At 68.4% G+C, this 55,754-nt stretch carries 57 protein-coding genes (1 of these 57 running past the window's edge); 25 read left to right on the top strand and 32 right to left on the bottom strand.

The window, feature by feature from the left end; genetic code table 11:
- A protein-coding gene (locus F6B42_RS14880; RefSeq protein WP_191089406.1) for an LPXTG cell wall anchor domain-containing protein crosses the window boundary here: on the bottom strand, positions 1-200 show its start. The gene continues 523 nt to the left of window position 1, outside the view; only the first 200 of its 723 coding nucleotides appear in the window; its start codon is at positions 198-200; its stop codon lies beyond the left edge, outside the window.
- A gap of 94 nt (positions 201-294) precedes the next feature.
- Here F6B42_RS14880 and F6B42_RS15040 point away from each other — a divergent pair, with 94 nt between their 5' ends.
- Positions 295-897: an excalibur calcium-binding domain-containing protein gene (locus F6B42_RS15040; protein ID WP_223878548.1), complete on the top strand. Its 603-nt coding sequence runs from the start codon at positions 295-297 to the stop codon at positions 895-897.
- A 21-nt stretch (positions 898-918) separates the two neighbouring features.
- Here the strand turns inward: F6B42_RS15040 and F6B42_RS14630 are convergent, their stop codons facing one another.
- The gene (locus F6B42_RS14630; RefSeq protein WP_150420487.1) at positions 919-2,133 is read right to left on the bottom strand and encodes an alcohol dehydrogenase catalytic domain-containing protein; all 1,215 of its coding nucleotides are present in this window, start codon (positions 2,131-2,133) and stop codon (positions 919-921) included.
- 176 nt (positions 2,134-2,309) lie between these two features.
- On the opposite strand from F6B42_RS14630, the gene F6B42_RS14625 reads away from it, so the two are divergent.
- Together F6B42_RS14625 and F6B42_RS14620 are read left to right on the top strand one after the other, a co-directional pair.
- Positions 2,310-2,648 (top strand): hypothetical protein, encoded by a 339-nt coding sequence (locus F6B42_RS14625; protein ID WP_150420486.1) that lies wholly within the window; start codon positions 2,310-2,312, stop codon positions 2,646-2,648.
- A gap of 123 nt (positions 2,649-2,771) precedes the next feature.
- The gene (locus tag F6B42_RS14620) at positions 2,772-3,350 is read left to right on the top strand and encodes a sigma-70 family RNA polymerase sigma factor (protein WP_150420485.1); all 579 of its coding nucleotides are present in this window, start codon (positions 2,772-2,774) and stop codon (positions 3,348-3,350) included.
- Here F6B42_RS14620 and F6B42_RS14615 read toward each other — a convergent pair.
- From F6B42_RS14615 to F6B42_RS14590, 7 genes are all read right to left on the bottom strand, one after another.
- Positions 3,269-3,592, bottom strand: a complete 324-nt coding sequence (locus F6B42_RS14615; protein ID WP_150420484.1) for a hypothetical protein — start codon at positions 3,590-3,592, stop codon at positions 3,269-3,271. The two genes, F6B42_RS14620 and F6B42_RS14615, sit on opposite strands and share 82 nt — an antisense overlap.
- 103 nt (positions 3,593-3,695) lie before the next feature.
- Positions 3,696-3,902 carry a hypothetical protein gene (locus F6B42_RS14610; protein WP_150420483.1) on the bottom strand — a complete coding sequence of 69 codons (207 nt, stop codon included), beginning with the start codon at positions 3,900-3,902 and terminating at the stop codon, positions 3,696-3,698.
- A 54-nt stretch (positions 3,903-3,956) separates the two neighbouring features.
- Positions 3,957-5,549, bottom strand: a complete 1,593-nt coding sequence (locus F6B42_RS14605) for an AMP-binding protein (protein WP_150420482.1) — start codon at positions 5,547-5,549, stop codon at positions 3,957-3,959.
- Positions 5,550-5,596: 47 nt separating this feature from the next.
- The gene (locus F6B42_RS15155) at positions 5,597-5,842 is read right to left on the bottom strand and encodes a DUF7882 family protein (RefSeq protein WP_449560155.1); all 246 of its coding nucleotides are present in this window, start codon (positions 5,840-5,842) and stop codon (positions 5,597-5,599) included.
- Complete coding sequence (locus tag F6B42_RS14600) at positions 5,842-6,558, bottom strand: glycosyltransferase (protein WP_223878547.1); 717 nt, start codon at positions 6,556-6,558, stop codon at positions 5,842-5,844. Before F6B42_RS14600 ends, F6B42_RS15155 begins: the two co-directional genes overlap by 1 nt.
- The gene (locus F6B42_RS14595; RefSeq protein ID WP_150420481.1) at positions 6,555-7,931 is read right to left on the bottom strand and encodes a bifunctional PIG-L family deacetylase/class I SAM-dependent methyltransferase; all 1,377 of its coding nucleotides are present in this window, start codon (positions 7,929-7,931) and stop codon (positions 6,555-6,557) included. The genes F6B42_RS14600 and F6B42_RS14595 overlap by 4 nt, the downstream gene beginning before the upstream one ends.
- Positions 7,925-9,022: an acyl-CoA dehydrogenase family protein gene (locus F6B42_RS14590; RefSeq protein WP_223878546.1), complete on the bottom strand. Its 1,098-nt coding sequence runs from the start codon at positions 9,020-9,022 to the stop codon at positions 7,925-7,927. The genes F6B42_RS14595 and F6B42_RS14590 overlap by 7 nt, the downstream gene beginning before the upstream one ends.
- Before the next feature lie 147 nt (positions 9,023-9,169).
- On the opposite strand from F6B42_RS14590, the gene F6B42_RS14585 reads away from it, so the two are divergent.
- The 8 genes from F6B42_RS14585 to F6B42_RS14550 all read left to right on the top strand — a co-directional run bounded on the left by F6B42_RS14585 (position 9,170) and on the right by F6B42_RS14550 (position 14,036).
- Positions 9,170-9,613, top strand: coding sequence for a hypothetical protein (locus F6B42_RS14585; protein WP_150420480.1), 444 nt, complete (start codon positions 9,170-9,172; stop codon positions 9,611-9,613).
- 65 nt (positions 9,614-9,678) lie between these two features.
- Positions 9,679-10,899 carry a DUF3500 domain-containing protein gene (locus F6B42_RS14580; protein WP_150420479.1) on the top strand — a complete coding sequence of 407 codons (1,221 nt, stop codon included), beginning with the start codon at positions 9,679-9,681 and terminating at the stop codon, positions 10,897-10,899.
- Between the two features lie 674 nt (positions 10,900-11,573).
- A complete protein-coding gene (locus F6B42_RS14575) occupies positions 11,574-12,101 on the top strand; it encodes an Asp23/Gls24 family envelope stress response protein (protein WP_150420478.1) in 528 nt (175 codons plus the stop codon).
- Positions 12,098-12,289: a DUF2273 domain-containing protein gene (locus F6B42_RS14570; protein WP_150420477.1), complete on the top strand. Its 192-nt coding sequence runs from the start codon at positions 12,098-12,100 to the stop codon at positions 12,287-12,289. Before F6B42_RS14575 ends, F6B42_RS14570 begins: the two co-directional genes overlap by 4 nt.
- Positions 12,286-12,621 carry a hypothetical protein gene (locus tag F6B42_RS14875; RefSeq protein ID WP_191089405.1) on the top strand — a complete coding sequence of 112 codons (336 nt, stop codon included), beginning with the start codon at positions 12,286-12,288 and terminating at the stop codon, positions 12,619-12,621. Before F6B42_RS14570 ends, F6B42_RS14875 begins: the two co-directional genes overlap by 4 nt.
- Positions 12,618-13,202: an Asp23/Gls24 family envelope stress response protein gene (locus F6B42_RS14560; RefSeq protein WP_150420476.1), complete on the top strand. Its 585-nt coding sequence runs from the start codon at positions 12,618-12,620 to the stop codon at positions 13,200-13,202. The genes F6B42_RS14875 and F6B42_RS14560 overlap by 4 nt, the downstream gene beginning before the upstream one ends.
- Before the next feature lie 17 nt (positions 13,203-13,219).
- Complete coding sequence (locus tag F6B42_RS14555; protein WP_223878545.1) at positions 13,220-13,813, top strand: hypothetical protein; 594 nt, start codon at positions 13,220-13,222, stop codon at positions 13,811-13,813.
- A gap of 52 nt (positions 13,814-13,865) precedes the next feature.
- A complete protein-coding gene (locus tag F6B42_RS14550) occupies positions 13,866-14,036 on the top strand; it encodes a CsbD family protein (protein ID WP_091500535.1) in 171 nt (56 codons plus the stop codon).
- A gap of 193 nt (positions 14,037-14,229) precedes the next feature.
- Here the strand turns inward: F6B42_RS14550 and F6B42_RS14545 are convergent, their stop codons facing one another.
- The 3 genes from F6B42_RS14545 to map all read right to left on the bottom strand — a co-directional run bounded on the left by F6B42_RS14545 (position 14,230) and on the right by map (position 17,176).
- Complete coding sequence (locus tag F6B42_RS14545) at positions 14,230-15,468, bottom strand: AAA family ATPase (RefSeq protein WP_150420474.1); 1,239 nt, start codon at positions 15,466-15,468, stop codon at positions 14,230-14,232.
- A 45-nt stretch (positions 15,469-15,513) separates the two neighbouring features.
- Positions 15,514-15,999 (bottom strand): hypothetical protein, encoded by a 486-nt coding sequence (locus F6B42_RS14540; protein WP_150420473.1) that lies wholly within the window; start codon positions 15,997-15,999, stop codon positions 15,514-15,516.
- A gap of 406 nt (positions 16,000-16,405) precedes the next feature.
- The gene (gene map, locus F6B42_RS14535; protein WP_150420472.1) at positions 16,406-17,176 is read right to left on the bottom strand and encodes a type I methionyl aminopeptidase; all 771 of its coding nucleotides are present in this window, start codon (positions 17,174-17,176) and stop codon (positions 16,406-16,408) included.
- Between the two features lie 65 nt (positions 17,177-17,241).
- Here map and F6B42_RS14530 point away from each other — a divergent pair, with 65 nt between their 5' ends.
- Positions 17,242-17,508: a helix-turn-helix domain-containing protein gene (locus tag F6B42_RS14530; protein ID WP_150420511.1), complete on the top strand. Its 267-nt coding sequence runs from the start codon at positions 17,242-17,244 to the stop codon at positions 17,506-17,508.
- A gap of 26 nt (positions 17,509-17,534) precedes the next feature.
- On the opposite strand, the gene F6B42_RS14525 is transcribed toward F6B42_RS14530, so the two are convergent.
- A complete protein-coding gene (locus F6B42_RS14525; protein WP_150420471.1) occupies positions 17,535-17,915 on the bottom strand; it encodes a hypothetical protein in 381 nt (126 codons plus the stop codon).
- Positions 17,916-18,511: 596 nt separating this feature from the next.
- A complete protein-coding gene (locus tag F6B42_RS14515; protein WP_150420470.1) occupies positions 18,512-18,808 on the bottom strand; it encodes a DUF7882 family protein in 297 nt (98 codons plus the stop codon).
- A 281-nt stretch (positions 18,809-19,089) separates the two neighbouring features.
- On the opposite strand from F6B42_RS14515, the gene F6B42_RS14510 reads away from it, so the two are divergent.
- The gene (locus tag F6B42_RS14510; protein ID WP_150420469.1) at positions 19,090-19,932 is read left to right on the top strand and encodes a DUF3106 domain-containing protein; all 843 of its coding nucleotides are present in this window, start codon (positions 19,090-19,092) and stop codon (positions 19,930-19,932) included.
- A gap of 433 nt (positions 19,933-20,365) precedes the next feature.
- On the opposite strand, the gene F6B42_RS14505 is transcribed toward F6B42_RS14510, so the two are convergent.
- The 3 genes from F6B42_RS14505 to F6B42_RS14495 form a co-directional block, all read right to left on the bottom strand.
- A complete protein-coding gene (locus tag F6B42_RS14505) occupies positions 20,366-21,580 on the bottom strand; it encodes a COG1470 family protein (protein ID WP_150420468.1) in 1,215 nt (404 codons plus the stop codon).
- A gap of 233 nt (positions 21,581-21,813) precedes the next feature.
- Complete coding sequence (locus tag F6B42_RS14500; protein ID WP_150420467.1) at positions 21,814-22,428, bottom strand: hypothetical protein; 615 nt, start codon at positions 22,426-22,428, stop codon at positions 21,814-21,816.
- A 74-nt stretch (positions 22,429-22,502) separates the two neighbouring features.
- Positions 22,503-24,698: a glycosyl hydrolase 53 family protein gene (locus F6B42_RS14495; RefSeq protein WP_150420466.1), complete on the bottom strand. Its 2,196-nt coding sequence runs from the start codon at positions 24,696-24,698 to the stop codon at positions 22,503-22,505.
- A 371-nt stretch (positions 24,699-25,069) separates the two neighbouring features.
- Between F6B42_RS14495 and F6B42_RS14490 the strand changes: the two genes are divergently transcribed.
- The 5 genes from F6B42_RS14490 to F6B42_RS14470 all read left to right on the top strand — a co-directional run bounded on the left by F6B42_RS14490 (position 25,070) and on the right by F6B42_RS14470 (position 29,643).
- Positions 25,070-26,371 carry an ABC transporter substrate-binding protein gene (locus tag F6B42_RS14490; RefSeq protein WP_150420465.1) on the top strand — a complete coding sequence of 434 codons (1,302 nt, stop codon included), beginning with the start codon at positions 25,070-25,072 and terminating at the stop codon, positions 26,369-26,371.
- A 72-nt stretch (positions 26,372-26,443) separates the two neighbouring features.
- On the top strand, positions 26,444-27,412 hold the full coding sequence (locus F6B42_RS14485; RefSeq protein ID WP_223878544.1) for a carbohydrate ABC transporter permease: 969 nt from the start codon (positions 26,444-26,446) through the stop codon (positions 27,410-27,412).
- Positions 27,405-28,214, top strand: a complete 810-nt coding sequence (locus tag F6B42_RS14480) for a carbohydrate ABC transporter permease (protein ID WP_223878543.1) — start codon at positions 27,405-27,407, stop codon at positions 28,212-28,214. The genes F6B42_RS14485 and F6B42_RS14480 overlap by 8 nt, the downstream gene beginning before the upstream one ends.
- Positions 28,214-29,221: a LacI family DNA-binding transcriptional regulator gene (locus tag F6B42_RS14475; protein WP_223878542.1), complete on the top strand. Its 1,008-nt coding sequence runs from the start codon at positions 28,214-28,216 to the stop codon at positions 29,219-29,221. Before F6B42_RS14480 ends, F6B42_RS14475 begins: the two co-directional genes overlap by 1 nt.
- Positions 29,222-29,418: 197 nt before the next feature.
- Complete coding sequence (locus tag F6B42_RS14470; RefSeq protein ID WP_150420463.1) at positions 29,419-29,643, top strand: LuxR C-terminal-related transcriptional regulator; 225 nt, start codon at positions 29,419-29,421, stop codon at positions 29,641-29,643.
- A gap of 175 nt (positions 29,644-29,818) precedes the next feature.
- On the opposite strand, the gene F6B42_RS14465 is transcribed toward F6B42_RS14470, so the two are convergent.
- Positions 29,819-30,313, bottom strand: a complete 495-nt coding sequence (locus tag F6B42_RS14465; RefSeq protein WP_150420462.1) for a pyridoxamine 5'-phosphate oxidase family protein — start codon at positions 30,311-30,313, stop codon at positions 29,819-29,821.
- Positions 30,314-30,655: 342 nt separating this feature from the next.
- Positions 30,656-30,976, bottom strand: coding sequence for a hypothetical protein (locus F6B42_RS14460; RefSeq protein ID WP_150420461.1), 321 nt, complete (start codon positions 30,974-30,976; stop codon positions 30,656-30,658).
- Between the two features lie 294 nt (positions 30,977-31,270).
- Here F6B42_RS14460 and F6B42_RS14455 point away from each other — a divergent pair, with 294 nt between their 5' ends.
- Positions 31,271-32,158, top strand: a complete 888-nt coding sequence (locus F6B42_RS14455) for a MerR family transcriptional regulator (protein ID WP_150420460.1) — start codon at positions 31,271-31,273, stop codon at positions 32,156-32,158.
- Between the two features lie 37 nt (positions 32,159-32,195).
- On the opposite strand, the gene F6B42_RS14450 is transcribed toward F6B42_RS14455, so the two are convergent.
- The 5 genes from F6B42_RS14450 to F6B42_RS14430 are packed head-to-tail and all read right to left on the bottom strand — an operon-like array spanning position 32,196 to position 37,309.
- The gene (locus tag F6B42_RS14450) at positions 32,196-33,935 is read right to left on the bottom strand and encodes a hypothetical protein (protein ID WP_150420459.1); all 1,740 of its coding nucleotides are present in this window, start codon (positions 33,933-33,935) and stop codon (positions 32,196-32,198) included.
- Positions 33,932-34,282 (bottom strand): L-rhamnose mutarotase, encoded by a 351-nt coding sequence (locus tag F6B42_RS14445; RefSeq protein WP_150420458.1) that lies wholly within the window; start codon positions 34,280-34,282, stop codon positions 33,932-33,934. Before F6B42_RS14445 ends, F6B42_RS14450 begins: the two co-directional genes overlap by 4 nt.
- Entirely contained in the window at positions 34,279-35,049 is a 771-nt protein-coding gene (locus tag F6B42_RS14440; RefSeq protein WP_150420457.1) for a carbohydrate ABC transporter permease, read from the bottom strand. The genes F6B42_RS14445 and F6B42_RS14440 overlap by 4 nt, the downstream gene beginning before the upstream one ends.
- Positions 35,046-36,020: a carbohydrate ABC transporter permease gene (locus F6B42_RS14435; RefSeq protein WP_150420456.1), complete on the bottom strand. Its 975-nt coding sequence runs from the start codon at positions 36,018-36,020 to the stop codon at positions 35,046-35,048. The genes F6B42_RS14440 and F6B42_RS14435 overlap by 4 nt, the downstream gene beginning before the upstream one ends.
- A 2-nt stretch (positions 36,021-36,022) precedes the next feature.
- The gene (locus tag F6B42_RS14430; protein ID WP_150420455.1) at positions 36,023-37,309 is read right to left on the bottom strand and encodes an ABC transporter substrate-binding protein; all 1,287 of its coding nucleotides are present in this window, start codon (positions 37,307-37,309) and stop codon (positions 36,023-36,025) included.
- Positions 37,310-37,454: 145 nt separating this feature from the next.
- Here F6B42_RS14430 and F6B42_RS14425 point away from each other — a divergent pair, with 145 nt between their 5' ends.
- Together F6B42_RS14425 and F6B42_RS14420 are read left to right on the top strand one after the other, a co-directional pair.
- Positions 37,455-38,453 carry a LacI family DNA-binding transcriptional regulator gene (locus tag F6B42_RS14425; RefSeq protein ID WP_150420454.1) on the top strand — a complete coding sequence of 333 codons (999 nt, stop codon included), beginning with the start codon at positions 37,455-37,457 and terminating at the stop codon, positions 38,451-38,453.
- Positions 38,454-38,595: 142 nt separating this feature from the next.
- Complete coding sequence (locus tag F6B42_RS14420; RefSeq protein WP_191089404.1) at positions 38,596-40,644, top strand: BNR repeat-containing protein; 2,049 nt, start codon at positions 38,596-38,598, stop codon at positions 40,642-40,644.
- A 223-nt stretch (positions 40,645-40,867) separates the two neighbouring features.
- Here the strand turns inward: F6B42_RS14420 and F6B42_RS14415 are convergent, their stop codons facing one another.
- A complete protein-coding gene (locus F6B42_RS14415; RefSeq protein WP_150420452.1) occupies positions 40,868-41,164 on the bottom strand; it encodes a hypothetical protein in 297 nt (98 codons plus the stop codon).
- 75 nt (positions 41,165-41,239) lie between these two features.
- Positions 41,240-41,752 carry a hypothetical protein gene (locus F6B42_RS14410; RefSeq protein WP_150420451.1) on the bottom strand — a complete coding sequence of 171 codons (513 nt, stop codon included), beginning with the start codon at positions 41,750-41,752 and terminating at the stop codon, positions 41,240-41,242.
- A 561-nt stretch (positions 41,753-42,313) separates the two neighbouring features.
- Here F6B42_RS14410 and F6B42_RS14405 point away from each other — a divergent pair.
- Positions 42,314-43,915: a sensor histidine kinase gene (locus F6B42_RS14405; protein WP_150420450.1), complete on the top strand. Its 1,602-nt coding sequence runs from the start codon at positions 42,314-42,316 to the stop codon at positions 43,913-43,915.
- Positions 43,916-44,066: 151 nt separating this feature from the next.
- On the opposite strand, the gene F6B42_RS14400 is transcribed toward F6B42_RS14405, so the two are convergent.
- The 5 genes from F6B42_RS14400 to F6B42_RS14385 form a co-directional block, all read right to left on the bottom strand.
- The gene (locus tag F6B42_RS14400; RefSeq protein WP_150420449.1) at positions 44,067-47,732 is read right to left on the bottom strand and encodes a DUF5695 domain-containing protein; all 3,666 of its coding nucleotides are present in this window, start codon (positions 47,730-47,732) and stop codon (positions 44,067-44,069) included.
- 227 nt (positions 47,733-47,959) lie between these two features.
- Complete coding sequence (locus F6B42_RS14870) at positions 47,960-48,118, bottom strand: hypothetical protein (protein WP_191089403.1); 159 nt, start codon at positions 48,116-48,118, stop codon at positions 47,960-47,962.
- Positions 48,119-48,793: 675 nt separating this feature from the next.
- Positions 48,794-48,883 carry an LPXTG cell wall anchor domain-containing protein gene (locus F6B42_RS14395; RefSeq protein WP_191089402.1) on the bottom strand — a complete coding sequence of 30 codons (90 nt, stop codon included), beginning with the start codon at positions 48,881-48,883 and terminating at the stop codon, positions 48,794-48,796.
- 111 nt (positions 48,884-48,994) lie between these two features.
- A complete protein-coding gene (locus F6B42_RS14390; RefSeq protein WP_150420447.1) occupies positions 48,995-49,213 on the bottom strand; it encodes a hypothetical protein in 219 nt (72 codons plus the stop codon).
- Positions 49,214-49,350: 137 nt separating this feature from the next.
- Positions 49,351-50,025 carry a hypothetical protein gene (locus tag F6B42_RS14385; RefSeq protein WP_150420446.1) on the bottom strand — a complete coding sequence of 225 codons (675 nt, stop codon included), beginning with the start codon at positions 50,023-50,025 and terminating at the stop codon, positions 49,351-49,353.
- Here F6B42_RS14385 and F6B42_RS14380 point away from each other — a divergent pair.
- From F6B42_RS14380 to F6B42_RS14370, 3 genes are all read left to right on the top strand, one after another.
- A complete protein-coding gene (locus F6B42_RS14380) occupies positions 50,015-50,461 on the top strand; it encodes a hypothetical protein (RefSeq protein ID WP_150420445.1) in 447 nt (148 codons plus the stop codon). The genes F6B42_RS14385 and F6B42_RS14380 overlap by 11 nt on opposite strands.
- A gap of 208 nt (positions 50,462-50,669) precedes the next feature.
- Positions 50,670-51,815, top strand: a complete 1,146-nt coding sequence (locus F6B42_RS14375; RefSeq protein WP_150420444.1) for an acyltransferase family protein — start codon at positions 50,670-50,672, stop codon at positions 51,813-51,815.
- A gap of 1,014 nt (positions 51,816-52,829) precedes the next feature.
- On the top strand, positions 52,830-54,314 hold the full coding sequence (locus F6B42_RS14370) for a lipopolysaccharide biosynthesis protein (protein WP_150420442.1): 1,485 nt from the start codon (positions 52,830-52,832) through the stop codon (positions 54,312-54,314).
- A gap of 57 nt (positions 54,315-54,371) precedes the next feature.
- Here F6B42_RS14370 and F6B42_RS14365 read toward each other — a convergent pair whose 3' ends face one another.
- Positions 54,372-55,682: a UDP-glucose dehydrogenase family protein gene (locus F6B42_RS14365; protein WP_150420440.1), complete on the bottom strand. Its 1,311-nt coding sequence runs from the start codon at positions 55,680-55,682 to the stop codon at positions 54,372-54,374.
- Between the last annotated feature and the right edge of the window lie 72 nt (positions 55,683-55,754).

Here is a 55,754-nt window from a genome sequence, read left to right as displayed (position 1 = left end):
TCGCCCGTCACGACCTCGCCGGCGGCGGGGCTCGTAATGACGGGAGCGGCCAGCGGCGGCACAGACGGGAGCTCGACGGTGACGACCAGATCTTCGGCGGTGGCATCCTCGTCGGTCTGGCGGACGGTGACGAACTGGATGACGTCGGCGTCGTCGGCGAAGGTCGCGACGGTCAGCCATGCGCCGCCGAGCACGGTCACGGGCTGGGTTCCGGGGATCCGGCTCGCGAGGCCGCGTCGAGGTCCCCCGATCGGCGAGGATGACGCCGGGTCGTCGCTGGGGAGCGTCGGCCGGATGGGGGAACAGATCATGACGGATGCGAGCGAGCCCGAAGGCAGGACGCCGTTCCTGCGTCGACCGATGTCGCGCAAAGCGGCCCTGATCGTCTCGGCATCGACTCTGGTGGCCGGCCTGATCGTCGGCGCCGGCGCGGGAGGCTCCGGTGCCGGCTCGGAGATCACCGAGCTGAAGCGACAGGTCTCGACGCTCGAGGTCGACGTCGACGATGCCGAGACCGTGGCCCTGGAGTCGGATGCCGCGCTGTCCGACGCGAGTTCCGAGCTCGCCGATGCGCGCGCCGATCTCGCGACCGCGAAGCGCGAGCTCGCCGCGGCCACGGCGCAGGTCACGGAGATGCAGACCGCCGCGACCGGGACGCAGACGGAACTCGACGCGCGGGCCGCGCGCATCGCGGACCTCGAGGGCCAGCTCTCGGTGCGGACGGCGCCGGCCGTGCAGGCCCCGGCGCCCGCCGCACCCGCCGCGCCCGCGACGATCGTCGTCTCGTACGAGAACTGCACCGCGGTGCGGAACGCGGGGGCGGCGCCGATCCGCTCCGGAGAGCCCGGCTACGGGCGGCACCTCGACCGCGACGGCGACGGCATCGGCTGCGAGTGACCGGTGCCGCCGCGCCGGCGGTCAGGTCGCGTCGGTCGTGAGCGCGACTTTGATCCAGCCGGGCTCGCGTCGGTCGAACGCCTCGTAGGCGTCGATCGCGTCGACGAGCGGCTCGTGCTCGGTGATGAGCGCGGTCGGGTCGAAGGCGCCTGAGGCGACGAGCTCGATGAGCGGCGGCGTGACGCTGTGGTGATCGCAGTTGCCCATGCGGACCGTGAGGTTCTTGTTCATGGCCTGGCCGATGGGATACGTCTCGGCGGCCGGTGAGTAGACGCCGATGATGCCGATGCGGCCGTACTTCCTGACCATCTCGACCGACCAGCGCGACGCCTGCGAGGGGCCGTCTCCGGGTTGCCAGAGGTCTCCCTGCGGGTCGGCGTCGGGAGCGATCTCGGCGACCTCGGCGTCGAAGGCCGCGGCCTCGTCGCTCGAGACGGCGGCGGGCCCGGACTTCGGCCGCTCGGCATCCACTCCGACGGCATCGATGACGCAGTCGGCACCGATCTCGTTCGTGAGCGCGAGCACCGTCTGAACCGGGTCCTCCTCGGTGAAGTTCACGATCTCGGCGCCCAGGGTGCGCGCTGCGGCGAGGCGGTCGGCGAGGCCGTCGACGACGATCACGCGGCCCGCGCCCTGTAGGAAGGCCGAGGCGACCGCGAATTGTCCGACGATGCCGGCGCCGAGCACGACGACGATGTCGCCGCGACTCACACCGGCGAGCTGGGCGCCGAACCACGCCGTGGGGAAGATGTCGGAGAGCAGGATCGCCTGCTCGTCGCTGACGCCGGCGGGCAGCTTCGACATCGTGTTCTGCGCCCAGGGGATACGGGCGTACTCGGCCTGCAGCCCATCGACGGGGCCGGTGGTCTCGGGTCCGCCGAAGAAGCAGGTGCCGGCCTGCGGGCCGTTCGGGTTCGCGACGTCGCACTGCGCGGTGTGTCCGTCGCGGCAGTACGAGCACGCGCCGCACGACATCGTGGAGTTGATCACGACGCGGTCGCCGGGCTGGAATCCGCGGACGTGATCGCCGACCTCGGTGACGACTCCGACGGCTTCGTGGCCGAGGATCGTTCCCTCCTTCATGCCGGCCATCGTGCCGCGCACGAAGTGGAGATCGGTCCCGCAGATGGCGCTGCGGGTGATGCGGACGATCGCGTCGTGACCGTCCTGGATCGCCGGATCGTCGACCTCGTCGAGTCGGATATCGCCGATGCCGTGCCACACGACAGCCTTCATGGTCGCTCCTTCGTTCGTATGAGTCGGCGACGCTACGCGTCGTGCCGCGTGCGGCCGATGTCCTTGCGGATCACGCCCGCATGTGACGCCCCGAATTCCGCGTCCCGCACCGGCAGCCGTCGGGTTAGGATTCCGACGTCCCCCCTGCGCTCACGCGCCTGATCGTCGAGGAATCCATGCCTTTCCGCAGTAAGAACACCCTGGAGCGCTGGCTGGCGGAGTTCCACGAGCAGCGCGGTGCCGGAGATCTCATCCGCGTGCTCGTCCAGGACGGATCGGAGGGTTCCGACACCGGTCTGGTCGTCGTGCCGCTCGCGAACTCGTCGGTGTCGGTGTTCATGGAGCCGATCGAGATCGGTGATGCGCAGTGGCGTATCACGATCGAGCCGCAGCCGGATTTCACGATCCTCAGCAGCTTCCAGATGCATGCCTTGGCCGCCGAGTTCACTGTGGCGGCCGAACTGTGCGCCTTCCTCGAGGCCAAGTCCGTCGGTCACGACGAGGATGAGGACTGATCTCGCCAGTGAAGGCGGCGACGCTGCCGCGCCGATGTATTCACGTGACTGGATTTTCCTACACGGTCTGAGTAGGAATCTCAAGCGCTAAAAGTCCGGCTGTGAACGGCGCACTATTCACTCATGTCTGAAGTGATCGCAGCGGCCCCCGAAGGGGTCGATCTCGGTGCGCTGATGGCGCGCGTCGCCGAGGGTGATTGCGCTGCCTTCGCGCAGCTCTACGACGCGACCTCCCGCGCGGCGTTCGGGCTGGCGCTGCGCGTGACGAACAGTCACCACCTCGCTGAGGAAGTCGTGCAGGAGGTGTTCCTGCAGGTGTGGAAGGATGCGGCATCCTTCGACCTCGCAAAGGGGCGCCCCAAGTCGTGGATCCTCATGTTGACGCATCGCCGCGCGGTGGATTGCGTGCGCGCCGTGCGCGCCGCGACGGATCGCGATCTCGCCGACGGGGCACGCGTCGCGGCCACCCCGGGCGCGGACATCATCGACGAGCTGCACCTGCGTCGGCAGGTGGACGAGCTGCGGCTGCACATGTCGACGTTGTCGGAGGCGCAGCAGCAGGTGCTGGCGCTCGCGTACTTCTCGGGCCACACGCAGGCGGAGATCGCCGCGATGATGGGTCAGCCGCTCGGGACGATCAAGTCGCGCATGCGCGACGCCATCACGCGGTTGCGGAAGGCGACGCCGGCATCAGCCGCTTGAGTCGCGACCGGTGGGAGCGGGGGGTCACCCAGTGCCTGCTCGCCGATCAGGGTGAGCTGAGAGCCGTCGGGCTCGATGAGGAAGCTCGCCCGCTGGCCCCCCACCGCGGCGAGGGCCCGGGTCTCTTCAACGTCGACGGCGTGCTTGCGCTCGCGCACGCCGGCGAGTTGCAGCACGTGAGACGCGTGCGGCGAGGCGAGGTCACCGCTGGCCCCGCCCGCATCCCGCCCGTTCGATGTCATGCAGCAATTCAACCACGACCGACCGACACGACATTCGAACATCTGCACGAAGGGGGATCACCCGTTCGGAGGAGCCCCGGGGGAGGAGCGAACGCCGTGCGCGCTACGCGTGGTCGGTCTGCCGGCGACCCCACGGACGGTAGCGGTAGAAGCACGTCACCCATGCTCCGGCGAGCAGGAGCTGCGCGATGAACGCGAAGCTCGGATGCGCCAGGTGGGGGCCCACACCGAATCCGACGATCAGCGCCATGCCGAGCATCACCGCGTAGCTGACCCAGAAGAGGATCGGGCGAGCGCGCTTCGTCGACATCGTCGGTTCCTTCCGCCTGTCCGTCCGTCGCGGAACGGCCAGCCTACGCGCCCGTCACTTCCGCTGCTGTTCGCGGGCGCGCAGATCCTTCCGCAGAATCTTGCCCGACGTCGACTTCGGGACCGCGTCGATGAACTCCACCCGCCGCACCTTCTTGTGCGGGGCGACCTCGCCGGCCACGAACGCCATCACGTCGTCCTCCGTCAGGCCCGAGTCGGGCTGTGTCACGACGAACGCCTTCGGGATCTCCTGGTGATCGTCGTCGAGGACGCCGATCACCGCGGCATCCGCGATCTTCGGATGCGACAGCAGCAGCGCCTCGAGCTCGGCCGGAGCGATCTGGTAGCCCTTGTACTTGATGAGCTCCTTGAGGCGGTCGACGATCGTGAAGTAGCCGTCGACGTGGTGAACCGCGATGTCGCCGGTGTGGAGGAAGCCGTCCTCATCGATGGTCTCGGCGGTCGCCTCCGGTCGCCCCAGGTAGCCGAGCATGACGTTCGGCCCGCGCACCCAGATCTCGCCCGGCTCGGTGAGACCGTCGTCGTCGTGCGCCTCGAGCTCGTCGCCGGTCTCGGGGTCGACCAGCTTGGCCTCGACGTTGGGCAGCAGCATCCCGACCGAGCTGACCGGCGTATCGCCGCGCTCCGGCGGGATGGCGTGCGACACGGGGCTGAGCTCGCTCATGCCGTACCCCTGGAAGATCTGGGCGTGGATGCGGCGCCCCGCCGCCTCGGCGGTCTCGCCGTCCAGCGGCGCCGCCCCGGAGAACACGCTGTGAACGCTCGAGATGTCGAAGTCGTCGACGACGGGGTGCTTCGCGAGCGCGACCGCGATCGGGGGAGCGATGAAGAGGAACGTGCACTGGTGCGTCTGAATGTTCCGGAGGAAGGCGACGAGGTCGAATCGGGGCATCGTCACGAGGCTCGCGCGCTGGCGGAGCGCGAGGTTCAGCAGCACCGTCATCCCGTAGATGTGGAAGAACGGCAGCACCGCGAGGACGCGGTCGTCCCGGTCGAGCCGGATGCTGACCCGGCACTGCTGCACGTTCGCGACGAGATTGCGGTGCGAGAGCATCACGCCCTTCGGATTGCCCGTCGTCCCCGACGAGTACGGCAGGACCGCGACGTGCGTCGCCGGATCGAACGACACGCTCGGCGGCGTGCGACCCTCGCCGAGGAGCGTCGCGAGGTCGGGGTGGTGCCCGGCTCCGTCGAGCACGACGAGGTGGTCGTCGTCGATGCCGGCCGCGCGCGCGGCCTCGGACGCGGGCGCGAGCAGCGGCGACACCGTCACGAGCCACGTCGCGCCCGCGTCGCGCAGCTGCGCCTCGATCTCGTGCGCCGTGTACAGCGAGTTGATCGTCGTCACGGTGGCCCCGAGACGCAGGATGCCGTGGAACACCGTGGCGAACGCCGGGACGTTCGGGCACAGCATCGCCACGACGGTGCCCGCTTCGACGCCGCGCGCCGCCAGCGCTCCCGCGAACGCGTCGACCTGCGCGCGCAGCGTGCGGTAGGTCGTTTCGGCGGTGGTGTCGGGATCGATGAGCGCGACGCGATCGAGGTCCGCATCCTCCAGTGAGCCGAACAGGTAGTCGTAGATGCTCTGGTCGGGGATGTCGACGTCGGGGTACGGGCTGAGGAACACGTGTTTCTCCTTCGAAACGGACGCCGCGGCGGATGCGGCACGCTCCCTCATTCTCGGTGCGGAGGAGAACTTCTGGCTAGCGCCCGGGCGTCCTGATAGCGGAACTCGAGGTCGCTGTCGCGATGGACCCAGATCGACCGACGTCCGCCGCCGACCGAGACGTCCTCACGCCAGGCGAAGAAGAAGCCCTCGCCGCGGCGAGGGCTTTGCTCCGATGGTGCGCGAGCGCGCGATCCTGGATCTCGATCCGGGCCCGGCCGTCGCCGTGCGCCATACGGGCGGACGGTGTGCATCAGACGCTGCAGCGCCGCGCGATGCGCTCGTGCGTCCGGCGGACGAAGGCCGCATATCCGCCGGGTGTCTTCCCGATGAACCGGCCGGAGGTCACCACTTCGTTCTCGTCGGTGACCTCGACGCGAGCGCCCGCCGCGCGGGCGGCACGCACGAGCGCGACATCCTCGTGCTCGTCGAGGTCGGCGAACTGCCCGGCGGCGAGATAGACGTCGGCCCGCAGGCCGAGATTCGCGCCGTGGACGTTCCCCGCCGGAAGACCCCGCGGGTGGGTCGCGGTCCAGTGCGCGGCATGCTCCGGCGTCAGATCGGCGAAATCGGGTCGGACGGTTCCGAGCACGACGTCGGCGCCGTCCGCGGCGAGCTCGAGCTGATGGCTGAGCCAGGACGACGGGACCGCGGAGTCGCCGTCGGTCGTGCTGACCCAGGTCTCGCCCGGCGCGGGGTCGCCGAGCGCCTCGAGCGCCGCGCTCACACCGACGCGCCGGGCGGTGCCGACGTTCCGCGCGGCGATCCGCACGATCTCCACGGGCGAGGACAGCGCGATCTCCTCCGAGGCGTCCGTGCAGGCATCGAGGACCACGACCGTGACGACACGGATGCCGGGGCGCGTTCGCCGGGCCTCCTCGACCGCGCGAGCGATCGCGGTGAGGCACTCGCCGAGAAGGGCGGCTTCGTCGTGCACCGGGACGACGACGGCCACCGAGGTCGCGTTCACGGGATGAGCCCCGTCTCCGCGGCGACGGACCGCGACCCCGGACGTCCGAAGACCTCGATCACGACGTCCTCCTCCTCGTGCACGACGAGGCGGGCCAGAGTGGGCTCCGCCCGAAGTGCGGCGTGCACCTCGTCGCCCGACAGGGGGTACTCCGCGACCGGGTGACGCCAGTGGCAGGCGACGAGGTTCCCGTCGGATGTCAGCGAGGAGGCCATGCGCTGCACCGCCTCAGCGAGGTCGCCCGCTCCCCAGTAGTAGCCGACCTCCGACAGCACGATGAGATCGAAGACGCCGTCGGGCCACTCCCGGGGGAGGGCCGCTCGGGCGAGACGGACGTTCGCGCGCTCGCCGAGGCGGCGCCGCGCGGCGGCGAGAGGCGCGTCGGCGATGTCGAGTGCGAGCACGTCGTCGCATCGATCGGCGAGGAGGGCGGTCAGCGCCCCGGTCGCGCAGCCCAGCTCGAGCGCGGCACGATATCGCGGGCGCGGGAGGCTCGCGATCGTGAGGGCTCGCTTGCGCTGCTCGTACCAGCGCGAGTCGAACCCCCAGGGGTCGTCGGCGTTCCGCCGATAGAACGCGTCGAAGAAGTCGCGGGTCAAGCTGGCGGCGGCGGGACGCACGAAGACCTCGACGGGCCGGTCGAAGTGCCGCTGCATCCCGTCGTGCAGCATCACCTCGTCGCCCGGCGCCGAAGACAGCGCTTCGGCCTGACTGCGGTGCAGTCGCATCGCGTTCCGCTTGGCGGCCGCGGTCTCGTCGTCGACGTCGACGAGCTCGACCCGATCCCACGGCACGTCGCCCGGCGAGCCCCAGTGCCACAGCCAGATCGGATACCCGCGCGACGGGACGTCGAGCTCGGCGCACACCTCGATGACGACCTCGCCGACGACGCGGTGGTCGCGGTGCCCGTCGCCGATCCAGGGCGAGACGACGAGGACGCGATCGGTGCTCTCGAGCGCGTCGCTCAGCGCCCCCCTCAGTGCCCCGCGGATGGCGGTCGCGATCTCGTCGCGGTGGTCGTCGGTGCCGCCGTCGGGGATGCCGAGGAAGCGGCATCCGATCGTGGGGCTGAGGCTGCGCACAGCCCGCGTGGCCTCGTCGCGGCGGATCGCGGCGAGATCGGCGGGCGTATGCGTCGGCGACTCGGGATGCGACCCCTCGCCGTCGGTCGCGATGATCACCGTCACGGCGGCGCCGCGACCGGCGGTGCGCGACATCAGGCCGGCGGCGCCGAGCGTCTCGTCGTCGGGATGCGCGGCGACGACGACGAGATGGTCGAAGTTCTCGGGCAGCCTCGGCAGCTCGCGCTCCGGGAACGCCGCGGTCCAGATCTCCTCCGCGGTGCCGGGGTCGCGGTGGCTGAAGCTCACCATGCGCCGCGGCCCTCGCGCACGGCTGCCCCGATGCGCGCGAGATCCCGCTCACCGTGGTGCTGGCGCACGTAGATCTGCAGGTCGGCGACCCGCCGGGCGTGCGACTCGTCGGCGACGAGCGGGAGCGGCCCGAGCGCTCGGGCGGTCTCGGCGAGCGTCGTCTCGACGGCATCCGCCACGACCGAGCGGACGCGTCCGGCGAGCGTCGCCGGATCGGCGTGACGACCGGATGCCCCATCCCCGGCAACCGTGGCCCTCGCCACGGTATCCATTGCCTCTGCCGCGGATCGCAGGGCGAGGTGCGCGGTCCACAGCGCGGTGTCGACGCGGCCGAGGTGGACCCGGGAGAGCTGGTCGGCGTTCGGCCGGCTCGCGGCGTCGAGCAGTGCCGCGCGAAGCGGAACGGCGCCGCCCCACCAGCAGGCGGCCACGCCGACACCGCCGCGCGCGAAGCCGGGACGGTGGAGGTACCACCCGGGCGCGCCGACCGGAACCGCGCCCGCCGAGGCGAAGTCGACCGGGGCGCTGACGACCTGGCTGAGGCCGCGGGCGTGCCACGGGCCGCTCCGCGGAACGACCTCGGCACCGCTCAACGCCACGGCGAAGAGTCTGCGCTCGTCGCCCACCCAGGCGGTGATCAGGGCGTGGGTGAGGTGCTGCGCGAGCGAACACCACGGCTTCGTGCCCGACAGGAGCCATCCGTCCGGGCCTTCGTGAGCATCGAGGCGCATTCCGGAGCCCTCGGCGGCGAAGACGCCCCACGACGACTCGGGGCCGGCGCCGAGGCGAGCGAGATCGACGTCGAGCCCATCGCGTCGAGCCTGGTCGAGGATGTCGAGCGCATCGAGGTGCGGTTCGAGGATGCGGGCGGCGCCGACGTCGCGGGCGGCGACCGACGCGAGAAGCGACCAGTCGTCGATGAGGTCGCGCTCGACGTCTCGCCCGCCGCCGGCGGACACCGCCCAGGCGAGTGTCGCGGCGACGTCGGTGCCGAAACCGGCGACCTCGTCGGCGGCCGCGAGCGCGACAGGGTGATCGAGCAGCGGATCGAGCGACGGGGCCGGCAACGGGTCGGGTATCGGATCGGGCATCGACTCATCATCGCGCGAACGGCGGATGACTCACGGGTCTTGATTAGCGGCGCCGCATCCCCATGGTGCCGAGTTCATCCTCGCGAGGTACGGGCGTCATCCGGGCGGGCGATGGCGCGAGCGCATGCGGTCCGTAGCGTCGGTGGCATGACAAGATTCAGCCTCTCGCGCGAGGTTCCCGCCGGCACCGCCCTGGTCGGAATGGTCGCCATCATGCTCACGCTCGCCGGATGCTCGGCCGTCGACGACCTCGCCTACGGACGCGCCGAGGCCGCGTACGCCAACCCGCAGGAGCTCGCGCAGGCCCGCGGTGGAGCGCTGGACTGGCTGCCCGCGGACGCGCGCGAGATCGAACGCGTCGCCTCCACTCGCGCCGACGGCACCGAGTCGCTCCTCTTCGTCAGCGCGGAGGGCCTCGACGGCTGCCGCGAGACCGACCGCCTCTCCGCGCCCACGATGGAGGTCGACGACGCTCCCGACATCTACGCGATCGACACGGTCGCGCTCTGCGGCGACTGGGCCGTCGCCGAGCAGGACGGCACCTACTACGCGCGGACCCCGGCGAAGGAAGCGGACCCCTTGACCCCGTAGTACGCATAGCCGACACCTAGGAACGGTGAACCCGCGGTTTGGGGAGCATCGCGACCATCGTGGTCATGACTTCGAATCCCCGCCGCATCCGTCCCTTCGTCTCCCTCGCCGCCACCGCCGCCCTGCTCTCCGTCGCCCTGACCGGGTGCGCGGTCGGCACCGCGACATCGACCGCCTCGCCCACGACGTCGGTCGCCGTCTCGCAGGAGGCGACCACCAGCACCACCGCGACGGTGTCGACATCGACCTCGGCCGCGACGACGTCGGAGACGATCACCAGCACCGCCGCAGCCGCCGAGGCCTTCCTCGCGACCCTCACGGAGGAGCAGCGGGAAGCCGTGCTCTCCGCCTACGACGACGAGACGAAGACGACGTCCTGGTCGAACTTCCCGGTCACGTTCGTCGACCGCGCGGGTCTGAACCTCGCCGATCTGACCGACGAGCAGCGGACGGCCGCGTTGGCCGTGCTGGAAGCGCTCCTGAGCGACGAGGCCTACGCGACCGTCACGGGCATCATGGGCGGCGACCAGTACCTCTCGGACTACTCCAGCTCCGGCGACGCCGACGTGCTCGGTCAGTACTACATCGCATTCTTCGGCGACCCCTCCGACACCGACGCGTGGTCGCTGCAGTTCGGCGGGCACCACCTCGGCATCAACGCCGACCTCGACGAAGCCGCCGGGACGGTGACCTTCGCCCCCACCCATCTCGGCGTGCAGCCCGCGGTCTACACCGACGCCAGCGGCACCGAGGTGCAGCCCTTCGACGCGATCTGCACCGACGCCTTCGCCTTCTTCGACAGCCTGTCCGCCGAGCAGCAGGCGACGCTCACCTCGGGCGACGTCACCATGTGCGCACCGGGAGACACGTGCGACTTCGAGAGCGGGTCGGGCCTCACCGGAGCCGACCTCACCGACGAGCAGAAGGACCTTCTCCTCGCGCTGATGGCCAACTGGGTCGGTATGGCCGACGAAGAGACGACGGCCGCCGCGCTCACCGAGATCGAGGCGACCCTCGACGAGACCGTCATCGCTTGGTCGGGCGAGACCACCTACGACATGACCACGGGCAACGGCATCGACTTCTCCATCTCGGGCCCCGACGTCTACATCGCGTTCCAGGCACAGCAGGGCTCTGCGGGCGCCGACGTCGACGGCGTGACGACCTCGGGATGGGGCCACGTCCACACCATCTACCGCGACCCGAGCAACGACTACGCCGGGAGCGTCACGCAGCAGGCGTCTACCGGGATGAGCGGCGGCCCCGGCGGCACGCCGGGCAGCTGAGGCACGAGAAAACGGACACGGCCCTGTCCAACCGGCATCCCACAGCCTGTCGGACAGGGCCTCCCCGCGTCCGCGCGTGGTGCTGCGAGGAGTGCAGACCGCCCGCCCCAAGACGGACGAATCCGATCACCCGGTCACTCAAGGGCGCCGGTGCGGACCAGAGGAAGGGGGTTGTCTCCTGAGGTGCGCGACCGGTACGGCGTTCTGATCGAGAGCCGAGCCGAGGCGGGATGCCGCGGGCCGGAGGAGCCGCGATCAGCCGAAACGGGGGTTGTTCGGAGCCGACGGGCAGGTCGGATGCATTTCGAGAATCCTGCGGCGTGTCCCGTGAGAGCCTCCTCATATTGGCCCGTGGAGGTCGTCATCCGGGCCTACGTTCATCTGGGCGATGCGTTCGGCTTGGGCCCGGGATCACACCCGAGGCGTCGGGTCAGGAGTGGGGACTCCCCGGCGGAGGACGCGCGCGCTGCATCGCCGCAGCACTGTTCGGCAGACAGACACCCGCTCTGTCTGCCGAACAGGTCCCGAGGCGCAATCGGGGCCGTCCGAAAACTCGTCAGAGAATTTTGTGACGTTTTCCGCGTTCAGCCCATCTCATCTGTAGAGCACGACGAATGCTCATCGCAGCGTGGTCATCACGCGGCGACCGAAACTTCGACAGATGAGGAAACATCATGGCTGACGACCAGAAGAACACCGCTCCCGCGACCCCGGCCACCGCCGCGGACGCCGCCAAGTCGCAGGCCGCCCCGTCGCCCGCCGCTCAGGCTCCCCGCGTCGACCGCTCGTTCGCATCCTCGCGCGTTCCCACCGACACCGATGCATCGGGCACCACGACGATCGCCGACAGCGTCGTCGCCAAGGTCGCCGGTATCGCGGCACGCGAGGTCGCCGGCGTGTACGCGCTCGGTGGTGGCGGTGCCCGCGCCTTCGGCGCGATCCGCGATGCCGTCAACGCCACCGACCTGACGCAGGGCGTCAAGGTCGAGGTCGGCGAGACCCAGGCGGCTGCCGACCTGACGATCGTCGTCGAGTACCCGGCCCGCATCCAGGACGTCGCATCGCAGGTTCGCGCGGCCGTCGCCGGTGCGATCAGCAGCCTCGTCGGTCTCGAGGTCGTCGAGGTCAACATCGAGGTCAACGACGTCCACATCGCCGGCGCTGACGACGATGATGACGAGTCCGACTCGCGCGTCGCATGAACGCCACCGTCTCGGGCGCGCTGATCGGAGCGATCCTCGCCGCAGCCGCCCTGCTGTTCGGCTTCTGGGGATTCCTCCTCGTCGCCCTGTTCATGGCGATCGGCGCCGCGGTGGGCCGTATCGCGTCGGGCAAGCTCGACGTCCGCGGACTCGCTGACGTCCTGACCGGTCGGCGCACGTCGTCATGAGCGTCGCAGGACGGGTCGACGTACGCGAACGGGTCATCCGGAAGGTGTCGGAGAAGGTCGCGTCCGAGGTGATCGGCGTCGAGGTCGGCCGCGTGTCGGTCGCGGCATCCGATTACCGCGACGGCGTGGCCGTCCGCATCGATACGCCGATGCCCGTCCCGTCGCTCGACGACAGCGACGCCGTGGCCGCGACCGGTGCCGTGGTCGAGGCCGCCGGCCGCATGCAGACCCGGGTGAAGGACGAGCTCAGCCGTGTGCTGGGCCGCCCCGTCACCCGTGTCGACATCACCATCAACGGTGCCGTCACCCCCACGAGAAGGAGAGTCCGATGAGCAGTCCCGTCCTGCGCCGGGTCGTGCGTCGCGAGACGCATTCGCCCCGCACGGTCGCGATGATCGTCGCGGTCGTGCTCGTCATCCTGGCGCTCCTGTTCGTGGGCACGGAGATCGTGCTGAACCTCGCCGGTCAGCCCGCGCTGCTGCTCGGCCCGGCCGCGTCGCTCGCGTGGGTGGTCGGTCTTCCCACCGGCGTTCCGGCGGGTGTGAGTATCGCGATCGGCGCCGTCGTCGCGTTCGCGGGGTTCGTCCTGATCGTGCTGGCGATCGCTCCCGGTCGTCTGTCGAAGCACGAGCTCCGGGTGGGTGAGAACGCGGTCGTCGCCGACAACGGCGTGATCGCGTCGGCTCTCGCCCAGCGCGTGAGCGACGACACCGGTCTGCCGCGTGACCAGGTGCGTGTGGGCGTCGGTCACCGTTCGGTCGACGTCACCCTCACCCCGGCGGTCGGTGTGCCCGTCGACGAGCAGCGCGTGCGCGGTGTCGTCCGTGACGAGCTCGAGTCGTACCGGCTCGCCAAGACGCTGCGCACGTCGCTGCGTGTGCAGCGTCCTCGCACCCCGGAGGTGGACTCGTGAACAACACCAATCGAGCCGTGAACCGCACGGTTCTGCTGATCCTCGGGGTGGTGCTGCTCGTCATCGGCGGCGGCATCGTGACGAGTGCGGTCTGGCCGGCGGCGGCCGACACGTGGACCAGCGTCGGAGGCGGCGCGGAAGGCTGGCTGAAGCAGGCGTGGGATGCGACGACGATCGCCGGGACGAGCTTGACCTGGGTCGCGCTCGGCGTGCTGGCCGCGCTTCTCGTGCTCGTGATCGTGCTGATCGTGCTGATCGTGCGCAGCATCCACGGGCGCCGGCGCACGTCGCTTCGCGCGACCGGTTCGGAGAGCGAGCTGGGACGCGTGACGGTGACCGAGGGATTCGCCTCGGACGCGTTGAAGAACGCGCTGGACGGCCGCGACGAGATCCTCAGCACGAGGATCACGGCGAGCGACATCAAGCACCAGCCGGTGCTGCACGTCAGCGTGACCCCTCGGCAGAACACGTCGCCGGCGCAGGTCGCCGACACCGTGTCGCGTCTCGTGGCCAACCTCGGCACGTTGACGGGGCAGCAGTTGACCGCGTACGTCTCGATCCACGCCGGGCTTCGCGCGAAGCTCGCCGGTGATCAGCGCCGTATCTCGTAGTACCCATTCCATCCGCCCCACCCGGGGCACCCATCACCGAGAGGAGCCCGACATGGGACTCGACGACAAGATCAAGAACGCCGCTCAGGACATCGCCGGCAAGGCGAAGGAAGCGATCGGCAAGGCGACCGACAACGACAAGCTCGAGGCGGAGGGCAAGGCCGACCAGGTCAAGGCCGAGGCCAAGAAGACGGGCGAAGACGTGAAGGACACCTTCAAGTAAGTCGCGATGGACCAGAAGGGGATGCCGCTCATCGGCATCCCCTTCTTCGCGTCCTGGTTCCCGCGTCCCCGTGCGCCCCGTGCCGCGATGCAAGGGATCCGACCGGACACGCCGGCCGAACGGCATCCGCTCCGGGGTGTCGCGCGTGATGTCTTGCATCGCGGCACCGGCGACGCGGTCTCGACGAGCGGGCTCACACACCCTCGGGACGGGGCCAGTCGCTCGTGAGGTAGGCGCCGATCGCTCGGTGGCGGAAGGTGATGGGCTTGCCGCGGGAGATGATGCCGCGCTTCTCGTCGAGGCGGCGCGCCGTCGGACCGGCATCCGTCGCCTTCGCGAACCCGGCTTCTTCGGCGATGCGGCTGTGCAGGCGCTCGGCGGGTTCGAGCCGCGCCATCGCCTCGAGGAACTCGCGCTCCCGCCCGGGGAGTCGGCTGAGGATGCGGTCGACGTGGTCGGCGGCTTCCGGGACGGCGCCGAGCCAGCCGCGCAGGACGTCGTCGCGGGTGATGGTGCGGGCGGTGCCGGCGTACCAGGCGCGTTCGCCGGCGAGCTGGAACAGGAAGGGTTCTCCCTGGCAGAGGTGGAGGATCGCGTCGACGGCTTCGGGGGTCATGCGGATGCGGGCGAGGCCGCCCTCGCCGTCGGGAACCTCCCATCCGTCGAGGACGAAGGGCTGCAGCGCCGCCGCGAGGTCGTCGTCGCCGAGCGGGCTCAGGGTGGTCGTCTTGAAGCGTCGTGCGAACGTGGCTCCCCGGCGGGCTCCGGCCATCTCGGCGAAATCGGGGAGGCCGGTGAGGTAGACAGCGATCGGCAGGGCGCGGGACGCGATGACCCCTCCCGGCAGCGTCACGTCGGTCTCGAACGTGATGGTGTCTCCGAGAGCGATGAGCAGCTGCGACAGCACCGTGTCGTCGCCGATGTTCTGCACCTCGTCGATGTGGATGACCGCGACCTGGCTGCGAGCGATCGCCGCCTGCCCGATCTCGACTAGGAGGTCGGTGAGTGCGCTGTAGGGTTCGGGCCCGTCGTGGTTTCGGAGGGTGAGGCCGATCCCCGAGACCGACACGGCCTGCACGCGGTCGAGGGCGGTCGCGATGCGGGCCTCGCGGCTGGCGGGCAAACCGGCCTGCTCGGCCAGGTCGAGGATCGCCGCGGCGACGCGCTTGAGCGGATCGGTTCCCGACGGGATGCGCAGCTGCGGCGTCACCCAATCGCCGGCCCGCTTGGCGCCCGCGGCGATGCGGCGCACGAGGGAGCTCTTGCCCAGCCCCGGGTCGCCGAGGATCGTGCGTCCGCGTTCGGCCTTGCCGCTGAGCAGCCGCGGGCGGAGGATGTCTCGCCAGTCGCTCAGCTGCTCGACACGTCCCGCCCACACCGCCGGGATGATGTCCGAGCCTGGGCTGAAGGGATTGTCGGCCGCGTCGCGCACGACGATAACTTTATCAGCCGAGATGGGCGGCGATAAAGTTATCGCTCACGCGCCGCCCTCGTTGTTGTTCAGGCGGTACTGCAGGTGCTCGTCGTCGAACAGGTCGGCGACCATCGACAGGTTCGATTCCACCTGGGGCCCGCTGTCGGTGTCGCTCACGATGCACTCGACGTAGAGGGCTCCGTAGATGTTCTCGGCGGGGATCACGACGAGCCAGCGCGGATCGAGAGACCGCTCGTAGACGACGGGCTCGCCGGTGAACCGCTCGCCGTCGCCGGGATTCAGGGACTCCTCGTGCCGCTCGATGCAGACGTCGGCGGCGGACGGTGCGGGCGGTGCGGACGGTGCGGTCGCAGCATCCGGGGATGCCGGCGGCGCCGACGGGGTCGGTGTCGCCGAGGCATCCGAGGGTGTGGCGGTCTGCGGTGACGCGCTGGCTGTGGGTGTGGCGGTCGTCGGGGCGCCGGCGCCGGGCGACGTGGCGCAGCCGGCCAGAGCGACGCTCGCCGCAAGGAGGGCGACGACAGGCATTCCTCTGAGCGTGCCGGAGCGCATACCCGGTCCCCTCTCGCGTCGAGCATGACGCGCGCGCGCCATCCCCACTCAACGTACAGGGTTGCTTCGTCGGCCGACCCTCGGATGGCCGGTGGTGCCCGTGCCGCGATGCAAGGGATCTGCCGCGGCGCGCCGGCGGAGCGGCATCCGCTGCGGGGTGTCGCTCGGGATGTCTTGCATCCCGGCACGGCGGGCGGCAGGGCGGGTGGCCGGTGGGGCCCGTGCCGCGATGCAAGGGATCTGCCGCGGCGCGCCGGCGGAGCGGCATCCGCTGCGGGGTGTCGCTCGAAATGTCTTGCATTCCGGCACGGCGGGCGGCCCGGCACGGCCCGGACCGGACCGGCCCGGCACAGCCCGCGGCTCCACCGCGCCCGGGCGGGCGTCAGCGCGGGAGGGTGAGGATCTCGGCGGCTCCGTCGGTGATGGCGACCGTGTGCTCGGTGTGGGCGGTGCGGCATCCGGTGGCGCTGCGGAGCGTCCAGCCGTCGGGGTCGGTGACGAGGGTGGCGGTGTCCTCCATCACCCACGGCTCGAGGGCGAGCAGCAGTCCGGGGCGCAGCTGGTAGCCGCGGCCGGGGCGGCCGGTGTTGGGGACGTGCGGGTCGCCGTGCATGACCGTGCCGATGCCGTGGCCGCCGTACTCGGTGTTGACGCTGTACCCGGCACCCTTCAGCACCGTGCCGATCGCGCGCGAGATGTCGCCGATGCGGTTGCCCGGCCGCGCCGCGTCGATCGCCGCCGCGAGTGCCTCTTCGGTCGCGCGAATGAGCGCGACGGATGCCGCGGGCTGCTCCTCCCCGATGATGAAGCTGATCGCCGCGTCGGCCGCGATCCCGTTCTTCAGCACCGCGAGGTCGAGGGTCAGCAGGTCGCCCGTCTGGAGCGTGTAGTCGTGGGGGAGTCCGTGCAGCACGGCGTCGTTCACGGCCGTGCAGATGTAGTGGCCGAACGGCCCGTTGCCGAACGAGGGCGCGTAGTCGACGTAGCACGACACGGCTCCGGCGCCCAGGATGAGCTCGCGCGCCCACTCGTCGATCTGCAGCAGGTTGACGCCGGCGACGGCGCGCTCGCGCAGCTCGTGCAGGGTGTTTCCGACGATGGCGCCGGCGCTGCGAGCGTGCTCGAGCTGGGTCTGGTTCAGGATCTCGATCACGGTGCGACTCTTCTCATGCGTTATAAGAATACCGGCCCGATAATACCGGTACGATCGTCGGCATGATGGTCCGGATGCCGCGCACGCCCGAGACCGTCGCCCGCGGGCGGCGGCTGGGTGCGTTCCTGCGTCAGGCTCGCGGCGACCGATCGATCGTCGAGATCGCCGCGCGCGCGCAGATCTCGGCCGAGACGCTGCGCAAGATCGAGACCGGCCGTCTCGCGACCCCGTCGTTCACCACGGTCGCCTCGGTCGCCGCCGTGCTCGGGCTGTCGCTCGACGAGATCGCCGCGCAGGCTCAGGGAGACGGGGACACGGCGCTCTCCGCCTGAGACCGCGACCCGCGGTGCTGCGAAAGTCAGTATCCGTGGAGGTCCGGATCCCAGTCCTCGCCGTACACAGGGGGCAGCGGGCGCGCCGATGTCTCAGCCCGGACCGAGAGCCCCTCCCCGGCAGAAGGCTGACGGTACGGATACGCGGGGTGCATCCGCAGCATCGTCGCGCTCGTGGAAAAGTCGGGTTCGGCGCCGTGCCAGGCCGCGGGTTCCGTCAGAACGGGGATGCCGGGACCGACGAGGATGTCGACGACGTCGTGACCGGGGTCCCGATCCGCGGCGATGGGCATACTCAGCCGCACGGTCGTCTTGAGGTTGGCGAGGGCGGCCGCGAGTTCCATCACGGCATCCGCGACGTCATCGGTGGTGATCACCGCTTCCATTCCGTAGACGACTCGACGCATTGGTTCATTGTGTGCCCCGCCGAGCCTGCAGCAACCTCTCTTGCGCTCGCGGCGGAGTTAGGCAAGCCTTCGCCGGGACGCCGCGACGCCGCGACGCCGCGACCGGCGACCGGCGACCCGCGACCCGTGACCCGCGACCGGCGACCCGCGACCCGCGACCGGCGCCCGGCGCCCGGCGCCCGGCGCCCGTGCCGGTCAACCTGCCGCGCGTGGTGGCGGTCACCGTGCTGCATCACCGTGCCGCGATGCAAGGGATCTGTGGCGACACCCCGGAGCGGATGCCGTGCAGCCGGCGCGTCGGCGAGAATCCCTTGCATTGCGGCACCGGCGCGGCGAGAGGGAGTTCGCGGCACCGGCACGGCGCGGCGAGAGGGAGTGACGGGCACCGGCACCGGCGCGGCGAGAGGGAGTGGGCGGCAGCCGTGCCGAGCGATGGGGAGCGCTCGAGGCAGGCCGCCGCCCGTGCTGGACCAGCTTCCGCGACAGTACAGCGCCGGGCGGGTTTCAGGAATCTCTGAGCCTGGCCCGAGATGACGATGAGGGCCGAACGGCCACCCGGGTCAGATGGCCATCGCGTCGGAACGCTTCGCTGCCGGTTACGACGACGGTTCGGGAACGATCCGCAGGCCGGCGGGACTGTTCGCGGCCTCCATCAGCGCGTCCACCCAGCGCGGGTTGATCTGCGGGCGCTTGCTCCCCGAGAAGTGGAACTGCAGTGAGATGGACGGTTCCATCCACAGATCGCGTCGAGTCATCACGGGCGTCGCGTCGGTCTCGAACATGAACCCCTCGCCGCGGCGGAGCTTGTTCATCACGACCAGACGGATGTGCGCCAGCGTGCGGTCCTCGATCTCGACCGGTGCCGGGTCCTCGGAGTAGTAGAGCCTGCCCACGCGCACACCTTAGGCGCACCGGCGAACGTGCATCGGGTCGCTATCCGCGAGCCGCTACGAGCGTCCGGATTGCGTCCCCGCGCGCAACGTGGTGCCCGTTCTCCCGCAGGTCCAGCAAGCGCATAGGTGCCGTCCATACGCTGAGGATCAGCAAGGGGAGTACTCCCGTCGCGTCGTATCCGTCATCACGAGTCCACGGTTGGATTCCGGGTACGTCGGTCCGTGAGGGCGGAGGAGACCTTGACGTCGCGGCTGCGCGCCGCCCGTCGAGAGGTTCCGCCATGGTCTCGTTCTCCCGCCTGTTCGATCTCGCCTCGAAAGCCGCCGGAAAGGCGTCGTCCTCAGCGCAGCGGCCCGCCGGTGGTGCCGGCGGTAAGGACTGGCGCGACATGGTCCGCTCGGCAGCCGATGCCGTCACGGGCGACCGGCGCGCCGACACCACGCCGCCGGCTGCGTCGACGGGGCGGTACGCACCGCCCGCACCGACCGCTCGGTACGCGCCTCCGGCGGCATCCCGTGCTTCGTCGTCGCTGTCGGCCGATGATCGAGCCGCGATCGCGCGCTACGACTATCTGCTGCGCACGGCCGATCCCGACCGGGTCGAGCAGATGCACCGCGAAGCCTTCGCCCGGCTCACTCCTGCGCAGCGCGCGCACGTGAAGGAGCGGATGGATGCCGACCTGCCCCCGCACGAGCGCCCGCGCACCGACACCACGGACGACCTCGCGCGCACGGCCGCCCGCGCCGAGGCCGCCCAGCCCGGGCGCATGTCGGGGCTGCTGGCCAAGGCCGGCCGAGGCGGACTGATCGGCGCCGGCGTCGTCGGTGCGGGGGGACTGCTCGCCGCCGTGGCCGGTGGCGCGGTCCTCAGCGCCGTCGCCGGCCCCCTGCTCGCGCAGGCCGGGCAGATGGGCGTGGACTTCGCGGGGCTCGCGGACGGCGTAGACCTGGAGGCGATGGCATCCGGAGTCGATCTCGCCTCGCTCGCGGACGGGTCCGGGATCAGCGAGTGGGCCGGAGGCGCTCAGGATGCCGTGACGGGAGCGGGCGAGCAGATCAGCGGATTCGGCGAGGGGCTGTCGAATCTCGGCATCCCCGGACTCGGCGACTTCCTCGGCCGCTGATCCTCCAGGGCATCCTCGGCCCTGTGCCGCGATGCAAGGGATCCGCCCCGACACCCCGGTCGAACGGCATCCGCTGCGGCGTGTCGTGCCTGATGTCTTGCATCGCGGCACGCCGGGCATACCGGCACGCCGGGCATACCGGCACGCCGCGCCCCGCGGCACGCCGCCCCGACCGGCACGCCGGGACCGGGTCAGCTGTAGGCCCCCACCTCGACCCGGCGGTCGCGGTACAGGAACTCGAGCGTGGTGCCGACGCCGAAACGCTCGAGCACCTCGGGCGGCGAGGCGGGGGTGACAATTCCATCGTCGCCTGCCCGCCGCCCGCGCGAAGGTCGAAGCCCGCCGGGTCGGGCATCAGCGACGACGACTCGTCAGAGCACTCGAGCGGGGCTCGCCCCCGAAACGGCGTTTCGTCCTCGCGAGATGGGCGGGTTCACCGTTCGACCCGGCTGTGCGCACGGCGCCCACGTCGAGCCTGAGACACTTGCCACAACCCGAGCCCGAGCAACGCGACCGAGGCGGTGACGAGGGTGACCGGAACGGCGCGGCCGGTTGCGGCGAGCTGCTCCTGATCGGGATGCGGCGGCGCCGACGTGGCCGGCGAGGGGACGGGGGTGACGTCCACCGTCACGACGATGTTGCGGTCGTCCGGCTCGCCCGACGCAGCGGCGGCAGCGAGGGGCGCGGCCACCGGCGCGAAGATGATGGATGACGCGAGCAGAACCGGGGCGAGCGCGAGCGCCGCGCGTGTCGCGATAGCTTCCGCCCTGCCTTCGGATCGGGCGCGATCGATCATGTCGGCGACCCGCCGAGATCGGCGTCTGCGCGCGGAGCCTGCCGCCACGATGAGCAGCAGCATCGCGGCGACGACCCCGGCCTGGGGCCAGGGCACCGCCGCGACGGAGGTCGTCGCCGTCGCGGCAGGAGCGGCGGTGGCATCGATCACCGCGGTCGCGTCAGCGTGGGTGCCGACGGTGAGGACTCCCGTCGGCCAGACTCCGGCTGCGTCGTGTCGGAGAACTCGCGTTTCTCCGGGTGCGATCTCGGCGATCGGGTCGAGTGCGATCTCCTTTGCGAAAAGCCCGAATGGCCCGGCGAGACTCGCGGTCGGGGTGACCGCGAGTCTCGTGTTCCCGGTGTTGCGGACCTCGTAGACCAGGTGGGTGGTGCCGGGCTCGAAAGGATTGAGCGAGCCGGTGTAGTGCGCGCTGACGCTCGTGGCGAGCAGCGGCGTCAGCTCACCCGTCACGCGGGTCATCACGCGGAACCCGACCCGTGACTCGATTCCGACCTCCGCGTCCTCTCCGGATCGGATGCTCGCCGCGACGCCGGCGGGATGATCACCGGGTTCGGCGTTGTCGGGCACGCTGATCGTGAAGGGCACGATGACATCGGCGCCCGAGGGGACCTCGACATCGTCTTGCAGATCGATCCAGGTCCCGGCGCCTGTCGAATCCTCGCCCGCGGTCAGCATGTTGAACCGGCCTGTATCGGTGAAGTAGCCGTCGGCCGCGCTCAGCCGGAAGGTCACCGTCTCGGCGCTGAGGTTCCGCACCAACAAGTGCTCGAGCGCGCTCTGACCAGGGGCGAGGTTGAGCTCCATCCACGACCGGCCGTCTTCTCCGGCGCCGTCGCTGGGTCGCACCATCCATGTGATGGTGCCGGCTGCGTCCTCCGCCGGGGGGGAAGCGGTCGCGCTGCCACTCGCCGCGTGCGCAGCGGGTCCGAGTAGGACGGCGCCGGCGAGGGCGGCCGTGACAGCTGCGCTCAGGAGGGTTCGGAGACGGGGCATGCGATTCTTCCGACGAAGGCGGGGGCGGACGGCCGGCGGGGTACGGGTGAGGGGTCGGCGATCCGGCTTGGTCGCCGACCCCCGGGGGGTCACTCGAAGAGCGACAGGGTGAGCACCGAGGTGTACGCACCCGGTGCGACCGAGGTGGCGTCGACCTTCAGCTGCAGGTCTGCGGATGCCGTCCACGAGCCCTGGTCGTACGTGTCGAGCTGATCGGTGTTGACATAGAGCAACTCGCCGTCGGCATAGCCGAGGCCCTCGCTGTCGGGATCGTCGATGACGGTGGCGACGTCGAACCCCGCCTCGAGCGACGGTCCGTAGTCGTCTGCGAGGTACGGGGCCCATCCGAGGTGCTCGGCCGTGATCGTGCTGTCGGCGCCGATGAAATCACCGGCGGTGCCGAGCACGTACCAGGGCACGTCGGGTGCGACGCTGCGGGTGTCGGTCACAGTCACGGCGGGCAGCGCGCCGGTGAACTCGCGAACGAGCGGGTCGCCGCTGTCGATCTCCGTCAGGACCGTGGAGTCGGCTGCCACACTCAAGGCGAGAACGCCCGAGGGGTACCGGTCGGTGACCTCCACGTTGATCTCGACGTCGCCTTCATCCACGACCTCGTCAGCGTGGGCGATCGCGGTGCCGGCGGATGCCAGCAGAGCGGTGCCGAGCATGATGGCCCCGCAGCGGACTGCGCCAAGTTTTCTCATTTTCACTTCTCCTTCATTGGTTTGGGAATCGTCGATGGGCTCCTGGGGCGGGCGCGTGCCCGCCCCAGGAAGGGTCAGCTCTCCGCCTGATAGGCGTCGAACGCTGCCGTGCCGGTCTGTGCGACGCCGTCGCCGGTCACCTCGACCGTCACCTCCCCGGCGGGAATCGAGGCGGAGCGCGAGTTCGCGGATGCGCTGACCGTCGCACCGGGGGCGACCTCGGCGTAGGTCTTGGAGCCGTAGGGAGTGGTGACGACGACGCGCACCGGCACGTCGAACGTGTTCGTCACCGCGACCGACAGATACACGCGCCCCCCGAGTGTCCGGGGCGTGATATCGATGCCGACGGCGCCGACGACATCGATGACGGCGGTCACGACGCCGAACTCGGTGGTTCCTTCAACCTCCACGCGGCCACCGGATTCGGTCTCGTCGCCTGTCAGCGACCACGAGACGGCGGCAGGTGACACGGTGCCGTCGGCGGTCGAGAGAACATCCACCGTGGTCGGGAGTGCAGGCGCATCCCCTGCAGCGGCCGCGATGTAGACGCGGTCTTCGACCACGTGAGTCGCGGCGCTCTTGTTGTAGATGTCGATCGAGGCGTTGGGCTCGGAGACGTTCTGCAGCTCCGGCACCGCACGGAACATCGACTGCCAACGCTGCGGCTCCCAGGTGAGGACACCGGCGCCGGCGTTGTTGGGGATGTCGTTGACGATCTGGAACACGCGCTGGATCGCGTCGGCCTGCCCCTGGACCGTGCGCGGGTAGGTCGAGTTCGGCATGGGGGCGCCGCCGGCACCGGACGCCGGATATGACGTCTCCGCGACCGTCATCTTGTACTGCGGGTGGTCGGCGCTGATGGTCTGCAGGTTGCGCTCGAGCTGCTCGGGGGCACCGTGCCACTCGGGGTAGTACGAGTGGGCCAGGTAGTCCGGCGCCGCTTCGTCCGCCTCGAGGCGGCTGAGCACCTGGTCCCAGAACTCGGTGGCCATCTCCAAGCCCGACATCCCGTCGTACCCTTCACCCCGGACGATGGAGTGGAGCTCCACACTCGTCTCCGGCGACGCGTCGTTGACCGCGGTGATGCCGGCCGACAGCAGTGTCGCGAAACGGTCGAAGGATTCCGTGTACAGGACCTGCTCTTCCGCATCCTCGCTGTCCCAGTACTGCCAGAGGATGCCGCCGCCGGGCTGCGACTGGTAGATGTCGGCCTGGTCGCGGAAGTAGGCGGGGTTCGCACCCGTCCACACCGGCGCGCTGTCGTCCACCGACAGCAACGCCTCGCTTCCCCACATGAAACCGTGCAGGATCTCGTTGCCGACGGCGACCTTGTCGGGCGTCGTCCCCTGCGCGATCAGCTGCTCGACGTAGTCACGGGTGTAGTCGTAGACGGCGGTCGTGAGGTCTTCGAACGGCAGCTCCGCCCAGGCGCGCGGCTTCGGCTGCTTGCCCGGGTCGGCCCACGAGTCGGCGTAGTGGAAGTCCACGCCCAGCTGCATGTCGCGTTCGACGACATCCTGCGCGACCGCGAGCGAGCGCTCCGGACCCTGCGAGGGGACAGCGAGCACAGCGCCGCTGCCTTCGCTTCGAGGCTCGTTGAAGATGCGCAGGCGGACGAAGTCCATGCCACGGTCCTTCGCCACGTCGAACAGGTGGGGGCCGGCGCCGCGGTCGGCCTCCAGGGGAGACACCCAGTATTCGCGAGTGTCACCGTCGACCCATGACATGTCGGCGCCGAGCACCATGTTCTCGCGCAGGTAGTTGTAGACCGCCAGCTCGCGGAGTCCGAGCTGTGCGCCGTCGCTGGCGCCGTGGATCGTCACGCGGATGTGGCGGATGCCCGGTGCGGTGAAAAGGTGGACGCCGCCGGCTGCTGCTTCGGTCGCGGCACTCTCGTCCGCGAGCACTGACCACGCCTCACCGTCTGCGGAGCCTTCTACGGTGTATTGGTACACGGCGCCGACGTCGGGGAACTCCAGCGACACCTTCCGTGTGTTGGCGTATGCGCCGCCGAGGTCGAGTGTGAGGGCGTCGCCCGCCGACTCGGCGATCCATGCGGTGTCCGGATCCTGGTCGATCGCCAGCGCCGCGGTGCCCTGCCCGCCGGTCGCGGTGACCGACACCCAGTACTTTTCGGCGAGGTTGCTCTCGATGGCGTCGATCTGGGCTTCGCCGAACAGCCCGACCGCCGATGGCGCCAGACCGACGCCGGTTATCGCCAAGGCGAAAGCGGTTCCGAGAACCGCCCCGCAACGTATCGATTTCTTCATGTCCGTGCTCCTTCGCTCGGATTGTCGATGTGACTCGCGGCCGTGGTCGCCGTCTGCGGACGCCAGGGGGGAGTGGGGTCGGCGTCTCGGGGACAGGTTTCACCATCCGATGAAACGTGTAAATGATTACGATCCAGAGCGTCCGGATCCGGCCAACCTCTGAGCCGATACCACTGGGAACACTGGTCTGGTGACGTTGCCAGTGTTACGTTCGCCGCGGGATGAGCCCCCCGGTTCGAGGACGAACAGTTCGATGCAGCGACGCATCCGCTCCCGTTCATCCGGCGCGCCCAAGGTCACCCTGCCCCGTCTCATCGCACCGATCGACGGCACCGCATGAACCGCCGCATGAACACTGGAAGGTACCGAACATGAAGCGTTCGACACGCGCCGCAACTGCCGCGCTGGCACTCGCACTTCCCGCATCTCTCGTCCTCGCCGCGTGCTCCGGAGGGGGAGGAGGCGACCAGGCCGCGGGCGACGACAACACGCTGACCGTGTGGACTTGGGATCCCGCCTTCAACATCTACGCGATGGAGGAGGCGGAGAAGATCTACCAGCAGGACAACCCCGAGTTCGAGCTCGAGATCGTCGAGGTGCCCTGGGAAGACCTGCAGACTCGCCTCACCACCATCGCGCAGTCACAGGCATGGGGAGAGCTGCCCGACATCTTCTTGATGCAGAACAACGCGTTCCAGAAGAACGGCATCAACTACCCCGACCTGTTCAGCGACCTCGGCGACGCCGGCATCGACTTCAGCGAGTTCCCCGATTCGGTGGTCGCCTACTCGACCCTCGACGGGATGAATTACGGCGTGCCCTTCGACTCGGGCACCGCGGTGACGGCGCTGCGCACCGATGTCCTCGAGCAGGCCGGCTATTCGATGGACGACTTCACGGACATCACGTGGGACACGTTCATCGAGCAGGGCAAGGATGTCCTCGCCCAGACCGGCATGCCGCTGCTGTCCGGCATCGCGGGTCAGTCCGACCTGATCGTCATGATGCTGCAGTCTTCGGGTGCCAGCCTGTTCGACGACGACGGTATGCCGACCATCGTCGACAACGATTCCCTCAACGCAGCGATCGACGTGTACGCCGAGATGGTCGACGCAGGCGTCTACCTCGAGGTGAACTCCTGGGATGAGTACGTCGGCAGCTTCGTCAACGGCAACGTGGCCGGCACGCAGCAGGGCGTATGGATCGTCGGTTCCATCCAGAGCGCTGAGGATCAGGCGGGGTTGTGGGGCATCACCAACGTTCCCTCGCTCGACGGCGTGACGGGGGCGACGAACTACACCGCCAACGGCGGCTCCTCCTGGGCGATCTCCTCGAACGCGAATACCGAGCTGGCCGCCGACTTCCTCGCGGCGACGTTCGCCGGTTCCACCGAGCTGTACGACACGATCCTGCCCGGCGCGGGCGCGGTCGCCAACTGGATCCCCGCCGGCGACAGCGACGTCTACGCCGAGCCGAGCGAGTTCTTCGGCGGTGAGCCGATCTTCTCCGAGGTGGTGGAGTACGGCTCGGAGGTCCCCTCCAACAACACCGGTGCGTACTACTACGAGGGGCGCGACGCAGTGAGCGCCGCGATCACCCAGATCATGAACGGCGCCGATCGCGACACCGCCCTGGCCGAGGCGCAGGCGAACGTCGAATTCGCGATGCAGTAGGACCCCTCGCATCGGCCCGGGGTACCGCCCCGGGCCGATGCCCATCGAGTGCCACCGGACGGAGAGGAACACGTGGCCTTCCAGCTGAAAGCACCGGCGAAGGAGCCGGAGCAGCGCAACGCACCGCCGTTGCGCAACTACGTCGGACGGCAGAAGCCGTGGCTGAATCCGACACGCAGACGGAGCTTGACCGGATGGGGCTTCCTCATCCCCGCGTCGCTTCTGATCGTCGGGGTCAACTTCCTCCCCATGTTGCAGGCGCTGCTGCTCTCGCTGCAGACGGGCCGTGGCAGCCGGCTCACCTGGGCGGACCCGTTCTGGTCCAACTACGAGCGCCTGCTCCAGGACGAGATCTTCAAGCTCACGCTGCAGAACACCTTCGTCTACCTCATCATCCAAGTGCCGGTGATGCTGATCCTGGCGCTGATCCTGGCCAACCTGCTCAACGACCGCCGACTGAAGTTCAAGGCGCTGTGGCGTACGGCGATTTTCCTGCCGTGCGCGGTGTCGCTGGTGTCCTACTCGCTGGTGTTCCGCACGATGTTCTCCAACGACGGGTTCATCAACGACATGCTGATGGGAGTGGGGCTGCTCGACGGACCCGTCAACTGGCTCGGCAACGCCGACACCGCCCGCTTCGTCATCATCCTCGGCCTCATCTGGCGCTGGACCGGGTACAACATGGTCTTCTACCTCGCGGCGCTGCAGAACGTCGATCACTCCAGCATCGAGGCGGCACGAATGGACGGAGCGAACGCGTTCCAGGTGTTCTGGCACGTCACCGTGCCGCAGCTCAAGCCGATGATCGTGCTGACGGCCATTCTCTCCACGAACGGCACACTCCAGCTCTTCGACGAATCGTGGGCGCTCACACGCGGCGGGCCGGCTTACATGACGATGTCGATGTCGCACTACCTGTACGAGGTGTCGTTCTTGAAGAACCCGAACTTCGGCTATGCGGCGGCGATCTCCTACGTCATCCTCATCTTGGTGGCGGTGCTGGCGTTGATTCAGCTGCGGATCGGAGACCGGCGTGATTAACCGACTGCGTCGCGTGCCGGGGTACGCGTTCCTCACCGTCTTCGCGATCTTCTCGCTGTTTCCGCTCTACTTCATGGTCGTCTCCGCGACGAACACGAGCGCCGACGTGCTCTCATCCCGGCTGCTTCCGGGCACGCATCTGTGGGAGAACCTGACCACCCTGTTCCAAACTCAGAACGTGCTCGCGGCAATGGGCAGTTCGGCCTTCATCGCGGTGGGGACGACGGTGCTCGCCCTTTCGGTCTGTTCGATCGCGGGGTACGGCTTCGAGGTGTTCCATTCACGCGGCAAGGACGTGTTGATGGCGGTGCTGCTCCTCGCCATGATGATCCCGTTCGCGGCGATCATGATCCCGCTCTTCCAACTGTTCGCGGGCGCAGGGATGGTCAACTCCCTCTGGGCCGTCATCATCCCGGCGATATCGACTCCGTTCCTGATCCTGCTGTTCCGACAGGCTTCTCGGTCGTTCCCGCACGAGCTCATCGAGGCGGCCCGAATCGACGGGCTCAGCGAGATCGCCATCTTCGCCCGCATCTACGTGCCGACGATGCGATCCACCTTCGCCGCTGCCGCCGTCATCACCTTCATGCTCGCGTGGAACAACTTCCTCTGGCCGAAGGTCATCCTCATCGACAGCGACGTGTTCACGATGCCGATGCTCATCGCGAATCTCAGCGCCGGCTACGTGACCGACTACGGCGTGCTGATGCTGGCGGTGCTGCTCGCGTCGGTGCCGACGATGCTGGTGTTCTTCGCCCTGCAACGCTCGTTCGCCGAGGGGATCACGGGAGCGATCAAATGATGGCTCGACGCGCGGCCTCGCTGCGCGATGTGGCCGAACGCGCAGGCGCCTCGCCGCAGACGGTTTCACGCGTCGCCAACGGGGGCGCGAACGTCACCGCGGCACTTCGGGACCGCGTGCTCGATGCGATGCGCGAGCTCGATTACCGGCCCAACGCGGCCGCACGCGCGATCCGGCGGGGCGCATTTCGCAGCGTGGGAATCGTCTACAACACGCTTGGATCGGTGGGCATCCATCGGACTCTCGGTGAGATCTCGGAGCGCGCCGCGACGCGCGGCTACGCGACCACCCTCATGCCGATGACCGCGTCCACCACCAGCGACGCTTCGGGCGCGTTCAGCCGACTCAACGAGATGACGGTGGACGTCGTCATCGCGATCATCGCCGACCGTTTCGAAGCTGATGGTGTCGTGCGGCTTCCGGAAGGGATCCCCGCCGTCGTCGTCGGGCCTGAGATCCTGCACGGTGCCGCGACCATAGACTTCGACCAGCGTGGCGGCGCAGAGCAAGCGGTGGCCCACCTTCTGAGCCTGGGGCACCGTACGGTTCACCATCTCGCGGGGCCTGCCGAGTCTTTCCCAGCCGAGCGTCGCCGAATGAGTTGGGCGGACACTCTGACCGGATCCGGTCGGGAACTCACCGTCATCGAACGAGGGGACTGGACGGCCCGCTCGGGGTACGCGGCTGCGCAGCGGCTTCTCACCCACACCGCACCCACAGCCGTGTTCGTCGCGAACGATCAGATGGCGTTGGGTGCCTACCGGGCGTTGCACGAAGCCGGATTGCGGGTGCCCACCGATGTGTCGGTCGTCGGATTCGACGACACCGAAGAGGGGGCGATGCTCGTCCCGCCTCTGACGACCGTGCGCCAGGAGTGGCGCGCCCTGGGGCGGGACGCCCTGGACTTGGCTCTCGCTATGAGCGATGGTGCCGGGCCCAGTTCCGTCATCCTCCCGACGTCGCTCATCATCCGCAGCTCGACCGCTGCGCCACGGGATGCGACATGAGTCGCGCCTCTCCGCGCTCGGCGCGAGGGCTTCTCGCACAAGTCGATCGCTCGCTCAGCTGATCGCTTCGGGTGAAGGTGAGCGAACCCGCACCCACATGCGTCTCGCAGATAGAACAGGACCCCATCCCCCCGAAGGTCGCGATGCCCACATCGACCCCCGAACCTCAGCCCCGTCCGCCGTGCCCGTGTGGGTCGATGCAGAGCGTCGTCGACGCGACAGCCGAGCGGGTGGCGCTATCACCGCAGGACCTCCTCGTGCTTCAGGACCTCGCCGCCGGGCGCACGTTGGACGTCATCGCTCGCCGCCAGCATCTCTCGGAGCGGTCGATCCGCCGTCGGGTCAAGCGCGCGTGCGAGACCCTCGGCGTCGAGACCGGCATCGAGGCCGTCGTGAGAGCTGTGCGTCTCGGACTCATCTGAGCGTCGTACCCGTGGCTTGCTCCACGCCCGGCGAGGCATCGGCAGATCTCACGGCGGGCAGCCTGTGCCGCGATGCAAGGCATCCCCCGCGACACGCCGGCCGAACGGCATCCGCTGCGGCGTGTCGACCCTGATGCCTTGCATCGCGGTACGTCGTCGCACCCAGCCGGCAGCCTCAGAGCGGGACGGTCTTGTTCTCGGCCGGGAACTCGTCGGGGTCGTCCCGGGTGATCGCCTGCGCCATCCCCAGCAGCTGGCGGACCTTGCTGGTGGCCGCGTCCCAGTACTCGGCGCGGTGGGCATGCACCTTGAGGAGGGTGAGCCCGGGGGTGTCGAGGCCGTCGGGGAACCAGGCCTCGAGGGGCTTCGCCCACAGCTCTTCGGCCTTCGCGCGGTCGTGGACGACCTCGGCCGTGCCCGAGATCGAGGTCCACTCGCTCTTCTTGTCGTTCGAGAATGAGACGTTGACGCTCGGGGCCGACCGGATCTGCGCGACCTTGTCGGAATCCTCGTAGGTGAAGAACCACAGGTCGCCGTCGAACTCGACCTCCTGGACGGCCATGGGACGACTGACGTGGTCGCCGTCCGGGGTCATCGTCGTCAGCATCGCGGATTCCGCGCGCTCCACGAGCTGGGCGACCTTCTCGCGTCCGTCCGAGTTCGATGCCATGTCGGTCGTTCCTTCCGTCGAGGTAGCCGGCCCGATCGGGCCGTGGGTCAACGCTCCTCCTGACCTCGTCGCCCGTCAGCCCAGTTGACAGAGAACGGCGGATGCCGTCTCGCCGCCCGAACCGCAGGGGCTCCGCTCGCACCGTCAGATCCCGCCGAGGCGAGGTGCCGGTGGTCGAGCCCCGCGTGCCGGGTGCGCACCCGACGGTCCCGACGGGGACACCGAATCGATGTGGAGCGGGTTCGAGCGGCTTCCGCGCGTGACCGTGGAGTCCTGGGAGATCAACCAGCCCAGGGCGACGGCCGAAGAGCGCGCGTAATCGATCCCGATCAGAGTGTTCTGCTACTGCTTCTGCATCTGAACGGTCATGGTCACCCCGACAGCGGTGAGCTCGTAGCTGAGCACGCCGTCCTGATAGGTGAAGGTCTTCGTCGCGTCCGACGACGCCATCAGCGCGTTCTCGGTCTGCGTCGTGTCGTTCTGCGAGTCCCACGTGTACGCATCACCGGGCTCGCTCGGCGGAACGTACGTGCCGACCCAGTAGACGGCGGTCATCGCCTCAGCATCACTGACCCAGTCGATGCTGATCGTGTTCTCGGTGATGACGGCCCGCTGGTAAGAGTCGGGGGAGTTCGAGTTGGTCTGCTGCCATGGTCCCGTCAAGTCGAGCGGTTCCGCCGGCGGTTCCTGCGTCGGCTCCGTCGCTGGCGTCGTCGGCACAGGCGCCGAGACGGTGGGAGCTCCGGTCCGCTCCGCGGGCTCTGTGGCTGAGCAGCCAGCAAGAAGAAGAGTGGTGACGGCGAAGCTCATCACGGCGTATCGGCGCATCTCCGAAGCCTATGAGACGGGCCGAGGCTCCGTGACACGCGCAGCTCGGCCTCGCCTTCGCTTTCGTCAGCTGTCCCGGCGATGCGAGCGTTTGACTTCGCCCTTGGGGCGTAGCTCACAGTTGACGACATGACCGATCACACCACCTCCTTCTCCGCCGGACGCTTCTCGGCGATGACCGGGCTGTCCGCCAAGGCGCTCCGCCTGTACGGCGAGCGGGGCGTTCTCGAGCCGGTCGCGGTGGACCCGAACAGCGGTTACCGGTCGTACAGCCTCGAGCAGGTTCGCGAAGGCGTGACGCTCGACCTCCTCCGCCGAGCGAACATCGGACTCGGCGATCTGGTGAGTGAGCGCCGCGACCAATTCGACGACCACCGGGCCCGGCTGTCGATCCGCCGGGCCATGGAGGACTTCTACATCGACCTCGCGGAGCGGGTGAGCGGCGGCGACCCGCATGCGCTCGAACTCGATATCCAGCGAGCTCCCGCGGCGGACTGGATCGCCGTCGACATCCTCTTCGCCGTGCCGTCGGATCCCGACGGAGCGCAGACGTCGTTCACCGCGATGGCGACCGATCTGCCCGCTCTCGATCAGACCTTCCTCGCCGTCTTGCGCGATCACGACATCGAGCTCGCCGAGGAATCGTGGACGACGTCGACAGAGGATGCCGATCCCTGCATGCGGCTCGCGCACCGGGTCTCGCATCCTGTCGCCGAGTCGGAGCGGGCGCGCGTCGAGACGGCCCTGTCATCCGTGAGCGCCGCCGCCGCGACGGTCTCGACGGGTACCCTCCCCGAGCGCCAGGAGCACGTCTACTCGCTGCCGACCACCGGGGTCCTGGATGACGAGGGCATCGCCGACACCGCTCTGTCGTATCTCGCAACGATCGCGTTCGCGCACCGCCTGGCCGAGCACGGCAGCGGCGCTGTCGCCCACTCGGCGCGGCGACGCGTGCGGGCGATCTCGATGTTCGCGCCGGACGCCTCGCCGAAGGACGTCTTCGACCTCCTCGCATGAGCGCGCGTCGAGTCTCACCTCGGCGTGATTGCGACCATCACGCCGAGGTGAGACTGAACTGCCCAGCGGGCGCGCTGTGCGGCCCCTCGAGGAAGTAGTGAGACAGAAAGCCGTCGGGATCGCGGAGGAGTTCTCGGCGAGCCTCCTTCAAGGGTTCAGCAGTCACGGGTAGCTCGATCACCCACTTCTCCGCCAGCTGCAGGGGAGTAGGGGGTCGACCCGTCGACAGCGCGGGTAGCCGCATCTCATGCCGCACATTCTCGATGTCGCGGGCGAGAGTCAGGTCGAGTTGCGAGAGGATCCTCGATCTGACCGCGGGGTCTTCCTCGGTGCGGGCGCGGGCTGCGAGAAGCGTCTCTTCTATGTGGCATTCGTAGGCGGTGCATCGGATGACGAAGCGGGTTGCGTCGACGACCTGGTGCTCGATGCGCTCGGCGGCAGCACCCCGCGCCGAACGGGCGAGTCTCGATGTGGCGAGGTCCACGGCTCCACGCATGACGTCAGCGGCAAGTCGGAATCGATGCCGCGCATCGTCGAGCTGCCACGGGTGCGGGGGCTCGTTCGTCACGCGGATGAAGACGCCACGTCGCGAGGCTCGCCACGCGGGAGTGTCCCACGCGGCGGCCGCGGTCTGCGTACCCCGAAGGGTTGCGGCTGTCAGCGCGTGGGCGGGGGAGCTGTGACCGAGCTGCCGGGTGAACCACGAGAGATCCCAGGGGTAGAGGCGATAGGCCGCCGACGTCTTCGTCCAGAATCCGCTCAACCAGTCGTGCCCCCACCTGTCGGCAACGCGAGCGAGGATCTCGGGGTCGGAGGACTCCGGATTGTTGAGGTGCATGACGGCAGCGACGGTGTTCACGTCGTCGTCGCTCGACGATAGTCCGAAGTACTCTTTGACCCCCGTGATTCCTGGCACAGCGTTGATCGCGCGGAGCTGCGCAATCGTGCAGAGCGGCACCGGAAGATGACGCCACGGCTCAACTTCCTCGTTCGACGACGAGAGGAAGACTTCAGCTACGACCGGGATGCCGCGAGCTGAGGCCACGGCTGCGATGTTGTGGAGGAACACGTCCGCCGGTGCCGTGGTCATCACCTCGCCGATGTTGCTGTGCACCATCAGGCCGATCGTGTCGCCATCGAGCCCGGTGACGGTGGCGAGGGCTTGGCCCGCGGTGAGCTCCCACGGCTCCCACCACAGACGCCCGTCTGCCCGCTTGGCGCGCCAGGCGCTCGCGAGCCGGTTGAGGAACGGAACGAGCCTGTCCGGGAGCGCGACACCGGCGCAGTTCGGGCATCCCTCGAACTCGCTGCAGAGCCAGGCGTCCTGGTCGTAGGTGTAGATGAGGAGGTCGTCGAGGTGCGGCAGGGCATCCGTCAGGTCTCCGAGAGCGTCGACATACCGGTCGAGTACGTCCGGGTCCGAGATGCATTGCGGAAGCCCGGCCCCCTCGAAGCCTGCGCGCCCCTGATAGGGCAGACCGACGTGGAGAAAGGTCCGCAGGTGCGCCTCATGTGCGGCCTCCGCTCGGCGAGCCATCTGATCACGGCGTTGCGAGCGGGGGGTATCGGGATCGGCTCTCGACTCCGGGGCGCCGTCGACCGAGATGATGTCCTCGAGCGAGAGCGGCTCGTCGAGCGGACGGTACGACCAGGCGATGTTGAGCTGGATGCCGGTGAACCCGTCCGCTCGGAGGCGGCGGAGTGCGTCGGTCGACCAATCCGCCTCGGGGCGAGACGGGGTGCCGAGCACGGCGATCCGTCGAGTCGCGAGGGTCATGAACGCACCGCCGACCGTGTCGCGTCGAGGTCGAACACTCGCTGAAGCCAGTGGTGGCCGTCACGCGTGTCGCGGGCGCCGTCCATCGACACGAACATCCACCCGATGTCCTCGCTCCATCGTGTCGACACGGGGTGCGCGGCCATGCGCTGCGCGCTTCGCGCGGTGTCGTCGGCCTCGAAGTAGCCCACGAGGAGGCCGCTCTCGTCGGCGAAGATCGAGTAGTTGCGATAGCCGGCCGTGTCGAGCGCGGCACGCATTTCGGGCCAGAGATCGGCATGGCGGCGCGTGTACTCCGGAAGATGTTCGGGACGTATGCGGAGGAGGAAGCAGGCCTTATCGGTCACTTCACCGCCCCCGCTGTGAGCCCGGATTCGAACTTCTTCTGCAGGGCTGCGTAAAGAAGCACGACCGGCAGCTGGATGAGGACCAGCGCCGCGAAGATCTTGGGGACGTCGACGAAGAATGCCAGCTGGAAGCTCGCCGGCACGACGGTGACGGTTCGCATGTCGGGCGCCGACATGAACAGCAGTGCCAGCAGGAACTCGTTCCACGAATTGAGGAACGTCCAGATGCCCACCATCACCAGCGTCGGACTGGTCAGCGGCAGCAGTACGCGCACGAACGCGCGGAAGGTGCTGGCCCCGTCCACGACGGCGGCCTCGAGAAGCTGATCCGGCAGTGCGTCGTACGCACCACGAAGCAGGATCAGCGCGAACGGAAGAGCGAGCGCCGTGTACGGGAGGATCAGCCCGGGGTAGGTGTTGTAGAGCCCGAAGGCCTTCTGGATCTCGCTCAGCGGAACGAGGATGGCAGCGACCGGGATCATGAGGCCGGTGAGCAGTATCGCGTAGATGACGTTGCGGCCCCGGAAACGCAGCTTGCTGAACGCGAACGCTCCGGCGGAGGCGAACACCAGAACGAGCACCACCGTCACGCCGGTCACGAGAGCGCTGTTGCCGAGGTACCGCAGGAGTCCTTCGCTCTGCACGACGTCGACGTAATTGCCCATGCCGTCGCCTTCGAGCGAGAGGGTCACGAGTCGGATGAGCGGCAGCATCCAGAGCACCGTCACGGCGGCGATCGCGGTCAGAGCGATACGACCGCCGGTCATGCGCGGGCGCCTTTCAGGTATTGGCGCAGCTGCACGACCGTGACGATGAGCGCCGCGAGGAGCACGATGGTGCCGATGGCTGCCGCGCGGCCGTCGCGACCGTCGAGGAGGGTCTGGAAGAGGAGTGTGGTCGGCACTTGGCTCGCGTTGTCCGGGCCACCGCGGGTCAGCACGTAGACGAGGTCGAACGTCTTGAGCGTGCCGATCATCCCGAGGATCAGCAGGGAGAAGTGCGCGGGTCGGAGCATTGGGGCGATGACGTACCAGAGCGTCTGCGCTCGGCCCGCGCCGTCGAGGGCGGCCGCCTCGAGCACTTCGTCATCGAGTGACGTAAGGGCGGCCTGGTAGATGGCCATGCTGAAGCCCGTCCACATCCAGACGTTCACCAGCGCGACCACGGGCAGCGCGAGGGCGGGGTCCGCCAGCCAGTTCTGCGCCAGGACGTTCAGACCGATAGCTCGCAGAGCTCCGTTGACGGGACCGTTCGATGCTTCGAGAAGGTCGGCATAGAGGTAGCCCACGACCACCGGTGTCAGCACCACGGGCAAGAAGAGCAGCGTGCGCATCGCCGTCCGCAGAAGGCCCGGCCCTCGCAGTCCGACGGCGAGGAGGAGTCCCAGTCCCATCTGGATGGGGATGGTCAGCGCGGCGAAGATCGCGACGTTTCGAAACGCGAGCAGCGATGCCCGATTCGAGAGTGCCCACTCGTAGTTGTCCAGTCCGACGAATCGCAGTGCCGGGTCGATCTCGGTGTTGCCGAGGAAGCTCGTCACGACGTTGGCGACCACGGGGTAGGCGATGTAGACCGCGAAGACGAGGACCGCGGGCAGGACGAGCGCCGGGCCGATCCATCCCCGCCGCCACCGCGCTTCGAGGTCGTGCGCGGGGCGGCGGCTCCGCCGGTGTGCCGGAGCGGGTGCGATGCGAGCGGGCGGTGCTGTCGCGTTGCGTGTGACGGTCGACGCCGACATCGCTACTGAGCCTCGTCGGCGGCCGCCTGCACGCGGCTCGCGGCTTCTTCGGGAGTCAGGTCGGATGAGATGAGGCCGACAAGGGCGTCGCCGAGAGCGGTGTTGACCGACGGCGAGGGAACCTGACGGTATCCGGCGAGATCCTCAGCGATGAGGTTCTCGATCGTCGTACGTGCCTGTTGCGCTGGTTCGGGCAGTCCCTGAGGAGCGGGGCCGTCGACCGTGACGGGGAAGTCCAGGGCCGCGTCGGTGAGGATCTGGGCGCCCTCTCCGCTGCTCATGTACCTCGCGAGCTGAAAAGCGGCGGACTTGTTCTTGCTGTCTTTGTTCACCACGACCACGGCGGTGTCACCGGTGATCGGTGCGGTGTCGGTCGTTCCCGGAACCGGCAGCGGCATGACGTCGATGTCGTACGCCTCGACGAGTTCGAGCGAGTTGCGGTACATGTCGAGGTTCCAGCTGCCGTTGGCGAAGAAGGCCGCCTCGCCGCGGGTGAAGAGGTCGTACGTATCGGTGTAGGTTGCCGCGCCCGCGGCGCCTTGCTGCACCACTTCATCGTCGAACATCGTCTTCCATGCGGCGAACGCCTCGATCAGCTCGGGGTCATCCCAGGCGCCGTCGCCGCCCATCGCGGCGTAGAGGGCCTCGGAATCGAGCGCGGCGGCCAGGGCCAGGTAGTAGTCGACGTCCTGCCAGGTGTCCTTCGCTCCGAACGCGATCGGCTGGATCCCGGCATCCCGCAGGCTCGCCGACACCTCTTTCAGCTCGTCGTACGACGTCGGCGCTGTGAGGCCGTTCTCTTCGAGGATCGTGTTGTTGACCCAGAGGAAGCCCGCGACGCCGTAGCCCACCGGTAGTCCGAGGGTCTGATCGCCCACCGACGCCCGCTCGAGCGGTTCGGCGTTGTACCGCTCTCGCCAATCGGCGCCGTCGAATGCTTCCGCGTAGGAATCGACCGGCTCGATGTACTGCGCGAACTGATTGAGCATGGCACCCGGCTGGACGACGAACACGTCGGGGCCTTGTCCGCTGCGCAGCTGTGTCTGCAAAGCGGTCTGATAGTCCTCGAACGGAGACAGCGTTCCGACGATGTCGACGTCGGGATTCTCTTCGGTGAACGCCGCGACAACGCTGTCGAACGTGACTTCCGTGGGGGTCCAGCTCTCGTATCGGAGTTCGCCCGTCGGTGCATCCGTCGATACCGCAGCCGGCGAGTCGGTGCCGGCAGAGCAGCCTGCCAGGATTACGACGCCCGCCGCCACGGTGGCGCCCCAGGAGTATCGCTTCATGATTCCTCGACTTCATTGTGAGAGGGAAACGGCTGACCCGTCTTGAATGCATTCAATCACAGAACGCGCCACCGGGGAATAGAATTCGAGTCACACATCCGGATCAGCGCCTTGCGGCAGCGGGGCTTCGGAGGCGGAGGCGGCAATGACAGACGTCGGAATCGGACAGGTGGCGCAGCTCGCCGGCGTGTCCGTGGGCACTGTTTCAAACTTCTTCAACCGCCCCGAGGTGCTCGCGCCAGGCACCCTCGAGCGGGTCAGACTTGCTGTCACCGAGCTCGGTTACGTCCGCAACACCGCGGCGCGGGATCTCCGCGTCGGTCGCTCACGCGCCGTCGGGCTGCTCGTCCTCGACATCGGCAACCCCTTCTTCACCGAGCTGATCGAAGGCGTCGAAGACGTGGCCACAGGGGCTGGTCTCACCGTCACTCTCGGCAACACGAAGGAGAGCGCAGAGAAGGAAGCCGCCTACATCTCGCTGTTCCTCGAGCAGCGCGTGAGTGGAGTCATCCTCGCGCCCGCCGCCGTCACCCATGACCGTCTGGAGCAGCTGCGCGCGCTCGGCACCCCTGTGGTGCTCGTCGAGGACGCCCGGGATGCCGATGACTACTGCTCTGTCGCCGTGGACGATGCGCAGGGCGGGCGTACCGCCATGGAACACCTGGTCGAGAGAGGCCATCGACGCGTCCTGGTCATGAGCGGGCCCGCCCGCATTCAGCAGGTCCGCGCACGCATCGACGGCGCGATGGATGCCGCACGGTCACTCGGCGTGGAGGCCACGCTCGAGCGGACTCGCGCATTCTCCGCCGCCGACGCTCGACAGGCGATCGAGCGGATGTCGGCGTCGGGCAAGCTCGAGGGGATCACCGCCGTGTTCGCGGCCAACGACCTCATGGCTCTCGGAGTGATTCAGGCGCTCGTCGAGTCGGGGCGGAGGATTCCCGACGACGTCGCGGTCATCGGGTACGACGACATCCCGTATGCCGCGGCCCTCTCGCCCGCTCTGACTTCCGTCCGTCAGCCCAGCCGTGAGATGGGGATGGAGGCGATGAGCCTCCTTCTCGAGGAGACCGCTCGTCACCCCCATCACGCTCATCGACACAGTCTCTTCAAGCCGCAGCTGCAGGTGCGACAGACGACCTGAGGTGAGCCGTCGGGTCGCTGACCCCTCTTGTTGGACCGCCCGTCGTGTGCTTCACTGTGCGCGGCGACGTTGAATGCATTCAACTGTTCCGTTGCCAATCACACTGTCGCGACGAAGGGACAAGCGTATGAAGACTCATGACGTGCAGAGACGCAGTGGGCACCGGTGGAAGCTGGTCGCTGCGGCGACCGTCGTCATCGCCGGGTTGATCACCGCCCCGGCCAGCCCTGCCGTAGCGGGTCCCCCGATCGATACGACGTGGTCGGACTCGTTCTCACGCGCGAACGGGGTCCTGGGCCAGAACTGGGTCGAGGCGCGTGGCACCTGGCGCATCAACTCCGGTCAGGCGCGACCGACGACTCTCGTTGCGAACGGTGGTCCCACCGATCAGATGGCCATCCAGAACGGGGTGACGCTGGGAAACAAGTACATCGTCACCGCTGATGTGACGGTGCCCACGGGAGACCGGACGTGGAACGGCATCGCGACGAACGTGTCGACGCAGGCCAACGGCACCCAGAACGCCTACGTCTTTCGCATCGGACGAGGTGCGAATGACACGGGTGGGCGCTGGCAGGTCATGCAGCTGACGGGATCCGACGGCAGCACCGCCCGTCAGATCGCATCCGGACTCGCGAAGTTCGAAAAGGGCGACACCGTAACGATGTCTCTCTCCTCGGCTGGAACCACCGGGCGGTTGAGCGCCTCGCTGGCGATCAACGGTCAGGTCTTCCTCCAGCAGGCGGCGTACCCGGGCTTTGCTGCGCCCCAGCTGTACGGCGGAAAGGCAGCTCTCTACTCCCTGGATGGCACGGGGGTCTACGACAACTTCTCGATCGAGACCAGCAGTGCGGCGGCCGTGGCCCCGGCCCCACCCGCTGCGCTCCAGTGCACTCCAGCAGCCGGAAGCTCGTACACGCTCCCCAATCAGACGCCTGTCTTCGTGAGCGAGACCGTCGTCGACAGAGCCCTCGCCTCGCACCCGGTCGGTCAGGCACTGCTCACCAACGGTTCCGACCAGTACGTCGCCTACTACAACGTCCATCACGAGCTCGTCGTGGCGAAGCGGACTCTTCCCTCGACGACGTGGTCGCGAAAGGTCCTCGACACCGAGATCGGCTATGACAGTCACAATTACGTGACCATGCAGCTCGACCCGAACGGCAACCTTCACGTCTCGGGCAACATGCACGGTGTGCCGCTGAACTACTGGAAGACGAGTACGCCCGGGAACGTGCAGTCTCTGGCCCGAGTCGCCTCGCTCGTCGATCCGGCACAGGAGCAGAAGGTCACCTATCCGACCTTCATCAAGGACAAGAACGGCGGCCTGATCTTCACCTTCCGCAGCGGAGGAAGCGGAGACGGGGTCAACTACTACTACCGGTACAACCACGCCACGAACGCCTGGTCTGAGCTGATCGACGGCCCGCTGTTCGATGGAGAGGGGCAGCGGAGCGCCTACACCGGTGGGCAGCCGCGCCTGGGCCCCGATGGGATGTATCACGTGACCTGGGTGTGGCGAGACACGCCGGATGCCGCGACCAACAGCCGCCTGTCCTACATGCGGAGCCCTGACCTTGTGAACTGGGAGACCCTTGCCGGCACGCCCATCACCCTGCCGGTGAAGTACAACCAGCCCGGGGTGGTCGTCGACGACGTGCCGATCTACGAGGGCCTGCTCAACGGACTCGCGGTGCAAGGATTCGCCGGCAACGTGCCGATCATCTCGTACCACAAGTACGACGCGGCCGGGAACAGTCAGCTCTACGTCGCCAAGGCCGCGGGCTCCACCTGGACCAAGACGCAGGTCACCCAGTGGTCGGGGCGGTGGGACTTCGGCGGCGGCGGTTCGTTGCAGAACGACATCACTCTCGGCCGTCCTTCGTCGCTGCCGGACGGTCGGATCGCTCTTCCCTTCGGCTGCCTCGGGTCTCAGCGCACGATCGTGTTGAACGCGAACCTGACGCCGCACGCCGAGGTGCCGACTCCGCCATCCCACCCCTCCCAGGTGACGACGGTCCGAAACACCAACCCAGCATGGGATCTGATTACTCAGATTGCCGGTGATGGTGGCGGCGGTAACTACGTCATGCGGTGGGAGTCCGCGAAGTCGAACCTCGATAAGCCGCGTCCCGACAGTGAGTACCCGAAAGAAAACGGCACTCCGCTGTCGATCATCACGCTCGGATGACCCGGACCTCACCTGATTGGGTGGCCGACACGACTGCGTGCGGCCACCCATTCTCACGCCTGGGCACCTCGTCCACGCGATGGTTTGCGGCGGGCGGAGGAGCAGAGGCCCGTCACGCGCCGCTCCGTCGTGTTCCCGAAACGCACCGGCCACCCGCATCGGGCAGCGGACAGACGGACGCCCCGGCTCTCTCGGTCGAGAGTCGGGGCGTCGCATCCGCCGCCTACTTCGTGCGGGTCGTCGTGGTCTTGTAGCAGTAGGAGTACCAGGCCAGGAGGCCGCCCGTGAGGCTGCCGGCCGGCTTCGCGCAGAACCCGGAGGTGCGCTTCCAGGTGGTCTCCTTGTAGCACTGCTGGCCCCAGCTGCCGCCGTAGCAATAGGAACGTGTGCTCTCGACCTTCCATTCGGCCGCTTGGGCGGGTGCCGCCGCGCCGAAGGTGCCACCCGCAAGGATCAGCGTCGCCAGAACGGCGAGCGCAGCCTTCCGCGGAGCGAGTCGAGCTTTCAGGGTCTTCGTCATTGGAGCTCCTTACTGTCGAGAACGCCGACGGTACGCCCGCGGAGCCCTGGGCCGCTGTCCCCTCTTCGGTGGACGTCAGCGCGCCCAGATCATCACCGAGTAGCCCGCCCCGCTCGGGAGGTTGTCGGTGAAGTAGGTAACGATGTATTCGTCTGAGTACGACGTCGGGGAGGCTCCTTCGGCCGCGGGCGCCGTGGCGGTGTAACCGAGTTCGGCGTAGGCGGCCTGAAGGCTGGCGACGGCTGCGGCCGCGTCGCCGGAGAAGAAGGCCTCGTACGTCTTCTGTCCGTTGTCGGCTTCGCCCACGGCGGCAGGCCCGATCTGGTCCGCGGCGAAAACCGCCACACCGTCGGGGAAGCCGGTCTGCGGAGCGTCGGGGCCGGTGAGGACGATGGCCGGGTCGACGTTCGAACTGAATGCGAACGGCTTCGCCTCGGCTGCGGGCGTCTCGGTGGCGGCGGACGCGGACGGTTCGACGGCGGCCGTCGTCGCTGCATCCGATTCGGGTGCCGTCGAGTTCGAGCAGCCGGTGAGCGCGACACTCGCGAGGGCTAGCGCGATCAGGGGAAGCGCGGTGTGGCGCGGCATCGGGGTCTCCTTCATTCTGGCTCCGGACCCGCCGAGCGTAGCGACGGGCGAAGACGGATGCCGCGGCTTCCTCGCCGTGACACGCCAGACCTGCCGAAGCTGTCCGTTCGGAAGCCGCGAGACCGCCATTCGCGGCAGTGCGCACGAGGTCGACGCGTTCGTCGCTCGGCACTGTCATCCGATTCGCACCTGGGTGAAGGATGCGGCCGGCTCGGCGGCCACGCCGGGCATCGTGCCGCGCCGCGGGCCGCGATGCAAGGGATCCGCCGAGACGCGCCGGCTGAGCGGCATCCGCTTCGGCGCGTCGTGCCCGATGCCTTGCATCGCGGCCCGCACCTCGCGCCCGCACGTCGTGCCCGCACCTCGCACCTCGCACCTCGCACCTCGCACCTCACACCTCGCACCTCGCGCCTCGCACCTCGCACACCTCGCCGAACGGTGTCTCGAGCCGCCCGATCAGGCCGAAGAAGCAGAGGCCTTTCACGCCCCGCTCCGTCGTGTTCCCGAAACGCACCGGCCATCCGCATTGCGAAAGCTACGCTCGCAAGAGGGGGTGCAACGATGCCGCACACGATCGCTGTCGCGACGGAGCCGTCGGGGCGCCTCCGCCTCTTCATCCGCACCCAGTCGCCGGTCACGGTGGCGACCGTCCTCATCCTCGCGGTCGCGGCCGGCTTCGGCCTCCCCGCGGAAGCCCCACCCCTGATCGCCGGCATCGCCCTGATCGCGGCGGCGACCGTTGCGAGCCTCGCCCTTCCCTGGGAGCGGCTCGAGGTGCGCTGGCAGGCGGGTCCGGCCGTGCTCGACCTGGCCGGCATCGCGCTCGTTTCGGTCGCGCTCTATCCCGCCTTGCAGACATTCGCCGCGCTGGCCATCGTGCCGGCCGTCTGGCTGGCGATGGTCGGGGGAGTACCGGGGCTCGTGATCGCGTTGATCGGTTCGTACGCGGCTGCGTTCGCCCCCGTCCTGGTGCGGGGTGGAGGTGCGAGCGAGTGGGCGTCGGCGCTCAGCTTCGCGGTGATCATCCCGCTGGCGGCGGTGATCGGGTACGTGCTGGCCCGCCGCTATCTGCGCGCGAACGAGGAACGGGATGGGGCCATCGCGAAGCGGAGCGCGGCGCTCGACGAGGTCGAACGGCTGTCGCAAATCGTGCAGGCATTCGCCGAGACCGTCGACGCCGGAGTTCTGATCCTCGACGAGAGGGGCGAGCCGCTGATCGCGAACGAGCGACTCCGCGTCTTCGCCGACATCGGCGGGTACGACGCGGCCGCCGGCGCGGCGTCGCTGACGTTCGGCGCGGATCAGGCGACGCTCGTGCCCGAGGAAGATCTGCCGATCCGACGCTTCTTGAACGGTCAGGCGGTCGATGCGGAGCTCGTCTGGGCGGGGCAGCCGGGCGCGCAGTCCGCTCTGCTCGTCAGCGGGCATCAGCTCATGCGTGAAGACGGATCGCCGTTGGGCTCGGCGCTCATCGCGCAGGAGGTGACCGAGGTGGTGCGCGCCGGGCGCGAGCGGGAGGACGCGATGGCGACCCTCGCGCACGAGCTGCGCACGCCGCTGACCTCGATCATCGGCTACGTCGATCTCATCAACGCCCAGGGAGTGCCGCCCGAGGCGGAGGACTCGCTCCGGGTGATCGCCCGGAACGCCGAGCATCTGGTGACGCTGTCGGCGTCGTTCCTGAACGGGATGCGCGACATCCTCGATGTGAAGATCGAGCAGCTGGATCTGCGCGAGATGGTGGAGGTCAGCGTGGAGGTGCTGCGGGGGACGCGCGACGGTGCCGCGCGCGAGTGGGTCGTCGACCTGCCGACCGAGCTGTCGGGCGCGGGGGATCGCGACGGCGTCTTCGAGGTGCTCGCGAACGTGTTGGGCAACGCGGTGAAGTACTCACCACCCGGAGGGCTGATCGAGGTGACGGCTGCGGTCTCGCACCCGTACGTCGAGATCACGATCGCGAACGAGGGCACGCCCATCGCGCCGCAAGACCTCGCGCGGATCTTCGACCGCTTCTACCGCGGCGCCAACGCGAGGAACGCCGTAGCGGGCACCGGCATCGGTCTCTCCGTCAGCCGAGACATCATGAAGGCCAGCGGCGGCGCCATCACCGTCTCGAACACGCCGTCGGGTGTGGCGTTCGTCATCGGGATGCCGGCGGCCTGACGACGCGCGAATGGCGCAGATCGTCGATGCGGCGCCCTTCCGCAGCACGAGGCGGCAACGCACGCGTCCCCGCCGCCTTCGGTGTCGAAGGCGACGGGGACGAGCGTGCTGGCCGGTCAGCTCAGCTGACCGGCCGGGGCTCAGCTGAGCCTCATCGCGACGAGATCACGCTGTCCCGCCTCCGCTTCCGGAGGAGGGCGCCCGCACCGAGCAGCAGCGCGGCGATCACCGCCATCGCCGCGATCCATCCACCCTCGCCACCTGTGTTCGCGAGCTTCGAGGCGTCGCGAGGACGATCGCCGCTCCCGCCGGCGGGTTGCGGCTGAACGGAGGGCGCCGCCGCATCCCCTGACGGCACGGCGACGGAGTCGCTCGTAGCGGAGGCTTCCGCACCGGTCGCCGAACGGCCCACGACGCGCACGCTCAGGCTGTGCCCGCGGTCCGCCGACGTGACGACGTAGGTCGCAGACTCGGCCCCGCCGATCGGCGCACCGTCTCGCAGCCACTGATACGAGAATGTCGCATCGCTCGGCTGCCAGTCACCGGCACGAGCCGTCAGCGTCTCGCCCACCGCTGCGGCGCCCGAGATGCTCGGCTTTCCCGGCTGCACGTCGGCACCGGCCTGCTCGCGCGTGATGGACAGGGTGCGGCCGCTGTCGCGCGGCTCGATCTGCACACCGGCCGAGAGGGCAGCGGCGTCGACGGTCGAGACCACGTCGTCTCCGTCACGGACGACGTATCGCCCGGCCGGGAGGTTGGTCACGATGACCTCGGGGGTCGCGCCGGCGATCTCGGGCTTGTCGAGGGCCAGCTCGATGCTCGACAGGTCTGCGGCCACGGTCGCGCTGCTGTACTTCGCGTTCTCGAGAGAGACGCCGAGCTTGCCCGCGGGCGTGATCACCAGCCGCTGACGCACGCCGTCCTTCGGCGTGATGCGCCATCCGGAGGCCTGAGCCTCGACGTCTCCGCCGTAGGCGTAGAGCCCGACGGCGCTGTCGTCGACGACGTTCACCGACGCGGTGTTGAGCGCGCCCCAGAACCCGAGGGCGGATTCGCCCGACCACGACCACCAGCCGTCGATGTTCGGGATCCACCCGTACTCGGTCGAACCCTTCTGGCTCTGGAACTGCCAGGAGGCTGCGCCGATGTTGGCGGGGTCGGCGCTGATCTGTCCGCTGTTGATGTTCGCCCACCCGGCGTAGTACGCCCCGTATGTGGAACGGGCCAGCTCGCTTGCATCGATCCCCGCGGCCCCCAGGTCGTGGTTCAGCAGGTACTCCTGCTGCTGCCAGGCGCCGAGCTGCGTCTCGTACCCGAGGTTCCACCAGGACTCGCCCATGTGGCGGTTGTCGCCTCCGTAGTAGTACCAGAGAGGCTGGTTGCCGCGCGCCGCGAGCGAGGCCAGCGTGACCTTCCGCGCAAGGTCCTCATCGCCGAACATGTTCGAGAGCGTGTAGTTCGCCTCGAACGCGGTGGTGTCGATGCTCATCTCCGAGGCGAATGGGTACTTCAGCGAGGCGAAGTGCTCGTACTTCTCGGCGAAGAATCCGCGGAGCGTGTCGGCTTCAGCCGTGCGGCCGGCAGCGCGCAGGGCGTCTTCGATGAGCGGCATGGTCAGTTCGCCCATCGATGCCAGGTGACGCGACGCGTCGGGCAGGTACAGTCGGGCGTCGTCGTGCTCGAAGTACGCCTTCATGGTGCGGTACGCCATGTCGAGGTACTCGGCGGCGGGACGCTCGGCCAGGTCGGGGTGCGCCTCGGCGATGCGGTACATGCCCCAGTACGTGTTCCACACGTGGGGCGAGTTCATCACCCGCCACGTGGCCAGTCCGTCTCCTACATCCGGGCTGGTGCCGTCGTCGCGGCCGGTGGCGGGTCGGTCGCCGTCGCCGCCGTCGTACCAGTGGTAGAGGTTCCAGGTGCGCTCGCCGTTCTGGAACTGGTTCTGAAGGTATCCGAGGAGGAAGTTGTCGATGTAGTAGTCGAGCGATGCCACTTCGGCGGCGTCGGGATCGGTGACGTTCTTCTCGGCGACGAACGCTGCGGGCGAGAGTCCGATGTCGTCGGACCCGCCGGTCATCCATCGGAGCTCGAACTCCGGAATCCCGGCGATCGCGGTCTCGTTCAGGTTGTAACGCGTCACCTGCTGCTGGGAACGCATGTCCCACTGCAGGTAGGCGCCGTCGTATCCTCGCTGCGGCTCGCGCGCCTGCTGGTTCTCGGTGATGAACGACGCGTTGGCCTCGATCAGCGATTCGATCGGCTCGATGGAGTAGTACTGCAGGACCGAGGTCTTGCCGCCGGCGTAGGTGACCGTGACGAAGTTCTCGCCCAGTGTGGGGAACTCGATCTCGTACAGCTCGTAGCCGTTTCGTTCCCCGGTCGGGGCGATGCGGGCGTCGTCACCGGCGCTGCCGAGTCCGCCGCCCGGGGTGACGGACTCGATGCCGTCGCGAGCCCGGACCGCGAGGGTCGCCTTCGTGTCCTGGGGGATGGTCATTCCGGGCAGCGAGACGACGTCGACGACGCCCGCGTCGAAGAGGACGTCGCGCAGATCGGTGTAGTCGTCGGCCCAGCGGAACTCGAAGCCGTAGGACTGCTCGTTGCCGGGGGCGAGGGTGACCGAGGATGCCGGCAGGTACTGCGCCGCGCGCTCCGCGGCGACTCGGGTCGGTCCGACGTGCGATGAGTGGATGAAGTAGGTCGGGAGTCCCTCGAACGACGGGGTGCGTTCCCCGAAGACGCCTTCGCCCTTGCGGACCTTGTCCTTGAATTCGAGCGTGGTCCCGTCCTTTGGGACCATGACGAGGTACGGCCCCTCTCCGTTGGGACGCTGCCAGAACATGTACGAGCCGTCCTCTGCGACGAACGAGTGTCGAGACACGTTCTGCTCGTAGATCCCGGTCTGGTTGCCGCCGTCCCACCAGGCGTTCATCAGGAGCGGCAGGCCGAGGTCTTCGACCTCCACGGGTGCAGCGGAGGGATTGCCGAGCTTGAGGGACCAGTCGAGGATCTCGTCGTCCGCGCCGGTGAGCTCGTACCGCTCCTCGAGGCTGACCGACCGCACGCCGTTCGGGTTCGCCGACGGGCTGTCGTAGGTCACCGTGATGGCGTCGCCGTCTCGCGACACCTCCCGCGTGTCGTCCGACAGGCCGGTGACCTGGTCGCGACCATCCGCGCGCAGGACGACGTCGCCCGTCCACCGGGAGTCGTCGACGTCGAACTCCGGACGCACCTGCGGGTTCGCGACGAAATTGGTGCAGTATTTCGTGTCGCTCGCGTTGACGAGGTTGTACAGGCCGCCGGTGAGCCGGCTGACCCCGACCGTGAAGGAGTCGGAGCTCAGCCACTCCGTGCCGTCGGTGCGGGTCGGGTCGCCTTCGACCTCGAACTCGCTGACCCCGACGGCGGCGAACGTCTGTCCATCGGTCGTCGCCTCGAAGAGCGCGCGCAGCCTGGTCGTCTCGACCGGGGCGGCGAAGGTCACGGTGTTGGCCGCTTCGCGCTCGCGCGGGTAGGTGGCGTCGCCCTGCAGGACGACGTCCGTCCAGGCGCCGTCGACCCAGGCCTGCAGCTTCCACGCGCGGGGGACGGTGACGTCGTTGCCGGCGGTGTCGGAGGCGTTGTTCGACCAGAAGGCGATCGAAGCCTTGTGCAGGGTGCGTGACTCCGACCACTCGTACTGCAGCCACTGCTGCGCGGGGCGGTCGGGGCTCCACGTGGCCCAGACATCGGCGTTGCGATCACCGGTGAAGACCTGTGCGCCGTCCTTGACCGCGTTGATGTTGTTCCAGGCGGCGGTCTGAGAGGCCGACACGGTGGCACTCAGCGCGGCGTTGACCCGCGCGGCGGAGTTCGTTCCCGGGGCGCACGCGGTGGGCTCGGCTCCGACGGCGGATGTCGACGCGGTGACCGGCCCGGACAACCCGAGCACGATGGCGGCCGCTGCGCCAACGGCGAGGGATCTCGATAATGGAGCGGTTCTCATAGGGCTTCCTTGCTGTAGGAGGGTCGGTGGTGAGGTCGGTGCGGGGTCGGCTCTGCTCAATGAGCGCCTCGACGGCTGTCTGCCGGGCGTCGCGCGCCGCTGGCCCGGAAGGTCGGGTAGTCGAGCGTCGAGATCGCCACCGGTGCGCCGACGAGACCGGGCGTGAGCACAGCTCGCATCGCCGTCATCCGACGGTGACCATCGCGTTGCAGCATCGTTGCTTCCTGTCCGCCGACAGCGGGTGCATCGTCGGCCGGGTGGGGAAGGTTCGCGCTTCGCGGCCCTCCGGTCGGCGCCTCCGGCCCCCGTGCGGCGGGGAACGCGGTCACAGCCTGAAGAGATCGTAAGGCTTTTCGGTACCGGTGCAAGAGGAATTCTCAGCGCGGACGATCACGGCCGAAACCGTTTCAGAAAGGCTTTCGGGAAGTGTGAGCCGCAGCATGGTGAACGGGCTGCGCTCGGCGAGGGCAGCCCGTGATGTCGCACATCAGCGCGGTCGCGCCGAAACGCCGGGCCGTCTTCGCCCTTCCGCCCTGTCGCAGTGGCCGGTTTCCATCCGAACGACGCATGCCATCGTGTCGGCGCTCGTCGTCCGCGTGCACGCTGAGCGTGTTCCGCTCGTGTCAGGTATCGGATCGATTTTCGGAGCAACCGTCATCAGTTTCGGGAGGTCGGCAGCGGTAGCCGAGGTACTCGTGCGTCGACCGCATGCTGAGTGTCCGCGCGCTCGCCGGGTCGCTCAGGCGACCACTGGGGTGATCGAAGCCGGCCGCCGCCGGGGACGCAAGACGAGTGTGTCGTTTGTTATCGGGATGCCGGTGCGCTGACGAGCGTGCGAATAGCCGACGAGCGAGACGCCGTCGTCGCCAACGTGATTCGCTGGTCTGCCCTCAGCGCTTGCGGCGTCGTCCGTATGCGGCGGCTGTCGCGATAAGTGCCACGGCGAGAAGCGCGACGATGAAGAAGATGCTGGTGTCCACGATGGCCCCCTAGCGGTGACGCAGGTGTCGGTCGGCGGGCGTGCGCCTGCCACGGTACCCCGTGAGCTCGACATCCTTCGTCGTCGGGATGCCGGTGGGTCGATGAGGTGACTACGCGCCGGCTCTGACGGGGTGGAGCTCGCGGAGCGTCGTGTCACGGGTGAGGATCGAGGCGAGCGTCTGCGGGCTGAGATCCAGCTCGGCGGCGAGCCGGTCGATGCTCACTCCGTCAGCGATCGCGTCGTGCAGAGCGGCTTCGGTGAGCAGCGCCAGCGCGTCGACGTGACGGTCTCGGCACGCGACGAATTGGGCGAGGCGCGTCCGAGCCATGCCGACCAATGCCTGTTGTTCTGCTGACGCGCCGCCGGCTGCTCCCCTGGTCGTGATCACCGCCGTGCCCTTCTGCTTCCGGCCACCCGGATAGGGCCGACACGATGACTGTGTCGGGTGAACGCCCATCGTCTCGTTCACGCGACCACCGGCGCGGCCGAGACCGCCCGCCGCCGTCGGGTGATGATGAGCAGGAGTCCGACGATCGGGGTGCTGAAGACGAGCATCGGAGTCAGCGTGATCCCCATGAGCACCGTGTAGGTGGCCGCCGTCGCAGCGCCGACGGCGATCCGCAGTGCGAGCGAGATCGGCGTGCACGCGGCGACCGCCCAGCCCAGCGCTACCCCGATCGAGGCGGCCGCTGCCACCCAGAGGGGACCGATATCGCCCGACCCGGTCGTGACGAGGTAGTCGAGTGCCAGCAGGCAGAATCCGACGCCGGCGGCGCTGACCGGGATCCAGACGTCGCGCCGCTTCACCGAGAAGCGGCCGATTGCGACCAGCCCCAGACCGACGAGGGCGGGGAGGGTGCTGAGGCTGAGGACGACGATGCCGTGGCGCATGGCGGTCGTGGAGTTGCCGCCGAGGGGTGACCAAGCCTCGCCCGTGAAAGCCCAGGCCACACCGAGCGATCCCACGAGGAGCGCAGCGATGCCCGCAAGCCGGGCGGCGCGGGGCCGCGGATGGGGCTGACGCGCGGGGACGCGCGAGTTCGTCCACGCTCGCGTCGACGGTGCTCTGCGGAGCACGGCCGCGATGACGAGACCGACGAGGGCGATGAGGCCGCTCACGAACGGCGACGTGAACGTCATCACTGCCAGAACCGGCGCCGCGATACCGCCGCATACGGCGCCGAGGATGATCCGGACGATGAACGGCAGGCGAGATCGGGACAGCACGGCGAAGAGCACCAGACCGAAGCCGATCGCCGACAGCGCGAGGCCGAATGCCGCGAGCGGAAGGAAGGCGGCCGCGAGGCCCGTCTGCGGCAGGTCGGCATCGGCGTTCTCGAAGCCGCGCTGGGAACCCGACCCCGACCGCGACCATCCCTACACGCGTCGCACCATGCTACTCAACGAGCACGTCTACCCCGGCGACCACGCGCAGCGGCTATGGCCGATCACCGTCGACAACCTTCCCGAGGCGGGGACGTACTACCCCGTGCAGTTCCGCTACGACGGTGATGTCTCCGACCCGCCGCTGTATGACTCCGCCGTCAGCGACCGCATTTGGATCATCCGGGAGTAGCCGTCGGCGGAGGGCGCTCCCGTCAATGACAAGAACGCCCCGGTGCCCGTTCCTTCATGGAGGGACGCCGGGGCGTTGTAGTTCTCGATCAGTGCCGTACTAGTGGCGCGTCCGAGGGTGGGTATACAGTCGCAAATCCAGGAGAACTGCAGCCCATTGAGTTGGGGCCCCTGAACCCACGATCCCCCGTTGATTCGGGGGCTCTCGTGTGTCAGCTCGTCGAATACGTGAAACGGCAACCTGCCATAATCCGTTGGTGCCTGAGCCCCGGATCTACCTTCACCGGTTGACGTCCCTCCGCTTCTTCGCTGCTCTCGTGGTCGTGCTACATCACATCACGCGCGACGTCGCGCCCATACCGGGGTTGTCGCAGCTGACGCTCATGGGCACCGCAGGGGTGGGCTTCTTTTTCGCGCTCTCCGGATTCATCCTGACGTGGTCGCACAAGCCGGACGACACGCTCGGCAGGTTCTACCGGAAGCGCTTCGCGCGGATCTATCCATTGCATCTGGCGACGTTCATCATCTCTATCCTCGTTCTCATCGTCATAGGGTCGTCGTTTTCCCCCGCGGAGGCGCTCACGAACGTGCTCCTCGTGCAGTCATGGGTGCCGGACTCGGACATTTACTTCGGTATGAATGCGCCGAGCTGGTCCCTCGCCTGCGAGGCGCTCTTCTACGCGGTGTTCCCGTTCGTGATCCCACTCATCCGACGACTCAGCGTCCGTCGAGTCGCTCAGCTGACGATCGGCACCGTCGTTCTGAACCTCGTCATCGCGATCATCGTGACGATCGCGACCGAGTCGGGCGAGGCGTCTCGATTCCTGCTCTACGTCTTCCCGCCGTTCCGGTTCCTCGGGTTCATCGCAGGCTGCGCGCTCGCGCACTGGATGACCGTTGGGCTGCGACCGCGCACCTCAATGTGGATCCCGGTGGTCGCCATGACCGCGGCGTACATTGCCGTCTTCGCCGGTCAACGGGTACTCGGCCAGGACTGGGGGCACGGGATCGAAGACGCTCTGCTGCTGCCCGTCATCCTCTGGCTCATCGCGGTCGCAGCGGCGGCCGACCTGCAGAGCCGTCCCGGCATCCTGCGGTCCCGCCCGCTGCGACTCCTGGGCGAATGGTCATTCGCGCTCTACCTCACGCACTGGCTCCTCGCACAGGGCGTCGAGCACTACGCGCCCGGCCTGAAAGAAGCTCCGCTCGGCTCGCGCGTCGCTGCAGACGCCGCGTTCGTCGTGGTCGCGATAGCTATCGCTGCCGCCTTGTACTACACGATCGAACGGCCGGCCGAGCGAATACTGCGAGGTTCGACTGAGCGCCCCGCGATGCGCGAAAAGGGGCGTGCATAATGCGGGGGCACGTCGCGTGCCATGACGCTGAGCATGAGGATCTCGAGCTCTCCGAAAAACTTATGTCATGCGAGGCTCCATAAGCACTGCCTCGACAGGCGCCGGTCGCAAACGTTCACGGGTTTCGGGTTGATGACTAAGCGCTGGGCGCGACTGGTGATGCTAGTCCTCAGAGCCCCCTTCTCACTGGGAGCCGACGGCCGAGCTTCGAATGGAGCCGGGCACCTCCCTGCGTGGTCGCGCACAGTGGCACAAGACCTCGAGTTCGAACCCGCTGGAAACGCATTCGTTGCTCGCTTTCGAACGCCTGTCATGCAGCGCATACACGCGATGACGCGCCCGGTCGATATTGTTGCCGACAGGCCGCGGGCACGGAATCGCTTTCCGGTGCATAGTTCCACCGCGTCTGCGGATAGCAGATACTGCTCAACGTCCGGGGCTTTTGAAACTCCGCGTGCTCGCGCGGCGCATAGTTGGCGGTACGTAGTCCCATGCCCCGACGTTGTGCCCGACCAGGGTGCTGGTAAAGAGGGCGAACCCCTGCACCATCCGTCGGGGCATCTCCACCGGGGTGATGTAGCACACCGGCGCCACCCGCTTCGTGGACCCGCCATAGGCGGGCGCGGGCTGGGCGTGAGCCTCCGACCTTGAACGGCCGATCGTCGGCTCGCTTGTGTTGGTCGACGCCGTCCCCACCGTGAGCCACTGCGGCAACGCCCCGGACAGCGGGTCTCAGGCGAACTCGACTCGACGCCCACCGGACGGACGATCCGACAACTTCGCGCTCGTCCACAGCTTGCGCGCGACGACCTCGGAGGTGGCGCCGTCGATAGGGCGTGGGAAGATTCTGGTTATGGGGGACCAACCGCATGAGATGAAGGCATCAACGCGCTGCGCGACGAGACGAAACCGAGCGGAACTCGCCGGGCCAGCGGAGGTCGGGCTGGAGATCAATGTGGTTAACGCCGTACGGGGGCTGGTGTGGCCTTTGAACATGCCTAGGCCCTCGGTGCAGTGGCGCACCGGCTCCGCCAAGGCGGTGTCGTCCTGAGTCTCGCCGACAGTGCAGCGCGAGGTGCCGCCGCTACGCTTGGCGGGCAAGTGCTGCGTTTCGCCATCCAGCTTGCCTCGGTCTCAATCCTTGCGCGGATTCTGACGCAGTCTGACTATGGTCTGTTCGCGATGGTGATGGCGATCGTCGGCGTCGCATCCATCCTCGGTGATTTCGGTCTATCGATGGCAGCCATACAGAAGCAAGAGCTGAGTCAGGGTCAACGGAGCAATCTGTTCTGGACGAACGTCGCTGTCGGCATCGTGACGTCTGCGGGCGTATTCCTCCTGGCGCAGCCGATCTCCGCCTTCTACGGACATCCCGAGCTCGTCATCGTCACGCAGGCTGTAGCGGTCACCTTCCTCATCAACGCACTCACTCCGCAGTTCCGCGCCGAGGTGTCCCGGCGTCTGCGGTTCAAATGGCTGGCGTCAGCAGATGTCGCGGCGCAAGCAGTCGGACTGACACTCGCTATAGCAATCGCCCTCTCGGGCGGCGGGTACTGGGCACTCGTCGCGCAGCAGATCGGCGTGGCACTCGTGACGCTTGCTGTGCTCGTTGTTGCCGCCGGTTGGGTTCCCGGACTACCGCGGCGACATCAGCAGATGAGGTCTCTTTATACGTTCGGCATCAACACGCTTGGCGTCCAGCTCATCACTTACACGACGTCGAACCTCGATAACGTACTCATCGGCCGCGTCTGGGGCGCTTCGGCACTCGGCATCTACACCCGCGCCTACCAGATATTCCGGTTGCCGTTGCAACAGATCGCGGCTCCGATGACGCGCGTCGCTCTGCCGATCCTTTCGAGACTGCAGGCAGATCCGCGCTACGAGGCTTACATCCAGCGCGCGCAACTCATTCTCACGTACTCGTTCGGCGGCGTGTTCTTCCTGCTCGCGGCGGTCGCCGACCCGGCAATCGAGATCTTGCTCGGACCGAACTGGGATGAAGCCAAGCCGATCTTCGCCGTTCTCGCCATCGGCGGTGTCTTTCAGGCAATCGGATATTCGTATTACTGGATCTTCCTTTCGCGCGCATACACGGGTTTGCAATTGCGTTGGAGCATCGTCGGGCGTTCGATCATGGTCGTGCTGATGGTCGCGGGAGTGTTCTTCGGACCAATCTGGGTAGCTGTGGCTTCGTCCGCCGGCCAAGCGATCATGTGGATGTTGAACACTGTCTTCGCCGTACCCAAGACCGGCGTCGAAGTCAGGCCGCTGGTGAGGATCTCGCTTCGACCACTGGCCGTCTACGCCGGGCTGCTTGCGGTGACCGCTCCCCTGACGTGGTGGGTGCTGCCCGGATGGAACCCTTGGGTAAAGCTGCTGGTGCTGGTACTCGTTATTGCCCTCTATCTGACCGGTGTATTTCTGCTCTTCGGCTCGGTACGCCGAGATATGGGGGATCTGTGGGACGCAGCGCGACGTATTCGTAAGCGCCGCTAGCCCTGATGCCGACAGGGCGGCGCGTGCCAGTTGTCCCCGCGTTCGCGCGCTGCTGTGTCAGGGGCGTCCCATGCCGTGGTAGTCCCAGCCGGCGTTTCGCCAGGTGGTGGCGTCGAGGCAGTTGCGGCCGTCGATGACGATGCGGCCGGTGGTGAGGGTGGCGGCGTGTTCGGGGTGGAGTTCGCGGCGGTATTGGTCCCATTCGGTGACGACGATGATGGCGTCGGCGGCGCGGAGGGCTTCGTCGCGGTCGTGGACGTAGTTCAGTTGGGGGTGGATGCGGCGGGCGTTGTCGATGGCTTCGGGGTCGGTGACGGTGACCCAGGCGCCGAGGCCGTGGAGGCGGACGGCGACGTCGAGGGCGGGGGAGTCGCGGGTGTCGTCGCTGTGGGGTTTGAAGGCGGCGCCGAGGACGGTGATGTTCTTCTTGAAGACGGAGCCGCCGAGGGCTGCGACGGTGAGGTCGACGGCGCGGTCGCGGCGGCGCATGTTGATCGCGTCGATCTCGCGGAGGAACGCGACGGATTCGCCGCGGCCGAGTTCTTCGGCGCGGGCGGAGAACGCGCGGATGTCTTTGGGGAGGCAGCCGCCGCCGAAGCCGATGCCGGCGCCGAGGAAGCGGCGGCCGATGCGGGCGTCGTGGCCGATCGCGTCGGCGAGGGTGGTGACGTCGGCGCCGGTGACTTCGGCGATCTCTGCCATCGCGTTGATGAAGCTGATCTTGGTGGCCAGGAACGCGTTGGCGGCGACTTTGACGAGTTCGGCGGTGGCGAGGTCGGTGACGATGAAGGGGGTGCCCTTGGTCACGGACGGGTGGTAGACCTGCCGGAGGATGTCGGCGGCGCGTTCTCCGGGCTCACCGGTGGGAACGCCGGCGACGAGACGGTCGGGGTCGACGGTGTCTTTGACGGCGAAGCCCTCGCGGAGGAACTCGGGGTTCCACACCAGCGTCGCCCCGGTCGGGTCGACGCGGGCGGCGAGGGTCTGGGCGGTGCCGACGGGGACGGTGGATTTGCCGGCGACGATGTCGCCTTCGGCGAGGTGGGGGATGAGGGCGTCGACGGCGGCGTTGACGTATGTCAGGTCCGCGGCGTATCCGTCTTTCTGCTGCGGGGTGCCGACGCCGACGAAGTGGACCTTCGCGCCGCGGGCGGCGGACATGTCGGTGGTGAACGTGAGATTCCCCGACGCGAGGCCCTCGCTCAGGATCTCCTGCAGGCCGGGCTCGAAGAACGGCGCCTCCCCGCGGGAGAGCGAGGCGATCTTGTTCTCGTCGACGTCGATCCCGACGACCTCGTGACCGATCGATGCCATCGCCGCGGCGTGAACCGCTCCGAGGTAACCGCAACCGATGACCGACAAACGCATGGTGCTCTCTTCCCGCGGACCCGACGGGACCGACACCCCTTCATACCAACTTCCCGTGACGCGGGTGTAAAC

Origin of the sequence: Microbacterium radiodurans, assembly GCF_008710705.1 — a bacterium.
GTDB lineage: Bacteria > Actinomycetota > Actinomycetes > Actinomycetales > Microbacteriaceae > Microbacterium > Microbacterium radiodurans.
Note: the sequence above shows the minus strand (reverse complement) of the source record. Positions and strands in the feature narration are given on the sequence as shown.

Bases quoted from the DNA above. Each gene is read 5' to 3' on its own strand.
- F6B42_RS14475 (WP_223878542.1), top strand. From the start codon at position 28,214: ATGGCTCGACGCGCGGCCTCGCTGCGCGATGTGGCCGAACGCGCAGGC.
- F6B42_RS14435 (WP_150420456.1), bottom strand. From the start codon at position 36,020: ATGTCGGCGTCGACCGTCACACGCAACGCGACAGCACCGCCCGCTCGC.
- F6B42_RS14870 (WP_191089403.1), bottom strand. From the start codon at position 48,118: ATGCTGCAACGCGATGGTCACCGTCGGATGACGGCGATGCGAGCTGTG.
- F6B42_RS14610 (WP_150420483.1), bottom strand. From the start codon at position 3,902: ATGTCGACGAAGCGCGCTCGCCCGATCCTCTTCTGGGTCAGCTACGCG.
- F6B42_RS14575 (WP_150420478.1), top strand. From the start codon at position 11,574: ATGGCTGACGACCAGAAGAACACCGCTCCCGCGACCCCGGCCACCGCC.
- F6B42_RS14465 (WP_150420462.1), bottom strand. From the start codon at position 30,313: ATGGCATCGAACTCGGACGGACGCGAGAAGGTCGCCCAGCTCGTGGAG.
- F6B42_RS14625 (WP_150420486.1), top strand. From the start codon at position 2,310: ATGCCTTTCCGCAGTAAGAACACCCTGGAGCGCTGGCTGGCGGAGTTC.
- F6B42_RS14540 (WP_150420473.1), bottom strand. From the start codon at position 15,999: ATGCCTGTCGTCGCCCTCCTTGCGGCGAGCGTCGCTCTGGCCGGCTGC.
- F6B42_RS14430 (WP_150420455.1), bottom strand. From the start codon at position 37,309: ATGAAGCGATACTCCTGGGGCGCCACCGTGGCGGCGGGCGTCGTAATC.
- F6B42_RS14875 (WP_191089405.1), top strand. From the start codon at position 12,286: ATGAGCGTCGCAGGACGGGTCGACGTACGCGAACGGGTCATCCGGAAG.
- F6B42_RS14490 (WP_150420465.1), top strand. From the start codon at position 25,070: ATGAAGCGTTCGACACGCGCCGCAACTGCCGCGCTGGCACTCGCACTT.
- F6B42_RS14365 (WP_150420440.1), bottom strand. From the start codon at position 55,682: ATGCGTTTGTCGGTCATCGGTTGCGGTTACCTCGGAGCGGTTCACGCC.
- F6B42_RS14415 (WP_150420452.1), bottom strand. From the start codon at position 41,164: ATGACGAAGACCCTGAAAGCTCGACTCGCTCCGCGGAAGGCTGCGCTC.
- F6B42_RS14390 (WP_150420447.1), bottom strand. From the start codon at position 49,213: ATGGCTCGGACGCGCCTCGCCCAATTCGTCGCGTGCCGAGACCGTCAC.
- F6B42_RS14510 (WP_150420469.1), top strand. From the start codon at position 19,090: ATGGTCTCGTTCTCCCGCCTGTTCGATCTCGCCTCGAAAGCCGCCGGA.
- F6B42_RS14405 (WP_150420450.1), top strand. From the start codon at position 42,314: ATGCCGCACACGATCGCTGTCGCGACGGAGCCGTCGGGGCGCCTCCGC.
- F6B42_RS14505 (WP_150420468.1), bottom strand. From the start codon at position 21,580: ATGGTGCGACCCAGCGACGGCGCCGGAGAAGACGGCCGGTCGTGGATG.
- F6B42_RS14470 (WP_150420463.1), top strand. From the start codon at position 29,419: ATGCAGAGCGTCGTCGACGCGACAGCCGAGCGGGTGGCGCTATCACCG.
- F6B42_RS14455 (WP_150420460.1), top strand. From the start codon at position 31,271: ATGACCGATCACACCACCTCCTTCTCCGCCGGACGCTTCTCGGCGATG.
- F6B42_RS14595 (WP_150420481.1), bottom strand. From the start codon at position 7,931: ATGGTGAGCTTCAGCCACCGCGACCCCGGCACCGCGGAGGAGATCTGG.
- F6B42_RS14385 (WP_150420446.1), bottom strand. From the start codon at position 50,025: ATGACGTTCACGTCGCCGTTCGTGAGCGGCCTCATCGCCCTCGTCGGT.
- F6B42_RS14500 (WP_150420467.1), bottom strand. From the start codon at position 22,428: ATGAGAAAACTTGGCGCAGTCCGCTGCGGGGCCATCATGCTCGGCACC.
- F6B42_RS14410 (WP_150420451.1), bottom strand. From the start codon at position 41,752: ATGCCGCGCCACACCGCGCTTCCCCTGATCGCGCTAGCCCTCGCGAGT.
- F6B42_RS14585 (WP_150420480.1), top strand. From the start codon at position 9,170: ATGACAAGATTCAGCCTCTCGCGCGAGGTTCCCGCCGGCACCGCCCTG.
- F6B42_RS14590 (WP_223878546.1), bottom strand. From the start codon at position 9,022: ATGCCCGATCCGATACCCGACCCGTTGCCGGCCCCGTCGCTCGATCCG.
- F6B42_RS14525 (WP_150420471.1), bottom strand. From the start codon at position 17,915: ATGCGTCGAGTCGTCTACGGAATGGAAGCGGTGATCACCACCGATGAC.
- F6B42_RS15155 (WP_449560155.1), bottom strand. From the start codon at position 5,842: ATGCACACCGTCCGCCCGTATGGCGCACGGCGACGGCCGGGCCCGGAT.
- F6B42_RS14620 (WP_150420485.1), top strand. From the start codon at position 2,772: ATGTCTGAAGTGATCGCAGCGGCCCCCGAAGGGGTCGATCTCGGTGCG.
- F6B42_RS14495 (WP_150420466.1), bottom strand. From the start codon at position 24,698: ATGAAGAAATCGATACGTTGCGGGGCGGTTCTCGGAACCGCTTTCGCC.
- F6B42_RS14560 (WP_150420476.1), top strand. From the start codon at position 12,618: ATGAGCAGTCCCGTCCTGCGCCGGGTCGTGCGTCGCGAGACGCATTCG.
- F6B42_RS14570 (WP_150420477.1), top strand. From the start codon at position 12,098: ATGAACGCCACCGTCTCGGGCGCGCTGATCGGAGCGATCCTCGCCGCA.
- F6B42_RS14425 (WP_150420454.1), top strand. From the start codon at position 37,455: ATGACAGACGTCGGAATCGGACAGGTGGCGCAGCTCGCCGGCGTGTCC.
- F6B42_RS14580 (WP_150420479.1), top strand. From the start codon at position 9,679: ATGACTTCGAATCCCCGCCGCATCCGTCCCTTCGTCTCCCTCGCCGCC.
- F6B42_RS14450 (WP_150420459.1), bottom strand. From the start codon at position 33,935: ATGACCCTCGCGACTCGACGGATCGCCGTGCTCGGCACCCCGTCTCGC.
- F6B42_RS15040 (WP_223878548.1), top strand. From the start codon at position 295: ATGGGGGAACAGATCATGACGGATGCGAGCGAGCCCGAAGGCAGGACG.
- F6B42_RS14615 (WP_150420484.1), bottom strand. From the start codon at position 3,592: ATGACATCGAACGGGCGGGATGCGGGCGGGGCCAGCGGTGACCTCGCC.
- F6B42_RS14530 (WP_150420511.1), top strand. From the start codon at position 17,242: ATGGTCCGGATGCCGCGCACGCCCGAGACCGTCGCCCGCGGGCGGCGG.
- F6B42_RS14630 (WP_150420487.1), bottom strand. From the start codon at position 2,133: ATGAAGGCTGTCGTGTGGCACGGCATCGGCGATATCCGACTCGACGAG.
- F6B42_RS14440 (WP_150420457.1), bottom strand. From the start codon at position 35,049: ATGACCGGCGGTCGTATCGCTCTGACCGCGATCGCCGCCGTGACGGTG.
- F6B42_RS14550 (WP_091500535.1), top strand. From the start codon at position 13,866: ATGGGACTCGACGACAAGATCAAGAACGCCGCTCAGGACATCGCCGGC.